This window comes from Brachybacterium phenoliresistens (genome assembly GCF_039530785.1).
Taxonomy (GTDB): Bacteria; Actinomycetota; Actinomycetes; order Actinomycetales; family Dermabacteraceae; genus Brachybacterium; species Brachybacterium phenoliresistens.
On record NZ_BAAAOW010000009.1, the window covers coordinates 1 to 57671 of the forward strand.

Below are 57671 nucleotides of genomic sequence, written 5' to 3' on the forward strand. Positions count from 1 at the left end.
GGAGCCCGTCCTAGCAGTACTGGCCTCATCAAACACCTCCATGTCGTGGGGTGTTGCGCTGACCGTTGGAACCCGCCCGCGTCAGATGGTACGCAGAGCTGCAATTCCTCGAACGGCCGGGACGAGCATCCCGTCCCTCGCGTCCGGACGGCAGGCTCGCGCGGCCGTCGACCTCACGCGACGGAGAGGACCCGGGCCTCCCGGGGGCGTCGACCCCAGACGACGGGGAGGACCAGGCCCTCCCCGGGCCATCGGCCTCAGGCGAGCGAGGCGAACAGCCCTCCCGGGCCATCGCTCTCAGGCGAGGGAGAGGACGACGCAGCCGTGGGGCTCGAGGGCGAGGTCGTACCAGCCGTTCTGCGGGGTGACCTCGGCGCCGGTCCACAGCTCGTGGCCGGCAGCGCCCACGGGCACGTCGAGGTCCTCGGCGTGGATGCGGCGCTGCTCGGCCCGCTCCCCCAGCCAGAAGATCGCCCGGACCTCGCGCTCACCCACCCGCACCCGCCACACGACGAGGTCACGGTCGCGGACGATCTCTCGGGCGCCCACGCCCGTGTCGCCGATCGCGAGGATCTCCTCGCGGGTGAGGATCTCGAGGGTCTCGGCGGGGGTGTCGGGCAGATGCCCGCCCATCATCAGGGGCGAGCGCCCCAGGTTCCACAGGGTGAGCATGGTGCGCTGCTCCGCGGCGGTGAGCCGGCTGATGCGGTCCTCGCCGACATGGGCGCGGATGCCGATGCGGCCCAGCGGCAGCATGTCCAGGTCCGCGAAGCCGCCCTCGTGGTCGACGGCGGCCCAGCGGGCGGCGCGCTGGAACTGCTCGCGCAGGTCGTCCCAGGTGTCCCAGAGGTCGTCGGAGACCCGCCAGGCATCGGCCGATGCGGCGAGGAAGGGCGCGTGGACGGCGGAGAGCTCCTTGCCCGGGGACAGGCTCAGCAGCATCGGCCGCCCGCTGCGGTCGATGGCGGTGCGCATCATGGCGATGTCGGCGCGCTGGATCGGCGGGTAGAGGACGTCGTCGACCTTCACGTAGTCCACGCCCCACTGCGCCAGCAGCGCGAAGACGCTGTCGTACCAGGCCTGGGCGGCAGGATGGTCCGCGTGGACGCCCTCGAAGTCGGGGTTCCAGGGGCAGCGGTTGTCGGGGTCGGCGAGGTCGCGGGCGGTCGCGTCGGTCCCCAGGATCGGGGTGTCGAGCTCGACGGCGCGGCGCGGGATGCCGCGCATCAGATGCACGCCGAAGCGCAGGCCCAGGGCGTGGATGCGCTCGGCCAGCGGCGCGAAGCCCGCGCCGTCGGCCGCGGAGGGGAAGCGCCCGGGCGCCGGGAGGGGACGGCCGACCTCGTCGACGAGCGCGGCGGAGACCTCGGCGTAGTCGGTGCTGCCCGGCTCCGGCTCATACCACTGGATGTCGACCACGATCGTGTCCCAGCCCTGCGGGAGCAGGTGCCGGGCCATGTGCTCGGCGTTGGCGATCACCTCGTCCTCGCGCACGCTGCCGCCGAAGCAGTCCCAGGAGTTCCAGCCTCGCGGCGGGGCGGTCACGGTCGGTCGCAGGGGCGACGGGGTCATCGAGATCCTCTCGTGGCGGTGCCCGGAACGGCCCATGCCGCCGGGTGGGGGGTGCGCGCCGCCGGGGCGGGCGGCGCGGGAAGGCTGCTGGGGCTGGGCAGTCCCACCTGCTCGAGGAAACCCTCGAGGGCGAGCACCGCCATGCCCAGGCTCACCGATTCTCCGGCAGTGTCGGTGAACTCCATGCTCACGCCCGCGCCGGGTCCGGGAAGGCACTCCTGCTGGATCCGCTCGCGCACCCGCTCGCGCAGCTCCGTGCCGGCGTAGCGGGTGATCCAGCCGAGCACCGAGACGTGCTCGGGGTTCAGGAGGTTGACGAGGTTGCCCAGGCCCGCGGCGAGATGGTCCCCGGTGCGCAGCACGGCCTCGCGGGCGGCCTCGTCCCCGGCGGCCTCGGCGCGCATGAGCTGCTCGATGAAGGCCCGATGGTGGCGCACCTCGACCAGCGGATGGTCGGGGGCGATCTCGCCGAGGGTGGTGCGCATCCCCTCGACGCCGACGTACGCCTCCACGCAGCCGCGGCGGCCGCAGCGGCAGCCGCGGCCCTGCCACACGAGGGTGGTGTGGCCCCATTCGCCGGCCGAGTTGCCGCGGCCGCGCACCAGCTGGCCGTCCAGGATGATCCCGGCGCCGACGCCGGTGCCCAGGTTCACCGCCACGAAGTCGCGGAAGCGGCGCCCGGCGCCGAACCACAGCTCGCCGGTGGCCATCGCCATCAGCGGGTTGTCGACCCGGACCGGGGCGTCGACGGCCTCGGTGAGGGCATCGGCCACGGGCACGTCCCGCCAGCCCCAGTTGGGGGCGAAGACGTCCACGCCGCGCACCGTGTCGACCTGACCGGGCAGGGAGACGCCGGCGTGGAGGATCGGCTCCCCGCCGAGCGCCTCGCGGCCGCGCAGGGACCGAAGGGCCCCGGCGATCACCGCGGCGATGCTCTCGATGGACTGCGCGCCCGGGTCGAGCTCGACCTGCTCGCGGTCGACCCGGGCGAGCGCCAGATCGTAGACGTCCAGGCGCACGTACGTCTCCGCCACGTCGATCGCCAGCAGGCGGCCGCGCTGCGGGTTGGCCTGGAAGGTCACGGTGGGGCGGCCGCCCTGGGAGGAGATCCGGCCGGCCTCGCGCAGCACCCCCTCCTCGACGAGCTCGCCGACGAGGGTCGCGACGGTGGCGGGGCTCAAGGCGGTCTCCGCGGCGACCTGGGCGCGCGTGACCGTCCCGCCGGCGTAGACCGAGCGCAGGACCATGAACCTGCTCTCGTTGCGGATGTCCTTGGACGTCTTCGTTGCCATCGCTCCCCTCCGGACGTGCGGCGGCCGGTCGCCGCTCAGCTGAGGGCGTCGGACCAGCTCGCGCCCCCGAAGATACCTCCTCCCGCATCCAGCGGCTCGACGAGGAGGTCCACGACGGGATCCGCGGACGGCAGGTACGAGGCGGGGATCCACGAGCGTCCGGCGTCCCCGCCGGCGACGGCCGGGGCGCCGAGCACGTGCCGGGAGACGGCCCGACCGCCGGCCACGACGGTGACCTGCACGTCGGTGCCCTCGAGGTCGAGCTGCACCCCGGCTCCGGGAGCACGGTCCGAGCGCAGGCGGACCTGCAGCGCCCCGCCGGCGGGGACGGTCAGCGGGAAGGCGGCCGATGTCCGCTCCCGCTCGGCGCCGATGAGGGCGGTGAGCTCCTCGCGCGGGAGCAGGCGCACGCCGCGCACCCCGGGCGCCAGGGCGGTGAGCAGCTCGGCGCGGCGGACGAAGCCGTCCGGGACGTGCGGGGCGCGGATCGCGACCTCGACGGCGCCGGCGGCCCCGCCCGAGGTCCCGGAGCCGCGGCCGATGCCGGCCGGCGTCCCGGCGTCCTCCGTCGTCCCGGCGTCCTCCGTCGTCCCGGCGTCCTCGGCGGCTCCGAGCTCGAGCACGGGGTCACCGGGGGCGAGACGTCGCTCCGGGCCGCCGTCGATGCTCACGTGCACGGGACGGCTCAGGCCGTGCAGGCGCAGCAGGGCGTGCCCCTGCGCCGGCAGCGGCAGCTCCCGCACGTAGACCGCGTCCTCGCCGAGCCGGGGGCTCGACCAGCCGCCCAGCGGCCGCAGCGGCTCCTGGGCCTGGTCGGCGCCGCCGGCACGACGATCCGGGAGGCGGCGCACGCGCCATGTGTCGGTGACGTCCTGGGCGTCGACCACGGCGTGCGCGGTGCCGATGCCGCGCCCCGCCCCGAGGGCGAGGGCCGGGCGGCGGGCGTCGTCGAAGTTCGCGCGCCCCCAGGTCTCGGCGATGATCGAGACCTCCCCCGAGACCTCGTCGGAGGCATCTGCGGCGCCAGAGGCATCGGCGGCATCGGGAGCACCGGAAGTATCGAGAGCACCGGAGGCCGGCAGGAGGGAGACCGGTGCTCCGTGCGGGACGTGCACCCCGCGGTCCTCGCCGCCTGCGATCAGGCGGATCACATCGGCGGCTCCCCGCAGCAGCAGCTCCCGGGTTCCGGCGGGAAGGCGAAGGTCGGCGCGCAGGCGGCCGTCGCGCAGGCCCAGCTCCTCGGTGCTCGGCACGGCACGGAAGGCCTCGCCGGCGACGGCGGTCCCGGCGGCGGCCGTCGGCTCGGGCAGCGCGGCGACCTCGAGCGCGGGCGTGCGGCGGGCAGGCTCCGGATCGGCGACGCCCTCCGGCACGGGCGCGAGGGCGACCCGCACCGTGCCGGACTCGGCCTCGCCGTGGCCGGCGAGATCCAGCGTCCCCTCGGGGGTCTCCAGCAGGACGCGGGCATCGGCCGGCCCCTCGAAGCGGAGGGCGAGCGCGCCGTCCGCGCCCCGGTGCACGGCCACGAGCTCGGCGGTGGCCATCCGGATCGTGCCCTGCGCGCCCCAGGGCGCCAGCGGCACGTCCAGGGCCCAGAACGGGCACGTTCCCGCGGGAACGCGTGCGGACAGCGCATGGGCCTCATGGCCGGTGCCGGCGGCGGGGAGGATCCGCACCTCGGCGTCGCGGCCGTGGACCTCGGCGGGGCCGATGACGTGGCCGCCGCCGGGCAGGGCCAGCGCACCGCCCGCGTCGATGCCCTGCACCCCGGCCTGCTCGAGCGGGACCGGCGCGGCGGCGGCCAGGCGCTCGCCCCAGGCCTCCAGGGTGCGGGTCAGCCGCACGGCCTCGTCGTACTCGGGGCGGCGACGGCCGTCGGGGCCGATGTAGCCGCCGAAGTCGTAGTCGTGGGTCATGAGGTTGCCGGGGTCGCCCCAGTTCCCGGCCGAGGGCAGCAGCAGGTGGTTGAACCCGGAGGTCTGCAGGTACGGCGCGACCAGCCGTGCGCCGGCGAGGATCTCCCGGCGCAGGGTGCGGTGCATCCGGTTGGTCTCGGTGACCAGCAGGGGGAGATCGCGCGAGGACAGCTCCTCCGCGTAGTGGCGGGCCTCCGCGTCGAAGCTCGTGGACTCGTCCGAGGGGTACAGGTTCACGGTGGGCACCACGCCCTCGACGTCTCCGCTCGCGCCGTGCAGGTCGCCCTGCCCGGCGCACGCGATGATCGGCACCTCGATGCCGGCTCCCCGGGTCCGCTCGGCGAGCCAGGCCTGGTAGGCGGCCGGGTCCGGGCAGTCGAAGAAGTCCAGCTCGTTCTCGATCTGCACCAGGGCGACGGGCCCGCCGCGGGTGGTCTGGGCGGCGGCGAGGACCGGCATCACCGCGTCGTACCAGCGGCCCACCGCCTCGAGGTAGTCGGGGTCCATGGTGCGCACCGCGATGCCGCGGCCGTGCAGCCACCAGGGCAGGCCGCCGCCGTCGGTCTCGGAGCAGATGTAGGGCCCCGGGCGGGCCATGACCAGCAGTCCCTCCGCGGCCGCGAGGTCCAGGAAGCGCCGCAGGTCCCGTTCCGGGGAGGTGAGGTCGATGCTGCCCTCCACCTCCTCGTGGAAGCCCCAGTGCACGTACAGGTCCACCATCCGGTAGCCGGACTCGCGCACCCGGCGCAGGCGGTGGGCCCATTGATCGGAGGGGATGCGGAAGGGGAAGACCGAGGAGCACAGGAGGATCGACGGCGTGCCGTCGAGGCCCAGGCGCCCCGCGGAGAGGCTCAGCGCGGTCATCACTTGACCCCCGCGCTGCCGGCCGACAGGTTCATCTCGTACATGTATCTCTGTCCGAAGTAGTAGATGATGATCATCGGCAGCGACAGGAAGATCGAGCCGACCATGATGAGGTTCCACGGCGGGGTCTGCAGCTCCTGGCTCGTCGAGGTCAGGTACTGCACGCCGAGCGCGAGCGGCATCTTGTCCTCGCTGTTGATGTAGATCAGCGGGCCCATGAAGTCGCCCCACGCCGCGGTGAGGGTGAAGATCGCGATGGCGATGAGGATCGGCGCCATGAGCGGCAGCACCAGGCGCGCATAGATGCCGAAGTAGCCCAGCCCGTCGATCGAGGCGGCCTCGTCCATCTCGTAGGGGATGCGGGTGACGAACTGGCGCACCAGGAAGATGTTGAAGGCGTTGGAGAAGAACTGCGGCACGATCAGCGGCAGGAACGTGTCCACCCAGCCCAGCTCGCTGAAGATCCAGAACTGCGGGATCATCGTGATCTGGGCGGGGATCATCATCGTCGCGATGACGATGAGGAACAGGGCCTTCTTCCCCGGGGCGCGCAGGCGCGCGAAGGCGTAGCCGACCAGCGAGCTCGAGAGCACCTGGCCGATGGCCGAGGTCACCGAGATGATCACCGAGTTCACGATGAAGCTGCCGACCGGGAGGCTGGTCTGGAAGATCCGCACGAAGTTGTCGAACCGCCAGTCGCGCGGGAGGATCGTCAGCTGTCCGGTGGAGACCGTGGAGTCCGAGGACAGGGCGATGGAGATGACGAACACCAGCGGCACCATGAAGATCGCCGAGAGGATCACCAGCAGGCCGTAGGTCCCCGGCCCGGACCGGAATGCGTGCATGACGGGTTTGCGGGAGCTCATGAGCGCACCTCCGACTCGTAGAACACCCAGCGGCCGGAGGTCGCGAAGGCGAGGGCGGTGAAGGCCATGATGACGACGAACAGGATCCAGGCGATCGCCGAGCCGTAGCCCATGTGGTAGAAGCGGAACGCCTCGTCGAACAGCATCGGCACGGCCATCTGGCTCGCATTGTCGGGGCCGCCGCCGGTGAGGATGAAGACCTGCGCGAACACCTGGAACGAGCCGATGATGCCCATGATGAGGTTGAAGAAGATCACCGGCGTCAGCTGCGGGAAGGTGACGGACCAGAACTGGCGCATCGAGGAGGCGCCGTCGATCTCCGCGGCCTCGTACAGCTCCTTGGGGATGCCGTTCATGCCGGCCAGCAGCAGGATCGTGCCGCCGCCGGCCTGCCACAGCGACATGAGGATGAGGGCGGGCTTGACCCAGGCGGAGTCCATGAGCCAGTTCGGGCCGGTGATCCCCACCAGCGAGAGCGCCTGGTTCAGCGGGCCCGCCCCGGGGGCGAACACCATCTGGAAGATGAGCGCGACGGCCACGATGGGGATGAGGTGGGGCAGGTAGACGAGGGTCCGGAAGAGCTTGCGGAACCGCACCTTCTTGTTGAGGAGGTTCGCGATGAACAGCGAGACCGCCATCCCCAGCGGCACGGAGATGATCGCGTAGTACGCGGTGTTCCCCATGACCTTCCAGAAGATCGGGTCGTCGGTGAGCAGGGTGATGTAGTTCTCCAGCCCCACCCAGCGCGGCGGCGTGAAGGAGTCCCATTCCGTGAAGGAGAGGTAGATCGAGAAGATCATCGGCCCCAGCAGGAAGGCCAGGAACCCGATCACCCAGGGAGAGATGAACAGGTAGAACAGCAGCGCCTCCTTGCGGCGATGCGGGGGCATCTTCGCGCGGGGCGGGCGGCCCGCCGGGCCGGGGACGGTTCCCCGGCCCGGCACGGCGGCGGCATCGACGACGGTCACGACGGCATCACTCGCTGGGCTTGATGACGCGCTCGAGGCGGCTCTGGAGGTCGTCCGCCGTGGTCTTCGCGTCGGACTCGCCCAGCCAGAAGGAGGCCATGGCGTCGTCGACGGACTTCTGCATCTCGTTCCACTCGGGGATGAACTTCGGCGTGAAGATCATGTCCGCGGACTCGGGGAACGCCTCGAGGTTCGCATCGGCCTCGAGCCACTCCGGGTCCAGGAAGGCGTCGCTGCCCTGCAGCTCGAGGTTCGCCGGGACGTCCTGGCCGAGGTCCGCGATCGGGGTCTGGCCCTCGGCGGAGGTGAGGAACTGGATGATCTCGAAGGATGCCTGGGGGTTCTTCGCCGCGGTCGGGATCACCAGGGCGGAGCCGAAGGCGCTGACGGCCTTCTCCTTCCCGTGGAAGAACGGGGCGATGTCCCAGTTCAGGCCCTCGATGCCGGCGTTGCCGCCCACCGCCCAGAAGCCGGTGGAGTTCATGGCCACCAGGCCCTGCTGGAAGGCTCCGTCGGCCCCCATCTCGGGGCCCATGTTGGAGTAGTCCACCGCCGTCGGGGCGACCTTGTGGGTGAAGTAGAGGTCCTGGGCCCACTGCAGCGCCTCGACGGCCTCCGGGGAGTTCACGCTGGGCGCGCCGGTCTCGGGATCCAGCACCGCGCCGCCGTTCTGGGCGACCAGCGAGAACCACTGCGGCCACCATCCCACGCCGCCGTAGCCGAACTGGCCCTTGGCCGGGTCGGTGAGCGCCTTCGCCGCGTCGAGGAAGGTGTCCCAGTCCCAGTCCGCAGTGGGGTACTCGATGCCGGCGGCGTCGAAGAGGTCCTTGTTGTAGTAGAGGACCATGGCGCCCGAGCGGTCCGGGATGCCGTAGGTCTTCCCGTCCCACCGGTAGTTCTCGCCGACGGGCCCGAAGGTCGCGGCCATGTCCAGACCGGCGGCGGAGATGTAGTCGTCCAGCGGCACCAGCTGCTGCTTCGAGGAGTAGACGTTGACGTTCTCGGCGACCTGCATGATGTCCGGGCCGGTCTTGGACGAGATCATCGTCTGGACCTTCTGCTCGTAGTTCTCCGAGGGGATCAGCTGCAGCGTGATCGTGTAGTCGGGGAACTTCTCCTTCGCCAGGTCCACGCGCGCCTGGTAGGCGATCTTGTCGGCCTCGCCTCCCCAGACGGTCATGACCAGGTCCTTGTGGTCCGGGTCGGACTCCGGGGTCCCGCCGTCGCCTCCGGAGCCGCCGCCGCAGGCGGCCAGTCCGAGGCCGGCGCCGGCCGCGCCGGCTCCGGCGAGCAGGCTGCGGCGCGAGACGGTCCGGGAGATCGGGGATGTGGAACGGGTACGGCTCATCATCGTGCCTTTCGTCGGGGCGCGATCTCCGTTCCCGGCTCGTCCCGGGGGCGCGGGCTCCTCTGCCCGCCGATCGCGACATCCCTTAACCTAACCCTTGCCATAAGAGGTGTCCAGCCAGTCCGGGTCACAAGAGGATCTCGCCCCGAGGACCGGGGAGCGAGGGCATGCCCGGACATGCGCGACGGGGCCGCCGCGGGGCGCCACCTGCCCCGAGGGCAGGCGACGCGCCGCGGCGACCCCGTCGTGCGGGTCGTCCGGGGGACGCCGTGCGGAGGGCGCGCCGTCGCCGGCGCGCCGCCGCGGATCAGGCCAGCTGCAGCTCCACGGTCGTGAAGGAGTGCGGCGGCAGGACGATCTCGAGGCCGCGCTCGTGCGGGCGCACGTCCTCGAGGGCCACGGGCGCGACGGCCTCGGGCTGCTCGGGCGTGTTGTGCGCGGCCGTGCCCTCGCCGGTCAGGACGCGGGCGCTGAACCCGGCGACCTCGCGGCCGCGCAGGTCCAGCACCACAGTGCGCGGCGCGGAGGCGTCGAGGTGGGACAGCGACACCAGGGCGGTGCCCTCCTTGGTCGAGGCCGAGGCGGAGATCGCCGGCAGGGCGCGGCCGTCGACCACGCGCGGCTCCTCCTCCAGCAGCACGTGCGCCGCGAGCGAGGCCGCATCCTGGTGCCCCTTGTTCATCGCGAAGACGTGGTAGGTCGGGGTGAGGACCAGGGCGCCGGAGTCGGGATCGGTGAGGATCATCGCCTGCAGCACGTTGACGGTCTGGGCGATGTTCGCCATGAGCAGGCGGTCCGCGTGGCGGTGGAAGCCGTCGAAGTGGAGGCTCGCCACCAGGGCGTCGCGGACGGTGTTCTGCTGGTACAGGAAGCCGGGGTTGGTGCCGGGCTCCACGTTCCACCAGGTGCCCCACTCGTCGAAGACCAGCCCGACCTTCTTCTCGGGGTCGTGCTTGTCCATGATCGTGGCGTGGCGGGCCACGAGCTCCTCGGCGCGGGCCGCGCGCGCGAGGGCGAGGTACCACTCCTCCTCGCTGAACTCGGTGGCGGAGCCCTTGTCCTCCCACGGCCCGGTGTGGGTGTAGTAGTGCAGGGAGATGGCCTGGTAGGAGAACCCGGGCGAGCCGGCGCCCTGCATGAGCGCCTCGGTCCAGTCGTAGTCGTCGATGTTGGCGCCGGCGGCGATGCGGGTGACCGTGTTGCCGGCATGGTCGCGCACGAAGGTCGAGTACTGACGGGCCAGGGCCGCGTACTCGTCCGCCCGCATATTCCCGCCGCAGCCCCACGTCTCGTTGCCGATCCCGAAGAACGGCACCTTCCACGGCTCGTCCCGCCCGTTGGCACGGCGCAGCGCCGCCATCGGGGAGTCGTCATCGCGGGTGAGGTACTCGATCCACTCCGACATCTCCTGCACCGTCCCGGAGCCGACGTTGCCGTTGACATACGCCTCGGTGCCCAGCAGCTCCACCAGGTCCATGAACTCGTGCGTGCCGAAGGAGTTGTCCTCGACCACATCGCCCCAGTGGGAGTTCACCATCCGCGGCCGCTGCTCGCGCGGGCCGATGCCGTCCTTCCAGTGGTACTCATCGGCGAAGCAGCCCCCGGGCCAGCGCAGGTTGGGGATGTCCAGCGCCCGCAGCGCCGCGACGACATCGTCCCGGATCCCCCGGGTGTTGGGGATGTCGGAGTCCTCGCCCACGAAGAACCCGCCGTAGATGCACCGGCCCAGGTGCTCGGCGAAGTGCCCGTAGACGTGGCGGTTGATAATGGGGCCGGGAAGGTCGAGGTCGACGACGACGCGGGCGGGTGCGGGGGACGACATGGAGAGGCCTCTCTGGACGACGGTGTGGGGAGGTCGGTGCGGCGGCTCGCGCGCGGGCCGCCGGCGCGGCCGCACGGGCGGTGCGCCGACACGATGTGCAACGTTGTAGAAGCCTAGGCGTCCGGCGGGCGCACGGCAAGGCCGTGCCGCACCTCACCGTAGTGCGGGATCAGGCGCGCCCAACTCTGCACAGTCCCTGGACACATGCTGTGACCTGCTGGAACGGTGATCCGCGGAGGAACCGGCCGCCGCTCGGACGGGCCGGCCCGCCTCCGGCCCGCCCGCCGACGGGCCCTCCCCGTCGAGGTGCCGTCATGACCGAAGGACCGACGTGCCCGCTGCGCTCCTCCGCCGCCTCCTGCTCTGCCTGGCGGTCGCCTCCCCCGCGCTCGTCCTGCGCATCACGGGGCTCGCCCCGCATCCCGTGCTCGACCTGGTGGTCTTCGGAGCGGCCGTGGTCGCCGCCTCCTTCGTCCTGGCCTGGGCGGCGGAGGCCGCGCAGAAGGACATCTCCGGCGCCCTCGCGATCGCCATCCTGGCCCTGATCGCCGTGCTGCCGGAGTACGCGGTGGACCTCTACTACGCCTTCCGCTCCGGCTCCGACCCGGCATACGAGCAGTTCGCCGCCGCCAACATGACCGGCTCGAACCGTCTGCTGCTGGGGCTGGGCTGGCCGCTGGTGGCGCTGGTCGCGCTCGGGGCGGCCCGCCGCGCCGCCGGAGCCTCCCGCGGCGGCGGGAACTCCCGTGGCGGCGGGGCCTCCCGCGGCGGCGCCGGCATCGGGCGCGGACCAGCGTTCCTGCAGCTTCCCGCGGCCAGCCGCCTGGACCTCGGCTTCCTCGCGATCCTCGCCGTGGTCGCCTTCGCGATCCCGCTGATGGGCCGGATCCCCGTGTGGTTCGGCATCGCGCTGATCGCGGTCTTCATCGCCTACCTGTGGCGTGCGGGCCAGGCGCCCGACGACGGCGAGGAGGAGTTCGTCGGGGCCGCCGCGCTCATCGTGGAGCTGCCGCATCGCTCCCGCCGCGCCACCGTGATCGGGCTGTTCGTCGCCTCGGCCGCGGTGATCCTCGCCAGCGCGGAGCCCTTCGCGGACGCCCTGGTCGCCTCGGGCACGAGCCTCGGCATCGACAGCTACGTGCTCGTGCAGTGGCTCGCACCGCTGGCCTCGGAGGCGCCGGAGTTCATCATCGCGATCCTCTTCGCCCTGCGCGGGCTGGGAGCCGCGGCGATCACGACGCTCATCGCCTCCAAGATCAACCAGTGGAGCCTGCTGGTGGGCTCGCTGCCGCTGGCGCATCTCGCGGGCGGCGGCGGCACGGACCTGGGCCTGGATGCCCGCCAGGTCGAGGAGTTCGTCCTCACCGCGACACAGACGGTGATGGGCGTGGCGATCCTGCTGGCCCTGCGGTTCCACCGGGCCAGCGCGATCGCCCTGCTGACGCTGTTCGCCCTGCAGTTCGCCGTGACCGGCACGGAGGGCCGCTACATCCTCAGCGCCGTGCAGGTGGTCGTCGCCGCCTGGTTCCTCGGCGCCCACCGCCACGAGATCCTGCCGACGCTGGGCGCCCCGTTCCGCCGCCCCGCGGCCGATGCCGACTCGGCGCCGCAGGACCGGGTCCCCGCGCCGATCGCCTGAGGCGGCCGGTCAGCCCTCGCGCCCGAACACGAACCAGGTGCCGCCGTCCGCCCCGTACTGGGCGCTGCCGAACCAGGTGCCCGGGACGCTCTCGTCCTCGGCGTCCGCGGGCTCCGCCGTGCAGCGGGCGAAGCGGTGGTCCTCGCTGAGCGCGCAGTCGGTCTCCACCGAGAACTCCGGGTCCCCGTCCCGGTGCTGGCTCATCTGCAGGCCCCAGACCAGGGCGTGCTCGGCGTCCTCGCCGGTGAGCTCGTCCATCTCCGGATGCTCGGCGGCCACGGGGCCCCAGACGACCGGCGCGCCCGCGGGGAAGCTCGTGCGCTCGGGCAGCGCGTCGATCCTCCCGCCGATCTGCGTGAGCTGCAGCGGATGCTCGAACAGGCCGGTCACGACCGAGACCCGCACGGGGATCTGCTGCCCGTTGCCGGCGGTCCCCACGCATGTCGCGGGCTCCCCGCCCAGCTCCGTGCCCGTCTCGCACACGAGGTCGTAGACGAGGCCGAAGTACTCCAGCTCCCCCGCATCGCCGAGGGCGGCGGCCCCCTCGGCGTCCAGGGCGGTGCTGCCGTCGTACAGCACGCGGGCGATCACCATCTCGGTCGCCTCGCCCTCCGCGGGCGGAAGACCCGGGGTGCCGAGGAGCGTCCCCTCCCAGCCCGCCGGCACGGCGACCGGCTGCGCCGGATCCTCGCCCCCGGTCGGCCCGCCCGGGTCGGCCGGATCGGCCGGATCGGCCGGATCGGCCGGGTCGGCCGGCCCGCCCGGGTCCTCGCCCGGATCCTGCGTCGGCCCGCAGCCGACCAGCCCTGCGCCGCACAGCGCGACGGCCGCCCCCACGGCCGCCGCGCGTCGCCCCCACCCGTTTCCTGACCTGCTCGTACCCATGATTCCCCCTTGTGGACGTGACCCGCACCACCCCGATGCGATGGCGCGACTTTACGAATCCTTGACCATTACAGGGAAGCGTCTTTGCATTTCCTCCTACGGGTCTTCACAGGTCCTTCACACGAGGGAGTCGGGCTCCGGGCGCCTGGCTCCGGACCCCGGACGGTGGGACCGGGCTCCGGACGGAGGGGGCGGACGCCGGAGAGGGGGACGCGGCGTCAGCCGCGGGCGTGCTCGTCGGGGGCGATGCGCATGGCCTCGGCCGCCACCAGGGAGAGGTCCAGCTCCCGATGCTCCGCCTCCACGTCCCAGGAGACGGCCAGCACACCGGCGGCCTCGGAGCGGGCGTCCACGTGGAGGTGCGTGCCCAGGCCGATGCCGCGGGCGTCGAGATAGCGCAGCAGACCCGGGTCCCGGTCGGAGATCCGGGCGATGCGGCCGCACCGGCCCTCGCCGAGGTCGCTGAGGCGACCGGCATCGGGGCGGGCGACGCTGCCGTCCGGCGCGGGGATCGGGTCGCCGTGCGGGTCGGTGCGCGGATGGCCGAGATCGGCATCCATGCGTGCCAGCAGGCGGTCGGAGATGGAGTGCTCGAGCTGGTCGGCCTCCTCGTGCACCTCGTCCCAGCCGTAGCCGAGCCGCGCGACGAGGTAGGTCTCCAGCAGGCGGTGCCGACGCACCATGCGCACGGCCTCGGCACGACCCTGCGCGCTGAGCTCGATCGCGCCGTAGGGCTCGTACTCGATGAGCCCGTCGCGGGCCAGCCGCTTGAGGTTGCCGGAGACCGAGGACGGGGTCACCGAGAGCATCTCGGCGATCTCGCTGGTGGTGATGGAACCGCCGTCCCACTCCTGGGCTCCCCAGATGACCTTGAGGTAGTCCTGGACCATCGTGCTCGGTCGATCGGCAGGCATGCCTCGATGGTACCCAGGCGGCCCGCCCCCGGCGACAGCCGTTCGCCGCGCACCCGCGCGAGGACCGCCCGCCCGGCCCCGGTGCGCGGTACTCTGCCCCGTGGCCCTGCCCCGCACCTCCTGACCGCGCCGTGGGCCCCGGCGCAGAGGACCGCATCCGATGTCGCACGCTCCCTCCCCCGCACGCCCGTCGGCCCTGCTGGCCATGAGCCGGGGCCTGCCCGCGCAGCTGATGACCCCGGCGCAGCGCGCGCGGCTCGAGGAGCTGGTGGACCTGCTGCGGCCCGATGCGGTCGCGGACCTCGCCGACGTCCCGCCGGCGGAGCTCGCACGCGTCGAGATCCTCGTGACCGGCTGGGGCGCCCCGCGCGTGGACGCCGCGGCGCTCGCGCGGATGCCGCGCCTGCGCGCCGTCGTCCACACCGCCGGGTCCACGCAGCATGTGCTCGGCCCGGAGGCCTGGGATCGGGAGGGCTTCGTGGCGACCACCGCGGCGCAGGCCAACGCCGTGCCGGTGGCCGAGTACTCCCTCGCCCAGATCCTGCTGGCCGGCAAGCACCGCCTGGCCCGCGCCGCCGAGCACCGCCGCGGCCGCGGCACGACCGCCGCCTGGCGCACCGACACCGGCGGCGGGAACTACGGCGCCGTCGTCGGCCTGATCGGCGCCTCGCGGATCGGCCGGCTGGTCGCCGAGCTGCTGCGCCCCTTCGACCTGCAGGTGCTCATCGCCGACCCGTACGTCACCGCGGAGGACGCCGCGGCGCTCGGCGCCGAGCACGTCACGCTGCCCGAGCTGTTCTCCCGCAGCGACGTGGTCAGCCTGCACGCCCCGGACGTCCCCTCCACCCGCGGCATGATCACGCGCGAGCTGCTGGCCCGCATGCCCGACGGCGCGACCTTCATCAACACCGCGCGGCCGGCCCTCGTGGACGAGGACGCCCTGCGCGAGGAGCTGGTCTCCGGCCGCATCAGCGCCGTGCTCGACGTGCACGACGCGCTCGGCCCCGAGGACCCGCTGTGGGACGTGCCGACGGTGGAGATCACCCCGCACATCGCGGGATCGCTCGGCAACGAGCTGCACCGCATGGCGCAGATGGCCCTGGAGGACCTCGCCCGCATCGTGGACGGCCGGCCCCCGCGGCATCCGGTGGACCCGGAGCTCCGAGCGATCACCGCCTGACCAGGCCCGACGCGCCGTCCCCTCGGCTACCTCCCGGCAGAGCGACCCCCGCGGCAGGGTCCTGACGGGGGCATCGGCCGGTGAGCCCCGGCACAGCGGCAGGACAGCGAGGGCAGGGAAGGCTACCCTTCCTCCGATGTCCCTCGCCCCCCTCGAGAAGTGAGAACGATGACCGGCGTGCCGACCGTGAAGGTCTCCTCCGCCCTGGCCGCCGTGGCCCTCGCCGCCCTGATGCTCACGGGATGCGGCGCCTCGGAGGTGATCGAGGAGCCGACCGCGGCCGCCCAGGCCGAAGGGACCACCCAGTACCCGCTCACGATCGAGAACTGCGGGCGCGAGGTCACCGTCGAGAGCGCCCCGGCCCGCGTGGTCTCCCTCGACCAGAACTCCACGGAGATCCTGCTGTCCCTGGGCCTGCAGGACCACGTCGTCGGCACCGCCTCCTGGACCGACCCGATCCTCGAGGACCTCGCCGACGAGAACGCGGACGTCCCGCGCCTGGCCGACAACGCCCCCACCTACGAGGTGCTGCTGGGCGCCGATCCGGACTTCGTGACCGCCTCCTTCGGGCGCCACTACAACCAGGAGGGCGGCGTCGTCACCCGCGACCGGCTCGCGGAGACGGGCATCGGCTCCTACCTCTCCCCCACCGACTGTGAGGGCGCGATGAGCATCAACGGCGGCGGCACCCGCACCGTGCCGCTGACCGTCGACCCGCTCTACCAGGAGATCCGCGACATGGCCGCGATCTTCGACGTCCCCGAGCGCGGGGAGCAGCTCATCGCGCAGCTCGAGGAGCGCCGCACCGCCGCCCTCGAGGGCGTGGACCTCGGCGGCGCCCGGGTCATGTTCTGGTTCGCCGACACCCGCACCCCCTACATCGCCGGCGGCTTCGGAGCCCCCTCGTATCTGGCCGACCAGACCGGCATGGTGAACGTCTACGCGGACGTCCCCGACGACTGGCCCGCCGTGGGCTGGGAGTCCGTGGTCGAGCAGGGCCCGCAGATCCTCGTGCTCGGCGACCTGCAGCGCGACCGCTTCCCCGGCGACAAGCTCGAGGACAAGATCGCCTTCCTCGAGGACGACCCGCTGACCAGCACCCTGCCCGCCGTCCGCAACGGCTGCTACATCGCCCTGCACGGCGCGGAGATGAACCCCAGCATCCGCTACGTCGACGGCCTCGAGAAGATCCAGGCCTGGGCCCGCGAGTCCGGCGATTGCGCCTCCGGTGCCCGCTGACCTCGCCGCCCGCCGCCCCGTCCGCGCGGCGACCCCGTCCCTCGAGCACCCCTCCGGCCGCGGGCGGCGCATCGCGCTGATGGCAGGACTGCTGGTCGCGGGCGTGCTCGTGTTCCTCGCCTCGGTGGGCACCGCCATCACGCTGGGGCCGGCCGATGTCTCCCTGGTCAACGTCCGCGACGTCGTCACCAACCACCTGGGGCTGACGCAGATCCCGGTGCGCGTCTCCGAGGACGCGATCGTCTGGCAGGAGCGCCTGCCGCGCGCCCTGGTCGCCGCCTCCTGCGGTGCGGGGCTGGGACTGTGCGGGGCGATCCTGCAGTCCCTGCTGCGCAATCCGCTGGCGGACCCGTTCATCCTCGGCGTCTCCTCCGGGGCCTCGACCGGCGCCGTGCTCGTCGGGGTGCTGGGACTCGGCGGCGCGGCCGTGGGCCTCTCCGGCGGGGCGTTCGTGGGGGCGCTGCTCGCCTTCGGCTTCGTGCTGCTGCTGGCGCGCTACTCCGGCGCCGGCACCGGCAGCATCGTGCTGGCGGGCGTGGCCGGCACCCAGCTGTTCTCGGCGCTGACCTCCCTGGTGATCTTCGCCTTCGCGGACTCCGACGAGACCCGCGGGGTGATGTTCTGGCTGCTGGGCTCCCTGGAGGGCATGCGCTGGGACGATGTGCGGCTCACGGCGGCGGTCGCCGCCCTGGGCACCGGGATCGCCCTGTGCTTCCTGCGGGCCCTGGACGCCTTCGCCTTCGGCGAGGACGTCGCCGCCTCCCTGGGCATCCACGTCACCCGCACCCGGGTCATCCTGCTGGTGCTGACCGCCCTGCTCACGGCGGCGCTGGTGAGCGTCGCCGGGGCGATCGGCTTCGTGGGCCTCGTCCTGCCGCATGCCGCACGCCTCATGTTCGGCCAGCGCCACTCCCGGATCATCCCGGCCACGGCCGTGCTCGGCGCGATCTTCATGGTCTGGGTGGACGCCGCCTCGCGGGTGGCCTTCGCCCCCACCCCGCTGCCCGTGGGCGTGGGCACGGCGCTGGTCGGCGTGCCGGTGTTCGTGCTGCTGCTGGTGCGCCGCGGGAGGCGCGCATGAGCCTGCACGCGGACCGGGTCTCGTGGCGTCGCGGCGGGGCGCTCGTGGTCGACGGGGTCACCCTCGCCCCGCAGCCCGGCCAGACCGTCGGCCTGCTGGGCCCCAACGGCTCGGGCAAGTCCTCGCTGCTGCGCCTGCTGCAGGGCGTCTCCCGGCCGGATGCGGGCACGGTCCTCCTGGACGACGAGCCCATCCAGGCGCAGGGCCGGCGCTCCGTGGCCCGCCGGGTCGCCGCGGTCACCCAGCACGCCGAGACCGACACCGACATCACCGTGCACGACGTGGTGCGCCTGGGCCGCACCCCGCACCGCAGCCTCTTCGGCGGCGGCTCCGCGGCCGATGAGACCGCGATCCGTGCCGCCCTGGACCGCGTGGGCCTCACGGACAAGGCCGATCGCCTGTGGCGCACCCTCTCCGGCGGCGAGCGCCAGCGCGCCCACATCGCCCGCGCCCTCGCCCAGGAGCCGCGCGAGCTGCTGCTGGACGAGCCCACCAACCACCTCGACATCCGCCACCAGCTGGACCTGCTGCACCTGGTCTCGACCCTCGAGGTGACGGGCATCGTCGCGATCCACGACCTGAACCTCGCGGCGATGTTCTGCGACGCGGTGCTGGTCCTGGACCGGGGCCGCGCCGTCGCGGCCGGCACCCCGGCGCAGGTGCTCACCCCGCAGCTGATCCACGAGGTCTACGAGGTCGAGGCCGAGGTCACCCACGACCCGGCGACCGGCCGGGTGGCGGTGTCCTACCTGGTCCCGGCCCGTGAGGCCCCTGCAGTGCGCTGACCTCCCGGCGCCGGGCGGGGCACCGGGTCAGGGCAGGCAGCCGGGTCCGGACAGGCAGCCGGGTCAGGGCAGGTAGAAGTACTGCGGCAGGATCTCCTTCTCCCCCGCCGCACCGTCCGGGCCGGGGGCGAAGTACTCGGCCATGGCGGCCTCCCAGCGCGGGGCCACGTCCGCGCGGCCGATGGCCTCCTGCGCGGCGTCGACCTCATCGGCCTCGAAATAGCCGACGACCAGGCCGTCCTCGGCGCGCAGGAACAGCGAGTAGTTGCGCCAGCCGGCGGCGGTGAGCGCCTCGCGCATCTCCTCCCACACGTGCTGGTGGGCCTCGACGTACTCGGGCAGCTTCTCGGGGCGCACGTGGAGCAGGAAGCAGCAGCGGCCGGCGCTGCGGGCCTCGGTGGTCTCCAGCAGGCGGGCGAGGTCGGGGGCGGTCATCAGGACTCCTTCGTCGAGGTCAGGGCGGGCACGGCGGTCGCCTCGGGCTCGGCGGCCGCATCGGGCTCGGCGGTCTCGGCGGTCGCATCGGGCACGGCGCTCTCGGGGAGATCATCGCCGATCAGCGCGAGGTTCGCGATCGCGGCCAGGCCGTACTGGGCGGCATCGTTCGTGGAGACGAAGGCGGCCTCGTCCACCGGCTCGAGGACGCCGGGGCCGTCGATCCGCCGCAGCCGCCAGTCCTCCTGGGCGACCAGGGCGTTCCCGTTGAGCTGGTCGTCGAGCCCGCCGTGGAAGGCGTCCCAGGCGCGGCGCGCCAGCGCCGTGTCCCCCTCGGCCGCGGCGACCACGGCCAGGAGACGGCTGTAGGCGGGCACCAGGGAGATCCCCTGCAGCGGCGCGCCGAAGCGCTCCGTCTGCTGCTCCGGGGTGGCGAGGTAGAAGCGGCAGTACTCGTGCCAGGCGGCGGTGAAGCCCTCGTCCTCGAGGAGGTCGGTGAGCTCGGCGATGATCTCCACCATCCCGAACACGGCGGCGAGGTGCGAGACCTGCACCCGGTCGCGGTCCACGGCGAAGCGCCGCGCGTCCAGGTCCCACAGCGCCTCGCCGGTGAAGAACCCCTGGGGCAGGCGGCCGATGCCGGACATCGCCGCCCGCAGCTTCTCGTGCGCGGCCGCGTCCCCGTGCCGCTCCCAGGCCGTCAGCCAGGCGCCCAGCAGGGCGCCGAGGTCCGTGCCCAGCCCGATCGCGAGGGCACGGCGGTCCGGGGCGTACACGTCGGAGCGGACCTTGCGGGTCGCATCCACACGCAGCAGCGCCTCCTCGGAGGAGGCGACCTCGTCCAGCAGCTCGCCGGTGCGCTCATCGGCCGTCAGATAGTAGAAGTGGCGGCGGTACACGGCGCTGGAGACCCGCAGCTGCTTGGCGCTGCACCCGAAGTGCTGCACGTTGTGCCGGGTGCCCAGGCCCGCGAAACGGCCCACGTGGTACTGGTCGACCTCCCCGGTGTGGCGGGTCATCGCCTCGGCCAGGCGGTACGCGCCGGCGTCGCCGCTGCGCAGGAAGTCCGTCCACAGCCACAGGTCCGGGGACAGCTCGGAGTTGTCCCAGGCGTAGCCGCCCACGTCGTAGCGCCACTGGTGGCGGTCCGGATCATAGGTGTGCATGACGTCGCCGTAGTCCCAGAACCCGTACCAGCGGCGCTGCTCCACCTGGCCCAGGTAGAACTCGCGCAGGAAGTCCAGGCGGTCCTCGATGCGGGCGCGCTGCGGCGTGGAGCGGTCCACCACGTCCCAGGTCCCCAGCACCCGCGCGGCGCGCAGCCGCGACGGGGGCGCGCACAACTGCGGGGGCAGGGACGTGGCCGCCGCCAGCTCGGCCAGGTGATCGGTCGAGGGGGTCGCGGCGAAGGCGTCGATGCTCAGCTCATGGGTGCGGGCGATGCCGCGGGCGTCGCCGAAGCCGGGCTCGTAGTCCTCGTAGGTGATCTCGAGGGCGTCCAGCTGGTCGGCGAACGTCTCCTGCCCCAGCCCGTCGTGGTAGAACCGCAGGTCCATCGGCTCCGCGCTCGGGGCGTACATCCACGCGGTGACCTCGGCGAGGTCGCCGCGGGCGCCGGCGACGTCCAGCTGCGTAGGCACGAGCCTCCAGAAGTCCCGCAGCCCCAGGCCGATGCCGCCCTGCACGTCGCCGAGGTACGCGTAGCCGCGGCTGCGGGTGCCGCCGCCCGCGGGGATCCAGGGCCGGTCGGCGGCGGTGCGCTTGGCGACGCCGTACCCGTCGGCGGTGATCTGGCGCAGCGTCCACGCGTCCCAGGCCGGGACGCGGTGCAGGCGCCGGGAGACCTCCGGGGCCCAGCTGCCCTGCGGCGGGGTGGGCCGCCCGGCGATCTGCGCGGCGCGGACCTCCGCCCCCGGATCGCGGCGCAGGCCGGTCACGCCTTGCACGGCCTCGCTGAGGAAGCCGCCCTCGCTGCCGGCCAGGCGCACATGGCGGTCGGGCAGGGCGGCCCGCATCGGCACCTGCAGGCGAAGGCCCAGCGCGGTGAGGAACAGCCGCTCGGGGTCGGCGTCCCAGATGATCGTGTGGACCGCCCGCAGCCGGGTCGAGCCGGCGGTCGCGTACAGGCGCAGCACGAACGGCAGCACCTGCTCGCCGTCGACCTCGTGGTGCCCCTCCAGCCGCAGCACGGCCTGCACGGCCCCGGACCGCTCGACGCGGATGCCGGTGGTGCGGACCGTGTGCTCGCGGCGCGGCGCCTGCGGCTGCGCGCTCGCGGCCGAGCTCGCGACGATCCGCCCGGCGACGCCGACCTCGCGGCCGTCGACCACCAGGCGGCGGATCGGGGCGTCCTCGCCGGGGGCGACCTCGAGCCGCAGGACCCCCGTGTCGACGACGATCGCGCCGTCCTCCTCGAGCACGCGCACGCTCCCCGGGCGCTCCGCCCCGGGCTCGTCCCCGCCGCCGTCGGCGGCGAGGACGAGCTCGCGCTGCTCCGCTCCCTCGGCCAGCGCCGCATGCCCGGTCCACTTCACCGAGCCGTCGGGCCAGCGGGCCGTCACCCACGTGTCCACGGCGGTGCCGCTGCCCTCGCCGGGGCCGCGCAGCTGCATCGGCGCGGCCTCGGCGAGGACTCCGCGCGGCCACGGCACACCCCACTGGATCGGGACGGGCACGTCACCGGGAGCGGAGTCGATCCAGGTCAGCGGGGTGGCGGGAAGGGCGGACGGCATCGAGAACCTCTTCGGGACGAGAACCAGGCGGTGGGGACGGGGGCTGCGGGCGGGGAGGCGACGGGCGGTCGCCCGCGGGGAGGACGGTCAGCGCACCGGCTGCGCCCCCTGCGCGGGAGTGGTGTACCGCAGCGACGGCGCCGCCGGGGTCTCCATGCCCTCGCCCAGGAAGTAGCTGGTGTGCGGGGGCTGGTTGTAGGAGGTGTGCTGCCAGGCGATCGCGAGGCGGTACTGCGAGTCCGACAGCAGGGTGCGCAGGCGGTGCTCGGTGACGTCGGTGGTGGTGTAGATCCGCAGCGCCGAGGAGTCCTCGGTGCGGTAGATCAGCTCCTCGCGCCAGTCGCCGAGCAGGTCGGCCTGCAGGGCCGGGTTGCCCTTGGTGTCGTTGTTGGTCACGGTGCCCTCGGCGCGGAGGATCTCCACGGCCTGGCCGGACTCCGGGTCCCACTTCGCGATGGTCGGCACGCCGGTGCGCGGGCCGGAGTCGAACTCGTGGTCGACGATCTCGCTGAGCAGGTCGCCGTCCCACAGGGCGACGAAGTTCGCGGCCGGGATCTCAGTGCCGAGCTCCTCGCCGGAGGCCGCCCGCAGCGACCCGACCGGCGAGTTCCACTCGGCGCTGTAGCCGACGTTCCAGCCCTCGGCGCCCGGGGAGGACGGGTCGATGTCGGCCATCGCCCCGCGCCCGGTGTCCTTGTTCGCCGGGACGCTCCACAGCACCTCGCCGGTGGCGGCGTCGCGGAAGGTGGAGCCGAGGTTGCCGCTCGCGCTCATCGACTCGTGCACGGAGAACACCTCGAGCCCGGGGCGGGAGGGGTCGAAGTCGCCCACGTGCTGGGCGTCGCCGTGGCCCAGCCCGGTGGTGTACAGGCCGGTGCCGTCGTCGTCGATGGTCGCCGAGCCGTAGACGATCTCGTCCTTCTGGTCGCCGTCGACGTCGGCGGTGATCATGCCGTGGTTGCCCTGGCCCGCGTAGCCGCCGTTGCCCGGGTCGTCGGAGTCGAACAGCCAGCGCTCGGAGAGGTGCTGCCCGTCGAAGTCGACGGCCCAGAGGGTGGCGCGGGTGTAGTAGCCGCGGCCGAACACGGCGGTGGGGTGCTCGCCGTCGAGGTAGGCGGTGGCGGAGGTGAAGCGGTCCACCCGGTTGCCGTAGCCGTCGCCCCAGTCCGAGACGTTCCCGCGGGGGACGCCGTAGTCGATGGTGTCGATCGCGGCGCCGGTGCGCCCGTCGAAGACGGTGAGGAACTCCGGCCCGTCCAGCACCCGGCCCTCGCTGTTGCGCCAGTCCGCGTCCGGGTCGCCGATCACGGTGCCCTCGCCGTCGACCGTGCCGTCGGCCGTCTTGACGATCATCTCGGCCCGGCCGTCGGAGTCGAAGTCGTACAGCTGCGGCTGGGAGTAGTGGGCACCGGCGCGGATGTTCACGCCCATGTCGATGCGCCACAGCTTCGTGCCGTCCAGCTCGTAGGCGTCGAAGTACACGTTCCCGGTCACGCCGGAGCGGGAGTTGTCCTGCGAGTTCGTCGGGTCCCACTTCACGACCAGCTCGAGCTCGCCGTCGGCGTCGACGTCCGCGGTCATGGTGTCGTTGGCGCGGTAGGACTGCTGCGTCCCGTCCGCGGCGGTGAAGTCCGCCGGCCGGTCCAGGGGCACGTCCAGGTACTGCTGGGCCCACGGGGAGAACTCCTCGCTCGCCCAGACGAGGCTGCGGCTGCTGGCCCCGTTCTGGATGGCCACGCGGTAGACGGAGTCCGCCGTGCCCTCGGCGTCCAGCAGGTTCGTGGAACCGGTGATGGGCGTGTCGGTGATCCGCTCGCCGTCGCGGAAGATCACGAAGCCCGTGGTCATCGGCTCGTGCCCGAGCAGGCGCCAGGACAGGAACACGCCGTCCTCGGTGACGGCGGCGACGGCTCCGCGGTCCAGCCGCTCGGCGTCGCGCGCGAGGGTCGCGGTGCCGGCGGTCTCGGCGGGGGCGGTCTCGGCCGATGCCGGCGCCGCGGACTCCACGAGGCCGATGCCGGCCGTGCCGAGCGCGAGCGGGAGGGCCAGCAGCAGGGCCGCGGGGCGGCGCAGCATGCGGGACCAGGGAGAGCAGTCGGGGACGGCGGGCGAGGAGGGGGTGGTGCTCGGGTGCATCGTTGCTCCGATCATCGAGGGGTGGGGTGTCGGGAGGGGTGGACGAGGGGACACGGACGGGGTCGGGGGCGGCGTCCGCAGCCGCAGGGACGGGCGCTGGGACCGGGCGGGCCGCGCCGCCGGGCGGGCCGGTCCGGTCACGCCGGCGTGATGGTCAGGCCGTTGAGGTGGCCGGTCCGTCCGCCGATGCCGAGGACCAGCTGCCCGCCGACGACCTGCGCGGGCAGGACGACCTCGCGGGAGCCCGAGTCGACCGCGACGGTGACCGTCTCGCCGCCGGCAGGCGTCAGCTCGGTGCGGGCCGAGCCGAGGGCGTCGCCGACGGTCGCGACCAGGGTGTAGGCGCCGTCGGCGAGGTCGACGACGAGCTCGTAGGGGGCGTCGAAGCGGGCCACGAAGTCCCGGGCGACGGCGCCGCCGGCCTCCTCGCCGCGGTCGCGGGAGATCGCGCCCTCGGCGCCGCGCAGGCCGTGGCCCAGCGCCGCGTCGTACCGCGTCGTCTCGCTCACCCGGGTCCAGCCCTCGGCGAGCGGGGCATCGGCCGGGCCCAGGTCGAACCGGGCGATGGCCTCGGCGGTCGCGGTCCGCAGCGCCGGGCCGAGCTCGCCCTCGCCGTGCTCGTTGGCCGCGCTGACGCGGATCTCGTGCTCGGTCGCCTCGGCGAGGCCCCGGGCCTGGAAGCTCGTGCCGGCGGTCGCGCCGACGAACACGGGCTCCTCCCCGACCGGGGCGAGGTGCACCCGGTAGACGTCGGCATCGGCCGCAGCCGGCCAGCTCAGCTCCAGGGTCGAGGCCGAGGCGCCGGTCGCCTCGACGCCGCCGACCGGGGCGGGCACGCCGGCCGAGGCGTGCAGCGCCATCCGGTCGGAGATCGGCAGGTCGAGCGCGGCGACGTCGCGGGCCACGAGGCGGGCCATCTGGATCGCCCCGTACTCCTGGAAGTGGGTGTTGTCGGTGACGCCCGCCGGCCGGTTCGGGTAGATGCCCGGGGCGGCATGCAGGAACACGTCCGTCGCCGCGTCCGGGCCGATGCCGTCGAGGAAGGCCCGGCTGCTCGCGGACAGGTCCACCAGCGGCGCCTCCATCTCCTGCGCGATCGAGATCGCCGCCTCGACATACTCGGGGAAGCTCACCCGGAACAGCCCGGTCTCCGCGTCGTAGTCGCGCCGGCTCACCAGGGTCACCACGATCGCCTCGCCGCCGCGCTGACGGGTGCCCTCGATGTACAGCCGCAGGTACTCGCGGTAGTCCGCCGGCGGGGTGTAGCGCTCGGGCCGGTTCCACGAGGCGTCGTTGTGCCCGAACTGCACCAGCACGACGTCCCCGGGGCGGATCAGGCGCAGCACCTCGTCCAGCCGGCCCTGCTCGAGGAAGCTGCGCGAGGAGCGGCCGCCGATGGACCGGTTGTCCACCGCCAGGCCCGCCGTGGTGAAGCGGTCGAAGAACTGGCCCCAGCCCGCCTGCGGCATCCAGTACGGGTCGTACGTCTGCATCGTCGAATCGCCCAGGAGGAACGCGGTGGGCCGACCGCCCCGCTGACGCGGGGCCAGCGGGGTGATCACCAGGGAGCTCAGGTGCGCGGCCGTGCCGCCGATCTCGAGGGCGAGCTGCTCGCTGACATGCGCCAGCTCGAAGGACAGCTCGAGGATCTCGCCCTGCGCGGCGGCGGTCGGGGCGATCTTCGCGATCTGCGCGGCCGTCACGGCGATGTCCGCGGTCCCGTCCGGGTCGCCGGCGGTGAGCTCGAGGCGGTAGTCGCCCGGGGCGAGGTCGACCAGCAGGGTCGCGCCGTGCGCGGTCACGAAGTCGCCGCGCAGCGGGTCCTTCCCGCCGCGGTCGGCCTCGGCGAGACCGGCGACGTCCGCGAAGCCGAAGCCGCGCTCGGCGCTGTACGCGGTCTGCGCGGTGACCTGCTGGAAGCCCGGGGCGACCGCGCCGGGGCCGAAGTCCAGGCGCAGGGCGGTGCCGCCGCCGCGGGTCGGGCCGTCCGCCGCCGCCGGGGCGGCGACCATCGCCCCGAGCGAGGCGACGCCCATGCCGAGCAGCACGGACCGCCGGCCGGGGCGGGGGTGGGACGAGGAGGTAGAGGAGGAGGGGGTCAGGGACGTCATCGTCGATGCTCCTGGGGTGGGTGGGGTGGGGGTCCGCCGCGGCCCGGGGTGATGCTGACGGTGTCCGGGCCGCGGCGGGGATGTCCAGGCCCTGCTCCGCCCCCATCACGAAACGGGGCAGGACCTGGAGTTCTGGGGGCCAGGGCTCTCGTCGATCAGCCTGCTGGACCGGCTGATCTCCTCGGCACCGGCCTGCGCCGCCGCTCGTTCCTCGCGGCGGCTCCGGCCGGAGCCTTCGTCGATCAGCCCTTGACCGAGCCGATCATGACGCCCTTGGCGAAGTGCTTCTGGAGGAAGGGGTAGATGCACATGATCGGCAGCGTCGCGATGACGATCACCGCGAACTTCAGGCCCTCGGCCGGGGGGATGTAGTTCGGGTCGAGGTTGCCGATGGTGGTCGACGGATCCGTCGAGATCGTCACCTGGCGCACGAACATCTGCAGCGTCCACTTCGAGGAGTCCGAGATGTACAGCAGCGGGGACATGAAGTCGTTCCAGATCGCGACCGCGTAGAACAGCGAGAACGTCGCGATCACCGGCTTCGACAGCGGCAGCATGATCCGCCAGAAGGTGGTGAACTCGTGCGCGCCGTCGATCTCCGCGGCCTCCCGCAGCTCCCCGGGGAGCTGCTGGAAGAAGGTGCGGATGACGATGAGGTTGAAGGGGTTGATCGCCAGCGGCAGGATCAGCGCCCAGTACGAGTCCAGCAGCCCCAGGCCCTTGACCACGAGGAACATCGGGATCATGCCGCCCGAGAAGAGCATCGCGAACAGGATCAGCCGCATGATCAGCCCGCGGCCCACGAGGTTCGGGTCCGCCAGCGGGTAGGCCATGAGCAGCGTCATGGTGATCTGGACGGCCGTGCCCACCACGGTCACGCCGATCGTGACCAGCAGGGAGCGGATGAACGTGTCCGTGGAGAAGATGTAGCGGTAGGTTTCCAGCGTCGGGTCGTTCGGCCACAGGAAGAAGGGCCGGGAGGCGATCTCCACCTCCGTGGCGAAGGAGGCCGCCAGCACGTACAGGAACGGCAGGATCGTGAGCGTCGCGAAGCCGAGCAGCACGAGGATGTTGACGAGGTCGAAGACCTTGTCCTGCCGGGAGACGAATCGAGAGGACATCGGGGGCTCCTAGAACAGCGACGACTGGGTGAACCGCTTGGCCAGCCAGTTCGCCCCGAGGATGAGGATCAGGCCGACCACGGATTTGAACAGGCCGATCGCCGTGGAATAGCTGTAGGCCCCGTTGGTGATGCCCATGAAGTAGACGTACGTGTCGAACACGTCCGCGACCTCGCGGTTCAGCGAGTTGGTGAGCATGTAGATCTGCTCGAACCCCGTGTCGAGGAAGTTCCCGATGTTGAGGATCAGCATGATGATGACCGTCGGCGTGATCGCCGGGATCGTCACGTGGCGCATCTGCTGGAAGCGCCCCGCGCCGTCGAGCTCCGCCGCCTCGTAGAGGTTCTTGTCGACCCCGGCGAGCGCCGCGAGGTAGATGATCGTGCCCCAGCCGGTGCCCTTCCACAGCGTCTGCGCCATAATCAGCGGCCGGAACCAGTCCGGGTCCGCCAGGAAGTTCACCCGGGTGCCGAACACGTCGTTGAACAGCACCGTGATGGGCCCGATGTCCAGGGCGAACAGCAGATAGGTCAGGCCCGAGACGATCGCCCAGGACAGGAAGTGCGGGATGTAGATCGCGGTCTGGATGAACTTCTTGAGCATCTGCTTGCGCAGCTCGTTGAGCATGAGCGCGACGATGATCGGCGCCGGGAACGCGATGACGATGTTCAGGAACGCGAGGATCAGCGTGTTGGACAGGAGCCGGCCGAAGTCGGGCCCGGAGAACAGGCGCACGAAGTGGTCGAATCCCACCCACGGGCTGCCGCCCATGCCCAGGAACGGCAGATAGTTCTGGAAGGCGATGGTGATGCCGTACATGGGGGCGTACTTGAAGATCGCGAAGTACGCCAGGCCCGGCAGCAGCATCAGGTACAGGACGGGGGCCCGGCGCAGCCTCTTGAGGAGGCTCCGGCGCCGGGCCGGCTTCGGCGGGACGACGGGGGCCTCGTCCAGGCCCACCGGCACGTCCGGGGCGGGGGTGGTGGTCATGGTCATCGGCCGCGGACCTCAGGCCCCGGCCTGGTACAGCTCGTTCATCTCGTCGATGACCTGCTGGCCGCCGCTGTCGGTCCAGCGCTGCAGCTCCGACGTCAGGCCGGCCTCGTCGAGCTGGCCGGCGAGGAACTTCAGCCGCGCGTCGACGACGATCTGGTCGAGGATCGCGCCGTTCTGCGTGTAGGCGTCCGAGACGTACGCCGCGCCGGGGTTGAACACCGCGCTGTCCAGATCCGAGTCCGCGGTCGCCTGGCGCTTCTCCTCCATGGCGGCCTCGGCCTCCCCCGCAGGCTTCGAGCTCAGGCCCAGGTAGCCGTTGGACTGGGTGCCGATCTGCGCGAAGGCGGAGACGTCGCTGGAGACCAGGGAGCCCTCCTCCGACTCGATGGGGACGCTCATGCCGTCCTCCACCTCGTAGTTCACGCCCTCGATGCCGTTGTTCAGCAGGCGCTGGCCCTCCTCGGAGGAGAGCTTGTCCATCACCCCGAGCACCGTGGCCAGCTGCTCCTCGGTCTGCACCGAGCTCTTGGGGATCGCGAGGTAGCCGGCGTAGCCCGGGGTGGGCAGCGCCCAGAGCGTCCCGTCGGGGCTCTTGAGGTTGCCGACCATGGTGACCTTGTCCCCGTAGCCCTCGGGATCGGCCTCCTTGAACAGGCTCAGCAGCTGCTTCCCGCGGGAGCTGACATCGGCGATGATCCCGCCCTGGCCCTTGACGAAGGGGTCGTTCCAGGTGGCGGCGTCCATCGTCGCGTAGTCGGCGTTGGTGTGCCCGGCGTCGATGATCGCCTTCATGGAGATGTTGGCCTCGATGAACTCGGGGGCGAGGAATGCCGGCGAGAGCGTCCCGCCCTCCTCCTTCCACACGTTGGCGGTGCCGTGCCAGGTCTCCCACAGGTCGTAGGGGCCGTTGTTCCCGTACCCGCCCCAGGACGGGAGGATCAGGCCGTAGGTGGTCGAGCCGTCGCCGGCCGGGTCCTCCTCGGTGAAGGCGCGGGCGATCTCCTCGAGGTCCGTCGTGGTCACCGGCTCGTCGAGGCCCACCTTCGCGAGCCAGTCCTTGCGCAGGATCACCGAGGCGCGCATGGCGTCGCGCAGGCGGAACACGCCGTAGGTCTTCCCGTTGATGCTCGCGCCGTGGGCGACGTCCGGGTTCTCGGGGGTGAGGTTCGGGTACTCCGCGAGGATGTCGGTGAGGTCCCAGTACCCTCCGGCGGTCGCCGTCTGCACGAACTCGGCGGTCTTGCCGGTCTGGACCATGATGTGGGGGATGTTGTCCGAGGCCATGGTGACGGTGACGCGGTCGCCGTAGCTGGAGTTGGGGACCCAGGTGATCTCCAGCGGCATCCCCACGAACTCCTCGATGGCCTTGTGGAGCTGCCCCTCGGGATCGGGCGCCGTCTCCGACAGCAGCGGGGCCATGATCTTCAGGGTGGTCAGCGGCTCGCCGGAGCCGGAGCCGGAGCCCCCGCCGCAGGCGGACAGTCCGAGGGCGCCGGCGCCGAGGGCGGTTCCAGCCAGGAGGGTGCGTCGAGAGAACATCGTCGTTCCTTTCGTGGGGCGGCCCGTCGCGGAGGCGCGGGGGCCGGGAGGAGGTGCGGGGTCGAGTTCGGGCGGTGTCGGACAGGGCAGGGTCAGGGGGTCAGGTCGGTCGACGGCGGCGAGGCGCCGGGGCCCGGGGTGCGGGCGTGCCCGTCACGGGCTGCGGCGGGCCAGCAGGTCCTCGTTGCGGTCCAGCGACCGGTCCACGAGATGCTGGGCGATGAGGAGGGGGACGGCCGCCCCGAGGAAGGGGACGAGCCCGGGCAGGGCCCCGCAGATCGCGGCCCACAGGGCGAGGGCCGCCGCGAGGATCAGGGTGGTCGGCAGCTGCGCCAGGGCCAGCACGGCGGCGCGCCCCAGCACCTGCGTGACGGGGACGTCGTAGCGCTCCTCGATCCCGGGCACGTGCAGCAGCGACAGCACCAGGACCGCACCGGCCGCGGCGGCGGGGGCCGTGGCCAGCAGCGGCGCGTCCCGGGCGATGAGCGTGGCCAGGGCCAGCAGCACGAGCAGCCCGGGAAGGGTCATCGTCACCTGGCTGCGCCAGAAGGCGCGCCGCCAGGCGAGGGCCGCGCGGCGGGGGCTGAAGACCTCGCCGCGGGCGGCGCGGGCGGCGGTGTCGACGGCGGCCGCGGTCGCCGGGCCCCAGCCCAGCACGATCCCGCCGGCGAGGGTGCCCAGCACCCAGACCGCCTGGATCGCCAGCGCCCGCAGCACGAGGTCGGTCGCGCCGGAGAGGTAGCCGGCGGCGCTCGTCGGCCCGGGAGCGCGGCGCCGGGTCGGGGCGCCCGCGGGGGCCGCCGGGGCGGGCCGGTGCGCTGCGGCGGTCATGCCAGCGCCTCGATCCGCAGGTCCGAGTACTCCGCGATGAGCGGGGCCATCTGCCGCAGCCCGATGCTGCCGCCGCGCCGCGCCGGCCCGCCGACGGTGCCGTCGTCGTGCCAGCTCAGGCACGCGATCCCGTCGACGGAGAAGGTCACCGTGCCGCCGCGCCAGGTCAGCTCGAGGCGGTACGGCGCGTCGACGTCCAGGACGGCGGGCAGCGGGTCCGCGCCCTGGGCGACGAGGTGGAAGCCATGGCTCTTGCGGACGTTGCAGGTGTGCAGGCGCCGCTCGGTGGGCCACATGCGGCGGTAGTAGGACAGGTGGTAGGCGTCGATCGCGCCGGAGTGGTACTGCTCGTACTCCCCGGTGCGGGCGGGCAGCGCGGGATCGTGGATGCTGCCGCCGTCGCGGCCGCGCGCGGCCCAGAAGATCATCGCCAGGCCGGGCTCGCGCAGCGGGCGGAAGTCGTAGGAGATCCGCACATCGCCCTCGTGCTCGACCGGCAGCCAGGCGACGAAGTTCGCGGCCTGGCCCTCGGCGGGGTCGGCCGCGCTCTCCAGGCGCAGGCGGCCGGCGGGGAAGGATGCGACGGCCGGTCCCTCGAGGGTCCAGTCGGCGAGGTCCTGCGGTCCCGACAGGGCGCTGCGGTACAGCTCGGTGCTCATGGGGCGGGGCTCCTCTCCGATCCGATCGCAGCCGCCGTCCGTCCGGCGCCGCGATGCGCCCCGCCATCTTGAATCGTTCCACCGAGCCCGTCAACCGCTTTCCCGAAAGTCGCCGCGGATTGCTCCGGGAGTGCTCCGGGGCCGGTGTCGAGTGACCGTTCACTCGATGCGGGCCGCGGCGCCCGGCTCGGGAAGGAATCCCCCGCGCCGCTGCCCTGTGGCCTGCTATCTTGGCGTGAGAGGCCCGATGCAGGCGCCTGCTGGACCCGCCGGAGGGCTGTCACTCGGTGACGGCTGTCCGCCGGATGATGAACGGTCACTCCGTGATCGGATCGTGATACCGCCCCCTGCGTGGCCCCTCACCGCGACGCCGCGGCGCGGCCTCCCCCGCCCCCTCCGAGAGCCCCAGGAGATCCCCCGTGACGACGGTCCGCAGACCCACCATCCGCGATGTCGCGCGGCTCGCCGGCGTCTCCCATCAGACGGTCTCGCGACGCCTGCGCGGGGACCCGACCGTCTCCTCCATGCTCGCCTTCCACATCGACCAGGCCGTCGCGCAGCTCGACTACCGGCCCAGCCTGGTGGCCCGCGCGATGCGCAACCGCAGCACCGGGCGCCTGGCGCTGGTGCTGCCGGCCGGCAACGCCACCAGCTCCCTGCCCCTGCTCAGCGGCGCCAACGAGGCCGCACGCGAGGCCGGGTACGCCGTCGAGGTCGTCTCCCTGCCCGCCGCCGAGCTGCGCGGGAACCGCGTGGTGGAGCTCGCCGACTCCGGCCTCTACGAGGCGGTGCTGTCCCTGACGGACCTGCCGGACCCGCCCCGCCGCCGCACCGATACGGCGCCGATCATCTCGGCCCCCGTCTACGACGAGCAGATGCGCGACATCGGGCCGATCTCGGAGGCGACCCGGATGGCGGAGCTGGTCACGCATCTGGCCGAGCACGGGCACCGCGACTTCCTGCACGTCACCGCCGATCGCGAGCATCCCGCGTGCACGCGGCGGCGCGAGGCGTTCGAACGGCAGATCCGCGAGCTGGGGCTGCGCTCGGCCGGCACCATCGACTGCCGGGGCGATGCGGACCGGGCGCGCCGCGCCGTGCTGGACCTCCCGGCCGGGACGCCGGTCACCGCCGTCCTCGCCTCGGACGACACCCTCGCCGCGGGTGCGGTGCGCGGCGCCGTCGAGCGGGGCTGGCGGGTGCCGGAGGACCTCAGCGTCACCGGCTGGGACACCCATCCGCTGAGCGCCGCGATGATCCCCTCCCTCACCTCGGTGGCCGTGGACCATCGTCGCCAGGGCGCGGAGCTGCTCGTCGAGCTGCTGGGCATCCTCAGCGGCGGAGACCCGGTGATGGACCGGCCGGCGATCACCGCGATCCTCTGGCGCGAGTCCACGGGCCCGGCCCCGCAGCGGGCGCGGGAGGCCTGAGCGGGGCGCGGTCCGCCCCGCGCCCCGCCCGACGGCACGCGCGGGGCGTGCCGTAGGGTGCTGGCGACCCGACCCGAGCTCACCGAGGAGTCCGAGTGCCCCCGCATCCCATCGACCGGCGCGCGCTGGTCACCCGCCATGACGTCGAGCTCACCGAGATCGACCCGCGCTCCCCGCTGGGCGTGGGCACCGGGAGCCTCGCGATCACGGTCGATGCCACCGGGCTGCAGACCTTCCCCGAGGCCTACCCCGTCTCCCCGCGCGAGGACGACCGCCCCGACGGCACCCTGCTGGGCACCCTGTCCACCTGGGGCTGGCACAGCCACCCCGAGGCGGCCCACCACGACTGGCGCGACGCCCTGGTCGAGTACGACTCCCCGCGGGGCCCGGTGCCGTACGTGGACATGTCCGAGAACGCGCCGGCCGGCGCCGCGGGATCGGCGTCCGAGGGGGCCGGCGCGGAGCGCGACCGGGTGCTGCGCGGGAACCCGCACCGCCTGGACCTGGGGCGGATCGGCCTGCAGCGCGAGGGCCGCTGGGTGCCTGCGGCCGAGGTCCGCCCCGTCTCCCAGCGGCTGTCGCTGTGGGAGGGCGTGATCCGCAGCGACTGCGAGATCGACGGCCGCGCGGTGCGCACGTGGACGGTCGCCGATCCGGAGCGGGACGTGCTGGCGTTCCGGGTGCGTTCGGCGGCTCTCGTCGAGGGGCTCACCATCGCCCTGGCCTTCCCCTACGGGGGCGCCGACTGGCACAGCGCGCAGGACTGGGACAGCCCCGAGCGGCATCGGACCCGGTGCACCGCGCAGGGCGAGGACCGCTGGCGCATCGACCGCGTCCTGGACGCCACCCGGTACACCGTCCTCCTGGCGACCGCCGGCGAGGTCACCGTCACCGGCGACCACGAGATCCGCGTCGCCGCCCGCGGGGAGGAGCTGGACCTCGTGGTCGAGTTCCTGCCCGGCGCCCCCGAGGACCGCGCCGAGAGGCCGGTCGCCCTGCCCTCGGTCGAGGAGGTGCTGGCCCGCTCCGCCGCGCACTGGCAGGAGCTCTGGGAGACCGGCGCGGCCCTGGACCTCTCGGCCGCCGACGATCCGCGCGCGGCCGAGCTCGAGCGCCGCGTGGTGCTCTCCCAGTTCCTCACCGCGATCCACTGCGTCGGCGACATGCCCCCGCAGGAGACGGGCCTGGTCTGCCCGTCCTGGCGCGGGAAGGCGCACCTGGAGATGCACTGGTGGCACGCCGCGCACTTCCCCCTGTGGGGACGGCCGGGCCTGCTGCGCCGCAGCCTGGACTGGTACCGGTCGATCCTGCCGAACGCCCGCGAGATGGCGGCCCGCCAGGGGTTCGCCGGCGCCCGCTGGCCCAAGCAGGTGGGCCCCGAGGGCGAGGAGTCCCCGAGCCCCATCGCCACCTTCCTCATCTGGCAGCAGCCGCATCTCATCCATCTCGCGGAGCTGCTGCGCCGCGCCGAGGGCGAGGCGGTGATGCCCGAGCTCGACGACCTGGTCACCGAGACCGCCGAGTTCATGGCCTCCTTCGCGCTGCCGACGGAGCGCGGCGCCGAGCTGGGGCCGCCGCTGATCCCCGCCCAGGAGAGCTACGGCGCCCTGCGCCGCGAGGTGTGGAACCCGACCTTCGAGCTGGTCCAGTGGCACTGGGCGCTCGCGATCGCCTGCGCGTGGAAGGAGCGCCAGGGCGCGGAGGTCCCGGCGCACTGGGCGCAGGTGCGCGATGCCCTGCGCGCACCGCTCCCCCGCGAGGGCGTCTACCCGGCGATCGCGGTCGCGCCGTACACGATCCGGGAGGACCACCCCTCGATGCTCGGCGCGCTGGGCGTGCTGCCGTCGACCGACCGGATCGACCCGGCGGTGATGCGGGCGACCCTCGAGGACGTGCTGGCGGACTGGGACTGGGACTCGACCTGGGGCTGGGACTACCCCATGATGGCGATGACCGCCGCCCGGCTGGGCGAGGCGGATCTCGCCGTGGACCTGCTGCTGACGCCGGAGGGCAAGAACGAGGTCCTGCCCAGCGGCCACACCCGGCAGACCGGATCGCTGCCGGTGTACCTGCCGGGCAACGGCGGCCTGCTGGCCGCGGTCGCCCTCATGGCCGGCGGCTGGGACGATGCGGCCGAGGGGCCGTGCCCGGGGCTCCCGGCGGCGTGGCGGGCGCGCGCGGAGGGGTTCGTGCGTTCGCCCTGAGGCCCGTGCCCTGAGACTCGTGCCCTGAGGCCCTCGCCCCGTGCTCGCACGGCCGATGCCGCGCGCCCGGGCGGGGGGCGGCCCGCCGGGGCCGCCTCAGCGCGCCACCCGCTGCCCGTAGCGCTCCAGCTCGATCTGCTCGAGCGACTTCCCGCGCGTGTCCGGGGCGCCGAGCACGCCGACCACCAGGGCGACCACCAGGAACGCGATCATCAGCAGGCCGACGACGGGCACGCCGCGCGCCTCGAGCAGGGTTGGGAAGAAGAAGCTCAGCACGCCCACCAGGATCCGGGCGATGAAGAACAGCACCCCCTGGGCGGTCGCGCGGTACGGGGTCGCGAACATCTCCGCGGTCCACAGGGCGTAGAAGGCCTGCGCGCCGATGCCGGCGGAGACGCCCCACAGCACCGCGAACAGCACCAGCAGCGGCATCGTCACGTGCGCGAACACCAGCAGCACCCAGGCGGCGATGCCCAGCACGGCGCCGATCCCGTACAGCAGTCGGCGGTCCATGCGGTCGCCCAGGAGCATGAAGCCGAGGTAGGTCGCGATGACGGTGAGCGTCCACACGAGCACCTGGAGGAGGTTCTGGCTGGCCGCCGATTCCACGCCCGCGCTCTGGTAGACGCGCGGCATGAAGATGCCCATCTGCCCGGCGACGAGGTTCCACAGCGAGTAGACGCCGATGAGGAACAGCAGGGCGCTCACGTTGCGCGGGTGGGAGAGCAGCTCCCGGAGCCCGCGATGGCGCACGGCCGCGCCCTGGGCGGCGGCGGCCTCGCGCTCGGCCTTCTGCGCGGTCCAGATGTCGGATTCGGCCAGGCCCCGCCGCACCCACCAGGTGATCAGGGCGACCACGAAGAGGTGGGCGAAGATGAGCCGCGAGCCCAGCAGCCCCAGCGGCACCAGCGCGGTGGCGATCGCGAAGACGATGGCCGGGCCCAGCGACCAGGCCAGCTGGGCGGTGCCGACATGGCGGGCGCGGCGGTCGTGCGGCGCCTGCTCGGCGATGTAGGTCCAGGCGACGGGGACGCCGGCGCCCACCGCGATGCCGGTGAGCACGACGCCGAGCACGAGCATCCATGCCTGGGCCGCGAAGACGACCAGCAGGGTGCCCGCCATGTAGAGCACGAGGTCGTAGGTGTAGATGAACTTCCGCCCGTACCGGTCCCCCAGCGGGCCGCCGATCATGGCGCCGATGGCCGCGCCGAAGGCGTTGGCGGAGATCGCGGCCACGAACCCGACCATCCAGGTGGAGAAGCCGAAGAACTCCTGCCAGAAGGTCAGCGAGGTGGCGAGGGCGATGATCGATCCGGCCTCGATGTAGTTGGACATCGCGACGGCGATGGTCGCCTTCCAGCCGCGGATCCGCCCGCCGGGGGCGGCGTCCTGGACCGTTCCGGCGGCCTGCTGCGGGGTCATGGCGTGTCTCCTTCGGCGCGGGGCGGGATGCGGGGGCCGATGCTAGCGACCGTGGTGAGTCGTTTCAACACGTCGTCGCCGGAGCCCCGGCGCCCGCCGAAACCTTCTCGCCGGATGCTCGCGCGTGCTAGTGTGCGTTGAGTCGTTTCAAAGACGTCGGATCCCGAAGGAGCACCCCATGCCCACCCCCTCCGTCCTTCCCGATCAGGTCGCCCGGGACCTGCGGGAGTTCTCCATCGAGGTCCCCAGCTGGGCCTACGGCAACTCCGGCACCCGGTTCAAGGTGTTCGGCACCCCGGGCACCCCCCGCGACCCGTTCGAGAAGATCGCCGACGCCGCCCAGACGCACCGGTACACGGGCCTGGCCCCGCGCGTGTCCCTGCACTACCCCTGGGACCGGGTCGAGGACGTCGCGGCGCTGCGCTCCCACGCCGAGGACCTCGGCGTGAGCATCGGGATGATCAACTCCAACACCTTCCAGGACGACGAGTACAAGTGGGGCTCGCTCACCGCGGGGGACAAGACCGTGCGCCGCCGCGCGATCGACCACCACCTCGAGTGCCTCGAGGTCATGCGCGCCGCCGGGTCGAAGGAGCTGAAGATCTGGCTGGCCGACGGCACCAACTACGCCGGCCAGGATTCGATCCGCGCCCGCCAGGACCGTCTGGCGGAGTCCCTCGCGGAGGTCTACCAGGGCCTGGGCGAGGACGAGCGGATCGTCCTCGAGTACAAGTTCTTCGAGCCGGCGTTCTACCACACCGACGTCCCGGACTGGGGCACGAGCCTGCTGCACTGCCTGGCCCTCGGCGAGAAGGCGCTGGTTGTGCTGGACACCGGGCACCATGCCCCGGGCACGAACATCGAGTTCATCGTCGCCCAGCTGCTGCGCCAGAACCGCCTGGGGGCCTTCGACTTCAACTCGCGCAACTACGCCGACGACGACCTCATCGTGGGCCTGGCCGATCCGTTCCAGCTGTTCCGGATCCTCTTCGAGATCGTCCAGCAGGATGCGCACCGCCCGGCCTCCGGCGTGAACTTCATGCTCGACCAGTGCCACAACGTGGAGTCGAAGATCCAGGGCCAGATCCGCTCGGTGCTCAACGTCCAGGAGACCCTCGCCAAGGCGCTGCTGGTGGACCGGGAGGCGCTGGCCGACGCCCAGGAGCGCAACGACGTGCTCGAGGCGAACGGCATCCTCATGGATGCCTTCTGGACCGACGTGCGCCCCGCCCTGGCGGCCTTCCGCGAGGAGCAGGGCCTCCCGGCGGATCCGTTCGAGGCCTTCCGCGCCTCGGGCTACGAGGAGAAGGTCGCCGCCGAGCGGGTCGGCGGGAACCAGATGGGATGGGGGGCCTGACGCCCGCGCCCCGCATCGCGCGCCCCCACGGAGCCCCCGCCTGCGCGGACGAGCAGGCGGGGGCTCCTGCGCGCGCGCAGGCCGCATCCCGCCGCGACCCCGCCGCGCCTACCCCTCTTTTCACACGCTCTCACATCATCTAACATGTTCTGACAGACCTCGGCGGGTCGTCCGCGCCCGCCCCCGACACAGGAGTCATTGCATGTCCCCGACAACGACGTCGCCGACGACCGGCCGGAGCTTCCTCGGGCTCTCCCCCGCCCTGCTGTGGGGCTACGTCGCGATCGCCTTCTTCATGACCGGCGACGGCCTCGAGCAGGCCTTCCTCTCCGACTACCTCGTCACCCACGCCGGCTTCACCACCGCCCAGACCGGCAGCATCTTCACCGTCTACGGGCTGATCGTCGCCCTCGGCGCCTTCGCCTCCGGCGTGCTCGCGGAGTACTTCGGGCCCCGCCGCGTCATGATCCTCGCGACGATCATGTGGATCGTCTTCCACGTCGGCTTCCTGTACTTCGGCGTCATGCAGGGCGACTTCGCCATGACCCTGGTCATGTACGCGATCCGCGCCGCCGCCTACCCGATGTTCGTGTACAGCTTCGTCGTCTGGATCTCCTACGCCGCGCCGGGGGACCGCCTGTCCTCGGCGATGGGCTGGTTCTGGTGCTTCTACTCCATCGGCGTCGGCGTCTTCGGCTCCTACCTGCCCAGCCTGACCATCCCGTGGATCGGCGAGATCGCGACCCTGTGGGCCTCGATCGCCTTCATCGCCGTCGGCGGCCTGCTCGCCGGCCTCCTCGTCCGCGGCCGGGGGCCCGAGCAGCACGGCCCGCGCACCCTCGCCGGACTGCTGGGCGTGCTCACCGAGACGCTCGTGATGCCCGTGCGCAACGTGCAGCTCGCCTACGGCATGATCCAGCGGATCATCAACCAGATCTCCCTGTACGGCTTCATCGTCATGCTGCCGATCGTCTTCGTGCGCGACCTCGGCTTCGCGCAGGGCACCTGGCTGAAGCTGTGGAGCCTCGTCTACCTGGTCACCGTGTTCACCAACCTCCTGTGGGGCGTGCTCGGCGACCGGATCGGCTGGGTGCGCACCGTACGCTGGTTCGGCGCGATCGGCATGTGCGCGGCGACGCTGCTGCTGTACTTCGTGCCCGTGATCTTCGGCCCGAACCCGTGGCTGACCGCGGCGGCGGTCGTCGTCTTCGGCTTCGCCCTGGCCGCCTACGTGCCGCTGTCCGCCCTCATGCCGGCCCTCGAGCCGCATCGCCGCGGCAGCGCCGTGGCCCTGCTGAACCTCGCCGCCGGGCTCTCCCAGTTCATCGGATCGCTCATGGTCACGCTGCTGTGGGACCGCATCGGCACCACCGGCACGGTGATCGCCCTCGCCGCGACCTACCTCGTCTCCTTCGGCCTGAGCTTCCTGCAGAAGGTCGACCAGCGCGCCCTCGCCCAGGACGCCGGGGCGCCGGCCGCCTCCCCCGCCGCCGCGACGGCCGGCGAGGCCGCGGGCCGATGAGACCCCGGCACCGCGCGGGGTGCGGCTCAGAGTACGCGGGGCACGCGCCCGCGGTACTCCTGGAGCTCGGGCGCGGCGGCGGGCAGCTCGGTCGCGAGCACGCCCACGCGCTCGAGCGGCACCGCCGCCGCCGTCGCCACGGCGCCCAGCTTGTCGGAGTGCGCGCCGAGCACCACCTGGCCCGCGGCGCGGGCGAAGGCCTTCTTCACCTCGGCCTCCTCGAAGGTGTCCTCGAAGCAGAACTGCGGATCTATCGCCGCGGCGGAGGCGAAGAACGCGGTGAAGCGCATCGCGTCGAGCGTCGCGGTGGCGACCGGGCCGATCAGCGAGTCGCTCCGGGCGTCCTGCCTGCCGCCGGTGAGGATCGCGACGATGCCGGGCCGGCCGCGCAGCGCCTCGAAGGTGAGCAGGCCGTTGGTGACCACCGTGAGGTCCCCGCCGCCCTCGATCGCCCCGGCCAGATGGTGCATGGTGGTCGAGGAGTCCAGGGCGATCACGCCCTCCTCCGGGACCAGCGGCAGCAGCTTGCGGGCGATCTCCCGCTTCTCCTCGCTGTGGGAGCGCGAGCGCCCGCCGAAGCTCACCGGCCCCGCATACACCGCGCCCCCGCGCACGCGGCGCGCCAGCCCCCGTTCCTCGAGCCGATCGAGGTCGCGCCGCACGGTCATCTCGCTCACGCCCAGCTGCATCGCGGCATCGGACAGGGCCACGGACTGGGTCGCACGCAGCTCGGCGAGCAGCCGGTCCTGACGCTCCTGGGCCGCGAGAGATACCACCTGACCAGCATAGAGCAGCCCGCGCCCCGCCCCGGGGCATGAAAGGACACCGCATGTCGACGCCCCCTCCGATCCTCGCCGCCGGCGACCGCTTCATCCTCCCGGAGCTGTTCGCCGAGGCCGCCGCCCGGCGCCTCGGCGAGCGCGCGGACATCTCCACCCTGCAGCTCGAATGGCCCGACGTCCCCTTCCACAGCGTCGGCGGCATCCACGAGGCCTCCGGCACGGAGGAGGAGCTCCTCGAGGCCCTGCAGGGCCGCGCGGCGGTCCTCACCCAGCTCGCCCCGCTGTCCGAGCGGGTGCTGCGCGAGAGCCCCGACCTGCGCTTCATCGGCGTCTCCCGCGGTGGCCCCACCAATGTGGACCTGCGCACCGCGCAGGAGCTCGGGATCCTCGTGGTCAACGTGCCCGGCCGCAACGGCATCGCCACCGCGGAGATGACCCTGGGCCTGCTGCTGGCGGCGTTCCGCCGCATCCCCACCGCGCACGACTCCCTGCTGGAGCGGCGGTGGCGCGGCGACCTGTACCGATACGACCAGGTGGGCCGGGAGGTCCACGGCGCGACCATCGGCCTGATCGGCGCCGGGGCCGTGGGGGCGCACGTGGCCCGCGTGCTCGCCGCCCTGGGCGCCGAGGTGCTCGTCTTCGACCCCTACCTCGCCCCCGGGGCGCTGGACGGGATCGCCGAGCAGGTCGCCGAGGTCGAGGAGCTGTTCCGCCGCAGCGACGCCGTCTCCGTGCACGCCCGGCTGAGCGAGGACACCGCCGGGATCGTCAGCGCCGAGCGCCTGGCCGCCATGCGGCCCGGCGGGATCCTCGTCAACGCCGCCCGCGGCGGCCTGGTCGACTACGCGGCCGTGGCGGACGCGATCCGCTCCGGACAGCTGGGCGCGGCCGCCTTCGACGTCTACCCCGACGAGCCCGTGGACATGGACGAGGGCGTGCTGGCGCTCGCCCGGGAGGGATACGACGTGGTGCTCACCCCGCACATCGCCGGGGCCAGCCGCGAGACCGCCGCCCGCGCCGCCGAGGGCGTCGCCGAGGAGCTGCGGCGCTTCCTGGACGGCGAGGCGCCGCTGCACCCCCTCACCGAGGTGCCCCGATGACCGCCGCGACCGGACTGCTGCTGGGCATCGACGTCGGCACCAGCGGGGTGAAGGTGGTCCTCTCCGATCGCGACGGCGCCCTGGTGCGCGACGGCGCCCGCCGCTACCCCACCTCGGTGGACGCCCGCGGCGGCGCCGAGCAGGACCCCGGGGCATGGTGGACGGCGCTCACGGAGCTCACCCGCTCCCTCATCGGCCCCGAGCCGATCGCCGGGGTCGCCGTGACCAGCCAGGCCCCGACGCTGGTCCCGCTGGACGCCGAGGGCGAGCCCGCCGGTCCCGCGCTGACCTGGCTCGACCGCCGGGCCGAGGCCGAGGCCCAGGAGATCGCGGCCGTCGCCCCCGGGCACCGGCACGGGGCCGATCCCTTCTTCGGCACCGCGAAGCTGCTGTGGCTGCGCCGGGAGCGGCCCGAGGTCCTCGCCCGCACCCGCACGGTGGTCTCCGCCAACGGCTTCGTCGTCCGCCGCCTCACCGGCCGCGCCGCCCTGGACGACAGCACCGCCGCGCTGCTGCAGGCCTTCGACGAGACCACCGGCGCCCTCGATGCGCGCCTCGCCGAGGCCGGGGTGCCCGCGGAGCTGCTCGGCGAGATCGTGCCGACCACGGCCGTGGTCGGCGCCGTCACCGCGGCGGCGGAGGCCGCCACCGGCATCCCCGCGGGCACCCCGGTGCTGGCCGGGGCCATCGACTCCGTCGGCTCCGCGCTCGAGGCCGGGGCCCTCGCGGTGGGCGATCCGCTGGTGGAGATGAACGGCTTCTCGAGCGTGACGATCCTGCCCGTCCCCGCCGGCGTGCACGTGCCGGGGTTCATCCATACCCGCCACTGCCTGCCGGGGGTCGATCTGCTGATCACCGCCCAGGTCACCGCCGGGGCGACCGTCGACTGGGTCAACGGCCTCGCCGGAGGCCCGCAGGACCTGCGCGAGGCCGGGCCGCTGCTGGCGCGGCGGCGCCCCTCCCCGCTCATGGTGGTCCCCGCGCTTGCCGGGGAGCGCACGCCCAGCTGGAACCCCCGCACCCGCGGGATGATCGACGGGATCGGGCTGGACACCGACGGCGTGGACCTCATGCTCGCCGCCATGGAGGGCAACGCCCTCGCCCTCGCCGCCGACCTCGAGCAGCTGGCCGCGCACGGCTTCCCCGTCCCGGAGATGCGCGCCACCGGCGGCGGCTCCGCCTCGGACGTGTGGATGCAGATCAAGGCCGACGTCCTGGGGATCCCCGTCTCCCGTCCCCGCACCGGCCACGGCGCCGCGCACGGCGCGGCCTTCCTCGCCGGCATCGGCCTGGGGCTGCTCGAGCCCGCGCAGCTGCGCGAGCGCACCGCGGAGATCACCCGCACCTTCACCCCGGACGCCGCGCTCACGCAGGACTACGCCCGGCGCCGCCGGCGCTTCGCCCGCCTGCTGGAGCTGGCCCGGGACCGCGAGGACGCCTCGGCTTAGGATCGCGGCATGCCGATCACCGGAACCCTCAGCGCCGAGCAGCGCCGCAGCGAGCTGACCGCCCGGGTGGATGCGCACGGCGACGTCCGCATCGAGGAGGCCGCCCGGGAGCTGGGCGTCTCGGAGATGACGATCCGCCGCGACCTCGCGGCGCTCGAGGCGGCGGGCGAGATGCGCCGGGTGCGCGGGGGCGCCGTCCGCGCCAGCGGCCCGCGGCCCTTCGACGAGCGCCGCGAGAGCGGCCGCGCGGCGAAGACCCGCATCGCCCAGAAGACGCGGGACCTGGTCCCGGCCGCGGGCACCATCGCCTTCGACGCCTCGACCACGGTCGCCACGCTCGCGGGGATGCTGGGACCGCGGGAGGACCTCACCGTCCTCACCAATGCGATCCAGACCCTGTCCGCCCTGGTCGCCGTTCCCGGGGTGACCCCGCTGCTGCTGGGCGGGCAGCCGGACCCCCGCACCGGCAGCCTGGTGGGCCCCCTCGCCTGCCGCAGCGCCGGCGAGATGTTCACCGAGCTGTTCGTGACCTCGAGCGGCGGCGTGGATCCCCGGGCCGGGGCGAGCGAGGCCTCCCTCGAGGAGGCCGAGGTCAAGCGCGTCCTCGCCGCCCGGGCCCGCCGCACCGTGCTGTGCGTGGACTCGGGCAAGCTGGGCGTCGCGGCCCTGGCCCGCTCCCTCGACCTCGAGGAGGTGGAGGTCCTGGTCACCGACCTGGATCCGGCCGATGCGGCCCTGGACCCCTACCGGGACCTGGTCGAGATCCTCTGACGCGGGCCCGCGTCTCGACCGGGCCGATCGGATCCTCCCGACCCCTTCCCTCCCGATGTTCTAAGTTGTAAACTCTCACACGATCGAACAATCGACCGTGCGCGTCCCCGACCGCAGTCAAGGAGTCCCCATGAGCGACGCCGCTCGCACCATCGCCGACCTCCTCCAGCGCTCCAACGCCCTGGGCTCGGACCCGGCGAACACCAACTACGCCGGCGGCAACACCTCCGCCAAGGGCACCGACCGCGACCCCGTCACCGGCGAGGACGTCGAGCTGCTGTGGGTCAAGGGCTCCGGCGGCGACCTCGGGACGCTGCAGGAGAAGGGCCTCGCGGTGCTGCGCCTGGACCGCGTGCGCGCCCTGCGGGAGGTGTACCCCGGCCTCGAGCGCGAGGACGAGATGGTCGCCGCCTTCGACCACTGCCTGTTCGGCAAGGGCGGCGCCGCCCCCTCGATCGACACCGCCATGCACGCCCTGGTCGACGCCGCGCACGTGGACCACCTCCACCCCGATGCCGGCATCGCCCTGGCCACCGCGGCCGACGGCGAGCGCCTGACCCGCGAGGTCTTCGGCGACGCCGTCGTGTGGGTGCCGTGGCGCCGCCCCGGCTTCCAGCTGGGCCTGGACATCGCCGCGATCAAGGAGCAGAACCCCCAGGCCATCGGCTGCATCCTGGGCGGGCACGGGATCACCGCCTGGGGCGAGACCTCGCAGCAGGCGCAGGAGAACTCGCTGCGGATCATCCGCGAGGCGCAGGCCTACCTGGACGCGCACGGCGCCGCCGAGCCCTTCGGCGCCCACGACGCGGCCCGCGCCGCCCTGCCCGAGGCCGAGCGCCGGGCGAAGGCCTCCGCCCTGTTCCCCGTGATCCGCGGCCTCGCCTCGACCGATGCACCGATGGTGGGCCACTGGACCGACTCCGCGGACGTCCACGAGTTCCTCGCCTCCGAGAAGCTCGCCGCGCTCGCGGACCTGGGCACCTCCTGCCCCGACCACTTCCTGCGCACCAAGGTCAAGCCGCTGGTCCTGGACCTGCCCGCCGATGCCTCGATCGAGGACTCCGTGGCCCGCCTGAAGGAGCTGCACGAGGCCTACCGCGCGGACTACACCGCCTACTACGAGCGCCACGCCGAGGCCGACTCCCCCGCGATCCGCGGCGCGGACCCGGCGATCGTCCTGGTCCCGGGCGTGGGCATGTTCTCCTTCGGCAAGGACAAGCAGACCGCGCGCGTGGCCGGCGAGTTCTACGTCAACGCCATCCACGTGATGCGCGGGGCGGAGTCCGTGTCCACCTACGCCCCCATCGACGAGGCGGAGAAGTTCCGCATCGAGTACTGGGCGCTGGAGGAGGCGAAGCTCCAGCGCATGCCCGCGGAGAAGCCGCTGGCCCGCCGCGTCGCCTTCGTCACCGGCGGCGGCTCCGGGATCGGGAAGGCGACCGCGGAGCGCCTGGTCGCCGAGGGCGCCCACGTCGTCATCGCCGACCTCAACCTCGAGAACGCGCAGAAGGTCGCCGAGGAGCTCGGTGGCCCGGACAGGGCCGCCGCGATCCGCGCCGACGTCTCCGACGAGCAGGCCGTGATCGACGCCGTCCACGAGGCGGTGCTGTTCTTCGGCGGGCTGGACCTCATCGTCAACAACGCCGGCCTGTCGCTGTCCAAGCCGCTGCTGGAGACCACCGCGAAGGACTGGGACCTCCAGCACGACGTCATGGCCCGCGGCTCCTTCCTCGTCTCCCGCGAGACGGCCCGCGTCATGCTCGACCAGGACATGGGCGGGGACATCATCTACATCTCCTCGAAGAACTCCGTGTTCGCCGGCCCCAACAACATCGCCTACTCGGCGACCAAGGCCGACCAGGCCCACCAGGTGCGCCTGCTCGCCGCCGAGCTCGGCGGGCACCAGATCCGCGTCAACGGCATCAACCCCGACGGGGTGGTGCGCGGCTCCGGGATCTTCGCCGGCGGCTGGGGCGCCTCCCGCGCCAAGGTGTACGGCGTCGAGGAGGAGAACCTCGGCGAGTTCTACGCGCAGCGCACCCTGCTCAAGCGCGAGGTGCTGCCGGAGAACGTCGCCAACGCCGTCTTCGCGCTGACGGCCGGGGACCTCTCGCACACGACCGGCCTGCACATCCCCGTGGACGCGGGCGTCGCGGCCGCCTTCCTGCGATGAGCGGCGCGGACGCCGCCGGGCCGGCAGCCGCATCCGCTGCGGCACCCGCATCGGCCGAGGCAGCGGCATCGTCCGAGGCGGCCCCATCGGCTGCGGCCGATGGGGCGGCAGCCGACCCCTCCCTCGCCGTCGCGGCCGTGGACCTCGGGGCGACCTCGGGCAGGGTCATGCTCGGCCTCGTCCGCCCGGGCGAGACCGCCCGCCTCGAGCTGCACGAGGCGCGGCGCTTCCCCAACGTCCTCGCCGAGCGCGACGGGCACCTGAGCTGGGACATCGACGCGCTGTGGGAGCAGATCCGGGAGGGTCTCCGCGCCGCCGGCGCCCTCGCCCGCGAGAGGGGGCTGGAGGGGATCTCCTCGATCGGCATCGACTCCTGGGCCGTGGACTACGCCCTCGTCGGGCCGGACGGCGCGCGCCGCGGCGAGGTGATCGCCTACCGCGACTCCCGCACCGACGGGGTCGCCGACCAGGTGGCGCAGATCGTCTCCCGCGAGCGGCAGTTCGCGCTGACCGGCATCGCCCAGCAGCCCTTCAACACGCTCTACCAGCTCGCGGCCGATGACCGCCTGGGCCGGCTGCCGGAGGGCTCGCAGCTGCTGATGGTCCCCGATCTCGTCGCCTTCCTGCTCACCGGGCAGCGGCGCACGGAGGTCACCAACGCCTCGAGCACCGGCATGCTGGAGGCCTCCTCCCCCGCCTGGGCCACCGAGCTGCTCGCCGCCGCGGCCGGCGGCCGGGACGCAGCGGATGCGGCCGGAGCGGGCGGTACAGCCGGGGCGGACGGTCCGGCCGGAGCGGCCGGCTCGGCCGGGCTCGACGCCGGCCTGCTGGCCCCGCTCGTCGAGCCCGGCGAGCGGGTCGGCACCGTCCTGCCGGAGCTCGCGACGGAGCTGGGCATCGGCGAGGTGCCGGTGATCGCCGCGGCCTCGCACGACACCGCCTCGGCGGTGCTCGCGGTGCCGGCCGCGGCGGACGGCCCCGTCGCCTACATCTCCTCGGGGACGTGGTCGCTGATCGGCCTCGAGCTGTCCGCGCCGATCACGACCGAGGCCGCCCGCGAGGCCGGCTTCACCAACGAGCGCGGCGTGGACGGGACCTTCCGGTTCCTCAAGAACGTCGCCGGGATGTGGCTGGTCAGCGAGTCGATCCGGCAGTGGGAGGAGGACGGCGCCTCCGTCGAGCTGGACGGGCTGCTGGCCGCCGCGGCCGCGGTCCCCGGCGGGCGGTTCCGCATCGACCCGACCGATCCGCAGTTCCTCGCCCCCGGGCGCATGGCCGACCGCGTCACCGCGGCCGCCGAGGTGATCGGCGGCGAGGACGAGTTCCCGCGCTCTCCCGCGCAGCTGGTGCGCTGCATCCTCGAGTCCCTGGCCGAGACGTACCGCACCGAGCTGCACACCGCCTGCCGTCTGGCCCGTCAGCCGCTGCCGGAGCGCCTGCACGTCGTCGGCGGCGGCAGCCGCAACGCCCTGCTGAACCAGCTCACGGCCGATGCCCTCGGCATCGAGGTGGTGGCCGGCCCGATGGAGGCGACCGCGCTGGGCAACGTCGCGGTCCAGGCCCGCGCCCTCGGGGCCATCGGCTCTGCGCCGGGTGCGATGCGCGAGGCCGTGCGCGCGAGCGTCGACCTGGAGGTCTTCACGCCGAGCGCCTGATCGCGGCGCGGCCGCCGATCACCGCACGGCCGCGAACACGAACGGCCGCCCCAGAGCCTCGAGCCAGGCGATTGCCTGGCTCGAGGACCTCAGAGCGCCTTCCGTGTCCGCCCGCCCCGGCAACGCCCGCCGTGGACGGGACGGGGTCACCGCGCCGCCAGGTGCGGTCCCTGCGGCGGGCCGGACGGGATCACCGCCGGGAGCCGGGCGGGATCATTGCGGCGGGCCGGGCACGGAGGCCGTGTGCCGGCCGGGGCCGAGCACGGGGGCGCCGGCCCCCTCGCCGACCCGGCAGGTCATGCCCTCCGGGACCGTCACGGCGAGCTGCGTGAGACCCTCCGCGTCGGTGCGGGCGAGGACCTCCAGGCAGCCCGGCGGCAGCATCATGCGGGCGCGGATCTCCCCCATCGCGGCGGGCAGCTGCGGGACGAGGGCGACCTCGGAGCAGCCGGGGACCAGGGCCGTCAGGCCGAGGAAGGACTCGGCCACGAGGAACAGCGGGGAGGCCGCCCAGGGGTGGGCGCAGCTGACGTTGGGCTTGAGCCGCTCGCTCCAGGCCTCCATGGTCGCGCCGGCGCCCGCCTCGAGCATCGCCGTCCAGGATCGCTCTCCCGTCCCGACGAGGAGGGCGTGCGCCGCATCGGCCCGGCCGCCCAGGATCAGGGCGTCCAGCAGGTAGGGCGCCGCGTACACGCTCACCCGCATGCCGCGCCGGGCCAGGAAGTCGGCCGTGCGGCGGGTGCGCTCGGCGTCGGCCGCGCCCATGGACACGGCGAAGGCCCCGGCGTGGGAGCCGGCATGGGGAAGGGGCGCGCCGTCGGCGTCGAGGCCGTCGTGGTAGGTGCCCTGCGCCTCGTCCCACAGGTGCGCGCCGATGGCGGCGCGGAGGGCATCGGCGGTCTCGGCGTGGCGCCGGGCCCCGGGGTGCTCCAGCGCGGCGTCGATCCGCGCCATCGCGTCGATCGCCCCGAGGGCGACGGCGTTGACCACGGTGTTCACCGGACCGAAGAGGTAGCCGTCCCGCTCGGACGGGGGCCAGTCGACGATGTCGTGGTCGATCCGGCTGCTCGAGCCGTCGCTGCCGTGCCGCTTCCGCACCAGCCCGGTCGCGGGGTCGATCCATGCCAGGGGCAGCAGCTGCGCCAGCTGGTCGCGGCGGCGCGCGAGCGCCTCGCGGTCCCCGAAGCGCAGGTAGTGGTGCCAGGCCAGGAGCACCAGGTAGAACGGCCATTCGGTGGGCCAGGTGCGGCGGCGCAGCAGGTAGTCCAGCGCGTAGCCGGCGAAGGGCTCGTCCGTGCTCAGGGCGGCGTTCGCGCGGGCCTGGAGGTAGGCGTCGGCCTCGTAGGGCTCGCGCTCGCGGCTCCACGAGTCCACCAGCAGGTTCCCGTTGTTCTGCACCATGGTCCGGGTGCACAGGTCGAGGATCCGCTGCAGCGCCGGGTCGCTCGCGGTGTAGGTGCTCAGCTCCCCCAGGGGCAGCTCGTGGCCGAGGGCGCGGATCCCGGAGGCGTCGAAGCCCTCGGGCAGCCCGCTGATCTCGGCATAGCGGAACACCCTCCATCCCCAGGTGGCGACGGGGCCCTGCCGCCCGGTGAGCTCCCAGCGGTCCTCGTAGTGGTTGCCGGTGGACAGGCGCGAGCGCACCCGGCCGTCGGCGTCGAGCATCTCCCCGAAGCGCAGGGTGAGGTCGCAGGCCTCCGGCACGCCCTCGAGGGCGAGGCCGCCGACGACCGTCCCGCCCAGGTCCAGGGCGAGCGTGCCGTCGGCGAGCCGCCGCGAGGAGATGGGCCGATGCATCACGGCGCGCACGGGACGGGCCGGGTTCACCGCCAGCGGGGCCAGGGAGGGCCGCAGGACGGGGGCGTCCCAGGCGGAGTCGTCGAAGCCGGGCAGGTCGAAGCCGTGCGGGTACGCGGGCGCCCGCAGATGCTCGCGCGGGGCCGAGAAGTAGCCGGTGCCGATGCTGCCGGCCGGCGGGTAGGCGGCGTCCCCGGCGAGGGCGCGCCAGCTGCCGTCGGTGAGGATCCGGTGCACCGCGCCGCCCGAGAGGACGACCTCCAGCTCGAGCTGGACGCGCTGGTCGGCGCTGGTGCAGGCGATGATGCCGAGGGCGTTGGCCCCCGGGCGCACGGCCGCGGCGGCATCGAGCACCTCGACCCGATGCTCCTGCGCGATGGCGCGCACGGGACCGAGGCCCAGCTCCTGGCCGTTCAGGCGCACCCGCGCCACGAACTGCCGGGCCGGCTCGGCCGATGCGGCGGCCAGGCGCACCGTCGCCGAGCGGACCGCCTGATCGGCGGGGAGGTCGAACCCGCGGCGCAGGAAGGCCCACTGGGCCTGCGGCGGCAGCAGGCCGCGGGAGCGCTCGGCGAGGTGGAGCACCCCGTCCTCGTCGCGCTCCCCGCTGGCAGGGCGGTCCCAGGGGGTGCCGTCCCCGGCCAGCAGGGCGCCCTCGCCGTCGCGGGCGCAGAACCGCAGGATCTGGGCGCGGGCGCGGCCCGGGCAGCCGATGCCCACGGCCCCGTGCGCGAGCGTCCCGTCGCGCGCCTCGAGGATCACCGTCCCGCCGACCTCGAGGGTGAGGCGGTCGCCGCGGGCGGCGAGGCGGACGGTCTCCTCGGCGCGGTCCTCGAGCGGCCACTCCCCCGTGGCCAGCGGCGTCTCGACGCCGGCCTGCAGCAGGACGAGGCTCGCCCGGCCGGCCTCGGGGTCGACGGTCGCGACGTACGCGGTGCCGGCATCGGCCGCGCGCACCAGCAGCTGGAACCGGCGGGCGCCGTCGGTGTCCATGCCGGCTCCGACCACGGGCCGCGCGCCGTCCTGGCGGATCGCGTCGCGGCGCACGGTCGCCTCGAGCACCACGTCCCTCCAGGGGACCGGAGCCGCGGGGGCCCAGATCGCGGCGGCCTCGGCGAGATGCCCGAGGGAGGGATCGGCGGACGGGCCGGCGTCGGCGGCGACGGGCATGGGGGACCTCCTGGTCCGGTGGGGTTCGGGCTGGTCCGGTGGGGTGCGGGCCGCGGCTCGGCCGTCGGGCGGCCGGCGCGGCGTGCGGTGGGGTCAGCGCCCGTCGGTCTCCATCGGGTCCTTCGCCTCCGGGTCGGTGGAGCGGCGCACCACGAGCTCGGGGCGGAAGGTCACGTGGCGGTGCACGTGCTCGTCGCCGTAGGCGACCTCCTCCTCGAGCAGGGCGTAGGCGGTGCGGCCCATCATCTCGGCGGCCTGGGCGACGGAGCTGAGCGGGACGATGGTGCTGCGCGAGAAGGCGATGTCGTCGTAGCCGATCAGCGCGACATCCTCGGGCATGCGGATGCGGTCCTCGAAGGCGAAGGCCTGCATCACGCCGGCGGCGACGAGGTCGTTGACGCAGAACACGCCGTCGGGCCGCTTCCGCGCTGGGCGGGCGGCGATCGCGGAGCCGGCCGCCCGGCCGGCGAGGACGGTGAGGTCATCGGCCTCGATGATCTCCAGGCTCGCGCCCTCGACGGCGTCCACCGCGGCCCGGGCCCCGGCGATGCGGGCCTCGACCTGGCGCAGCTCGAGCTTCGCGGCGACCACGGCGATGCGCCGCCGGCCCGTCTGCAGCAGGTGCGCGACGGCCATGCGGCCCCCTGCGCGGTCGTCGGTGGAGACGGAGCAGAAGGAGTCCTCGTGCTCGTCGGTCTCCATGAGGATGATCGGGGTGCCGCGATCATGGATGGCGCGCACCAGGTCCTCGGTCCCGCCGCGGGAGGCCAGCAGGATGCCCCGCACGCGCTGCTCCTCGAACAGCGACAGCTGCAGGCGCTCCCGCTCGACGCGATGGCCCGAGTTCCCGGTGAGCACGCCGATACCGGAGGACTCCGCCGCCATCTCCGCGCCGGCGGCGAGCTGGGCGTAGAACGGGTTGGAGATGTCCAGGACGATGCACCCGACGGTCTGGGAGCGGCCCGCCTTCAGCTGCCGGGCCGCGTCGTTGCGCACGTAGCCGAGCTCCGCGATCGCCGCCTCCACGGCCGAGCGCCGGGCCGGGGAGACGATGTCGGGCCGGTTCAGGACGTTGGAGACCGTGCCGATGGACACGCCGGCGGCGCGGGCCACGTCCTTGATGCTTGCCATGTCGGGCATGCTCCTTCGCTGGTCAGGGTTGCCTGGAGCCTATCGGCCCGGGCGGCGCTCCGCGGCGGCTCCGCTCAGCCCAGGGCCGCCTCGGCCTCGGCGACCGCGGCCGCGCTCGCGGTCGCCGGGTCCGCGCGGCCGAAGACGACGTCCTCCATCGCGCGCTGCACCGCATCGCCGACGGCGCTGCCGCCCGGCGGGGTGATGTGCGGCGGGTCGCCCAGCTCCTCGGCGATGGCCGCGATGAAGTCCGCCGCCTTCGCATCGGAGGCCCCGAGCTCCCCCGCGATCGCCTCCCGCACGTCGAGGTTGGCGGGCACGCCGCGCTCGGCCAGCAGGATCCTCCCGGCATCGGGAGAGTTGACCAGCCAGTCCACGAGGGCCACGGCGGCATCCTGGTTCGAGGAGCTCGCCGAGACGGAGAAGTACATCGAGGCCTTGTACCAGAGCTGGGCATCGGCCGCCGAGCCGGTCATCGACGGCATCCGCAGGGGGACGACGGTCCCGTCCAGCGGCCCGTCGAGGGTGACGATCTGGTTCGACCACTGCGACTGCAGGGCGCACCGGCCCACCGCGAAGAGCGACTGGTCGACCGTCTGCCCGGACTCCTCGACGGCGACGTCCGCCGGCGGGGCGGCGCCGGTGTCCTGCAGGCGCAGGGCGAGCTCCATCCACTGCTGGAGGTGCTCGGCGGTGAAGCCGATCCCCTCGTCGGAGAACCTCTCGGCGCCGAGCTGGCGCAGGTAGACGCTCAGCGGCGGATCGCCCTGGATGCCGATCTGCTGCACGCCGTAGGTGCCGTCCTCGGTGCCCTCCGTGATGCGGGAGGCGAGGTCGACGAGGTCGTCCCAGGTCCAGGTGGAGTCGTCGGGCATCTCCACGCCGGCCACCTCGAACACGGCCGGGTTCGCCAGCAGCACGGGGGTGTTGATCCCCGCGTTGATCGCGAACAGTCCGCCGTCGACCGTGCCGGCATCCAGCGCCGCCGGGTCGAAGGCCGATGTCTCCAGGTCCGTTCTCGAGAGGTCCAGCAGCACGTCGCGGCTGGCGTACTCGGCCAGATACCCCTCGTCCATCTGGATGATGTCGGGGATGTCGCCGCCGGCGATCTGGGTGGCGAGCCGGTCCCAGTAGCCGCCCCAGTCGGTGGGCTCGGCCGAGACGCTCACGCCGTCGTGCTGCTCGAGGTACAGCTCGAGGGCCTGGTTCGTGAGCGCATCGCGCTTCTCGTTGCCCCACCACGCGAAGCGGAGGGAGCCGTCGCCGCCCTCGCCGTCGCCGCCTCCGGACCGGTTCGGCCCGCAGGCGGAGAGGGCGAGCAGGGCGGGCGGAACCGCGAGGGCAGCGCGGCGCGGGAGTCGGGAGGCGGTCAGGGGGCGGGGATGGGCCGGCATCTGTTCTCCTTCGAACGGCGGGTGCGGCGCTTCGAGCCTAGTCACAGCGTTTTGAAACGTGCAAGAGGACCGTCCGCCCGGGCACCCGCCGCCTCGATCAACCCTTGACCGCGCCCGAGGTCATGCCGGCGACGATCTGGCGGTTGAAGAACAGGAAGACCAGCAGCGGCGGGATGGTGATGAGCAGGATGTCCATGAACAGCAGGTTCCACTGCGTGGAGTACTGGCTCAGGAAGTTGTACAGCGTCAGCTGCACGGTCGCGTTCTCGTCGCCGGGCAGGAAGTACAGCGGGTGGACGAAGTCGTTGAACACGGCCACCGACTGCACCACGATCACGGTCACCACGGTCGGCTTCAGCAGCGGCAGGATCACCTGGAAGAACAGGCGCAGCGGCCCGCAGCCGTCGATGATCGCGGCCTCGTCCAGCTCCCGCGGGACGGTGCTGACGAACGCGCGGAACAGCAGGACGCAGAACGCGAGCCCGTAGGTGATCTCGATGAGGATCAGGCCGGGGAGGGTCTTGAACAGCCCCAGGCTCTGCAGCACCCAGATCGTCGGCACCACGGCCGGCGGCACGATCAGCCCCATCAGCACCATGGCGTTGACCAGCCCGTTCACCCGGCTGCTGCGGCGCTGGAGGACGAACCCGACCATCGCGGCGACCACGACCATCGCCGCCACCGAGGTCACGGTGAGGATCGTCGAGTTGATCATCGCGGTGACGAGCATGTAGTCCCGGGCCGCGAACACCTCCTGCAGGTTCTCCAGCAGATGGAAGGAGGTGGGCATCGACAGGTCGAGCTTCGCCGATTCCTGCCGGTCCTTCACCGCATTGTTGATCACCAGCGCGAACGGCACGACGAAGACCACGAAGAAGACGAGGAAGGTCAGCGCGCTGACGACGTTGACACGGACCCGATGCCTCATTGCTCGACCTCCGCCTTGCGCATGAAGTAGTTCAGCGGCAGCACGATCGCCATGACCACGATGAACATGACCACGTTCCCGGCGGTGGAGAGCCCGTAGAACCCGGCCTGGTACTGCTTGTAGACGACGGACGCGAGGACGTCGGAGGCGAATCCCGGGCCGCCCTTGGTCATCGCCCAGATGAGGTCGAAGGACCGCAGGCCGCCGATCAGCGACAGCGTGATCACCGTGAACGTCGCCGGCCGCGCCAGCGGCAGGGTGATGTGCCAGAATGAGCTGGCGGCGCTGGAGCCGTCGACCTTCGCGGCCTCGTAGTACTCGACCGGGATCGCGGTGATGCCGGCCATGTAGATGACCGTGGCCAGGCCCACGCCCTTCCAGATGTCCACCAGCGCCACCGAGATCAGCGCGAGCTGGGGGTTCGCGAGCCACTTCGGGCCCTCGATCCCCACGATCGACAGGGCGCTGTTGATGAGCCCCTCGGTCGGATGCATCATCGTCGTGAACATGATGCCGACGCCGATGGTCGAGACCAGCACGGGGAAGAACACCATCGAGCGCAGCAGGCCGCGGGCCCGGATCTGCGAGGTCAGCAGCAGGCCCAGCGCCATGCCGAGCACGACCTTCGCCCCGCTGGTGAGGAAGGCGTACACGACCGTGTTGCGCAGGGAGCCGATCATCTGCGGCTCGCTGAGGAACTGCGCGTAGTTCTTCAGGCCGATGAACTCCCAGTCGAACAGCGACCAGCGCGTCAGGCTGAAGAAGAACGACGCGAAGGTCGGCACCACGAAGAACACGAGGAAGAGCACCGCGGCGGGCAGGTAGTACCACAGCGGGTAGCTGCGGTGCAGGTAGCTGCGAGCCCGGTGCCGCGGCGGCGATGCGGCCGTGAGCGCGGCCGGGGCGGCTGTCGTCGCCATCGGATCACCAGCCCTCCAGGCCCAGCTGCTGGGCCTGCTTCTCGACGTCCTTGTCGTAGTTCTGGGCGGCGGTCTTCGCATCGATGGAGCCGGTGCCCAGCTCGATGAGGATGTTCTCGAGGTTCGGCCCCTTGATCGGGGAGAGGAACTCGAGCGCGGGGGTGGTGGCGCCCTCGGTGTCGAAGTAGACCTGCAGGTCCTTGGTCGCGGTGGGGACCTCGGCGGGCAGGTCGACGTCGGTGACCATGTAGGGGCCGGTCGGCGGGGCCTCCGCGGCGAGGATGTCCAGGCCCTCCTGGGAGGTCACGAACTCGATGAAGGCCAGGGCGGCGTCGGGGTTCTCCGCGAAGGCGGGGACGTACATCCCGCTGGGCAGCCAGATGGTCAGGCCGTTCTTCGCGGCGTCCTCGCCCGGGATGGCGAAGAACCCGAGGTCCTCGACGAGGTCGGGGGTGCTCGCGGCGATCTCCGCGACGGCGCTGGAGAGGATCGGGTAGTGGGCGCCCTCGCCGGCGGCGACGTACCCGATGGCCTGCTGGTACGTGGCCGAGACGTAGTCCTCGTTGATGAAGTCGGAGCTGCACACCTCGGCGGTGTGCTCGAAGCCGCGCAGGGCGTTGGGGTCGGTCGCGAAGCCGATCTGGTGGGCCGTGTACTGCTCGGCGAAGTCGGGGTTGTTGGCCGCGACGTTGTGGAAGTCGCCGAGCACCAGCAGCTGCGAGGTCCAGGTGTCGCCGAAGCTCTGGATGATGCCGGTGACGCCCTCGGCGTGGGCGGCCTGGCAGTTGGCGATGAAGTCGTCCCAGGTCCGCGGGATCTCCAGGCCCAGCTTCTCGTAGGTGGGGCGGTGGTACATGATGCCGCCGGCGGAGGCGCCGCCGTAGGGCGCGCCGTACACCGCGTCCTCCGCGGAGACGGCCGGCACGAAGCTCTCCTGCAGACGGGTGACCCACGGCTGGTCGGAGAGGTCCGTGAGGTTCTGGGTGGGGCGGATGGCCTGGAACAGGGAGCCCGAGTTGTAGACGAAGACGTCCGGCATGTCCTGCGTGGACAGGCGGGTCTTGACGAGGTTGTCGCCCTCGGTGCCGCCGGGTCGCGTGTCGACGGAGAAGGTGTACTCCTCCTGCGAGGAGTTGAACGCCTCGGTGAGCGCCTCCGCCCCGGCCACGGCGCTGGGATCGTTGTCGATCAGGAAGGTGACCCCTCCGCCGCCGCCACCGCCGCGGCTGCAGCCGGTGATCGCGATGACGGAGGTTGCCGCGGCGCTCGCGCCGAGGAAAGAGCGTCGGTTCATGAACATGGTCGGTCGTCCCCACTTCGTTGTCGGGTCGCGTCCCGTCCGGGTCGGAGGGACTGAGGGAGGAACGTCGTTGAAACGCTCCAAGCATGACGAGAGTAGGCCCGGGTGCGGCGGCTGTCAACGACGTGACACCGCTTCGTGACCTCCCGAAATCCCGGGACTGCCTGGGGAAACGCTTACCGGCAGGCCAGGCGGGCGCGCCGCGGGCGCGGCCCGGGATCGCCGGCCCCGGGCCGCGCACCTGCCAGGGCCCGGGCGAGGCCCCGAGGGCTTCACCGGCACGCTTGTCGCCCTCCGCAACGGCGTGCTAGCTTCCGGTTGATTCGTTTCACGCCCTGACACCCGGCGGCTCGATCCGCCGCCGCACCCGGGACCGCCCCGCCGGCGCATCCGTGCCCGGCTCCCGCCGACGCCTCCCGCCGCGACGCCGCCGTCGCGGCTCCCGCACCATCCCTCGACCATCACCGAACCAGAGGTGCTCTCCATGACCACGACCCCCGCCCCCGCTCTCTCCGTCCTGGACTCCGCGACCGCCATCTGCGCGCCGGAATCCCTCCCCCGCGCCGTCACCGACGTGCATGCCTTCCTGCGCACCGTCGAGCTGGACTCCCCGGCCGACCAGGTCGAGAGCGCCGAGCTGCTCGCGACCGCGCACGGCGTCTACGAGGCGAGCATCGACGGGACGCCCGTGAGCGAGGCAGTCCTGAGCCCGGGGTGGACCGTCTACGAGACGCGGCTGCAGGTCCAGCGCTTCGACGTGACCGCGCTGGTGCGCGCCGCGGGCGACCGGCTGGAGGTGGGGGTCGTCCTCGCCGGAGGCTGGTGGCGCGGCGACTTCGGCTTCGCCGGCGCCCAGGCCAACTACGGGGACTCCACCGCCTTCCTCGGCGCCCTGGTCATCACCTATCGCGACGGCAGCACGCAGACCGTGACGACCGACGAGACCTGGGGAGCGACCACCACCGCGATCGAGTCCGCGAGCATCTACGGCGGCCAGCGCGAGGACCGCCGCCGCGAGGCCCCGGCGCCGGTGCCCGCCGCCGTCGGCGACATCGACCGGGGCACGCTCATCGAGCAGTCCTCCCCGCTGATCCTGCGCCACGAGGCCCGCGCCCCCGAGAAGATCTGGACCTCCCCCTCGGGCAGGACCCTGGTCGACTTCGGCCAGAACCTGGTGGGGTGGCTGCGGCTGACGGTCACCGGGCCCGCCGGCACCGAGATCACGCTGCGCCACGCCGAGGTGCTCGAGCACGAGGAGCTGGGCACGCGCCCGCTGCGCGGAGCCGCCGCCACCGACACGATCGTGCTGGCCGGCGACGCCGACGGGGAGACCTTCGAGCCGACCTTCACCTTCCACGGCTTCCGCTACGCCGAGATCACCGGCTGGCCCGGGGAGCTGGACCCCGGCGCGATCGAGGCCGTGGTCGTGCACTCCGACATCCCCCGCACCGGATGGTTCGAGTCCTCCCACGCCGGCGTGAACCAGCTGGTCTCCAACTCCGTGTGGTCCCAGCGCGGCAACTTCCTCGCGGTGCCCACCGACTGCCCGCAGCGCGACGAGCGCCTGGGCTGGACCGGGGACATCGCCGCCTACGCCGCGACCTCCGCCTTCCAGTTCGACGTGAAGTCGTTCCTGCACACCTGGCTGATCGACCTGGCGGCCGAGACCCGCCTGAACCCCGAGGGCTACGTCCCCTTCGTCATCCCCGACATCCTCAAGTACGCCGCCTTCGATCCCGGCTCGGATGTCGAGGCGGCGGAGGCCTGGAAGGGAGCGACCGCCGTCTGGGGCGATGCCGCCGTCTGGGTGGCCGAGGCGCTGTGGACCGCGTACGGCGACCTCGACCAGCTGCGCGAGCAGTACCCCGGCATGGTGCTGCACCTGGAGTCGGTCGAGAAGGCCCTCTCCCCCACGGGACTGTGGGACACCGGGTTCCAGTTCGGCGACTGGCTGGACCCCGATGCGTCCCCGCATGCGCCGGCCGATGCGAAGGCCGACAAGGGCGTGGTCGCCACCGCCTGCCTGATCCGCTCCGCCCGCTTCGCGGCCCGCACCGCGGAGCTCATCGGTGAGCCGGCCGATGCTCAGCGCTGGCAGCAGCTGGCCGACCGCACCCGCGAGGCGTTCCTGTCCGCGTACGTCTCCGAGGACGGCACGGTTCTCTCCGACTGCGCGACGGTGTACTCCCTGGCCATCGCCTTCGACATCCTCCCCGAGGAGCTGCGCGAGAAGTCC

41 protein-coding genes (1 of these 41 running past the window's edge) are annotated in these 57671 nt (G+C 73.0%); 15 read left to right on the plus strand and 26 right to left on the minus strand.

The genetic code is table 11. The features are described from left to right. Positions 1-297: 297 nt before the first annotated feature. From ABD234_RS15705 to ABD234_RS15735, 7 genes are all read right to left on the minus strand, one after another. Positions 298-1572: a glycoside hydrolase family 27 protein gene (locus tag ABD234_RS15705; protein ID WP_344358211.1), complete on the minus strand. Its 1275-nt coding sequence runs from the start codon at positions 1570-1572 to the stop codon at positions 298-300. Then, entirely contained in the window at positions 1569-2864 is a 1296-nt protein-coding gene (locus ABD234_RS15710) for an ROK family transcriptional regulator (RefSeq protein ID WP_084148706.1), read from the minus strand. Before ABD234_RS15710 ends, ABD234_RS15705 begins: the two co-directional genes overlap by 4 nt. 35 nt (positions 2865-2899) lie before the next feature. Next, on the minus strand, positions 2900-5644 hold the full coding sequence (locus ABD234_RS15715) for a beta-galactosidase (RefSeq protein WP_051487221.1): 2745 nt from the start codon (positions 5642-5644) through the stop codon (positions 2900-2902). Beyond that, positions 5644-6510 carry a carbohydrate ABC transporter permease gene (locus ABD234_RS15720; RefSeq protein WP_038374760.1) on the minus strand — a complete coding sequence of 289 codons (867 nt, stop codon included), beginning with the start codon at positions 6508-6510 and terminating at the stop codon, positions 5644-5646. Before ABD234_RS15720 ends, ABD234_RS15715 begins: the two co-directional genes overlap by 1 nt. After that, the gene (locus ABD234_RS15725; protein WP_344358216.1) at positions 6507-7478 is read right to left on the minus strand and encodes a carbohydrate ABC transporter permease; all 972 of its coding nucleotides are present in this window, start codon (positions 7476-7478) and stop codon (positions 6507-6509) included. The genes ABD234_RS15720 and ABD234_RS15725 overlap by 4 nt, the downstream gene beginning before the upstream one ends. 7 nt (positions 7479-7485) lie before the next feature. Next, positions 7486-8826: an ABC transporter substrate-binding protein gene (locus ABD234_RS15730; protein WP_051487224.1), complete on the minus strand. Its 1341-nt coding sequence runs from the start codon at positions 8824-8826 to the stop codon at positions 7486-7488. Between the two features lie 307 nt (positions 8827-9133). Then, positions 9134-10648 carry an alpha-N-arabinofuranosidase gene (locus ABD234_RS15735; protein WP_344358219.1) on the minus strand — a complete coding sequence of 505 codons (1515 nt, stop codon included), beginning with the start codon at positions 10646-10648 and terminating at the stop codon, positions 9134-9136. A gap of 331 nt (positions 10649-10979) precedes the next feature. On the opposite strand from ABD234_RS15735, the gene ABD234_RS15740 reads away from it, so the two are divergent. Further along, positions 10980-12287: a sodium:proton exchanger gene (locus ABD234_RS15740; protein ID WP_344358222.1), complete on the plus strand. Its 1308-nt coding sequence runs from the start codon at positions 10980-10982 to the stop codon at positions 12285-12287. Positions 12288-12296: 9 nt separating this feature from the next. Here ABD234_RS15740 and ABD234_RS15745 read toward each other — a convergent pair whose 3' ends face one another. Together ABD234_RS15745 and ABD234_RS15750 are read right to left on the minus strand one after the other, a co-directional pair. After that, positions 12297-13172, minus strand: a complete 876-nt coding sequence (locus ABD234_RS15745) for a hypothetical protein (RefSeq protein WP_344358225.1) — start codon at positions 13170-13172, stop codon at positions 12297-12299. Between the two features lie 218 nt (positions 13173-13390). Beyond that, on the minus strand, positions 13391-14086 hold the full coding sequence (locus tag ABD234_RS15750) for a metal-dependent transcriptional regulator (protein ID WP_344358228.1): 696 nt from the start codon (positions 14084-14086) through the stop codon (positions 13391-13393). A 160-nt stretch (positions 14087-14246) separates the two neighbouring features. Between ABD234_RS15750 and ABD234_RS15755 the strand changes: the two genes are divergently transcribed. From ABD234_RS15755 to ABD234_RS15770, 4 genes are all read left to right on the plus strand, one after another. Then, complete coding sequence (locus ABD234_RS15755) at positions 14247-15266, plus strand: hydroxyacid dehydrogenase (protein WP_038374474.1); 1020 nt, start codon at positions 14247-14249, stop codon at positions 15264-15266. Positions 15267-15434: 168 nt separating this feature from the next. Further along, on the plus strand, positions 15435-16505 hold the full coding sequence (locus ABD234_RS15760; RefSeq protein WP_344358232.1) for an ABC transporter substrate-binding protein: 1071 nt from the start codon (positions 15435-15437) through the stop codon (positions 16503-16505). Positions 16506-16584: 79 nt separating this feature from the next. Beyond that, positions 16585-17586 (plus strand): FecCD family ABC transporter permease, encoded by a 1002-nt coding sequence (locus ABD234_RS15765; RefSeq protein WP_051487167.1) that lies wholly within the window; start codon positions 16585-16587, stop codon positions 17584-17586. Then, a complete protein-coding gene (locus ABD234_RS15770; protein ID WP_344358235.1) occupies positions 17583-18371 on the plus strand; it encodes an ABC transporter ATP-binding protein in 789 nt (262 codons plus the stop codon). Before ABD234_RS15765 ends, ABD234_RS15770 begins: the two co-directional genes overlap by 4 nt. 63 nt (positions 18372-18434) lie before the next feature. On the opposite strand, the gene ABD234_RS15775 is transcribed toward ABD234_RS15770, so the two are convergent. The 9 genes from ABD234_RS15775 to ABD234_RS15815 all read right to left on the minus strand — a co-directional run bounded on the left by ABD234_RS15775 (position 18435) and on the right by ABD234_RS15815 (position 30931). Beyond that, on the minus strand, positions 18435-18806 hold the full coding sequence (locus tag ABD234_RS15775; protein ID WP_344358237.1) for an L-rhamnose mutarotase: 372 nt from the start codon (positions 18804-18806) through the stop codon (positions 18435-18437). Beyond that, positions 18806-21538 (minus strand): exo-rhamnogalacturonan lyase family protein, encoded by a 2733-nt coding sequence (locus ABD234_RS15780; RefSeq protein WP_344358240.1) that lies wholly within the window; start codon positions 21536-21538, stop codon positions 18806-18808. The genes ABD234_RS15775 and ABD234_RS15780 overlap by 1 nt, the downstream gene beginning before the upstream one ends. 87 nt (positions 21539-21625) lie before the next feature. Beyond that, complete coding sequence (locus ABD234_RS15785) at positions 21626-23674, minus strand: rhamnogalacturonan lyase (RefSeq protein WP_156954199.1); 2049 nt, start codon at positions 23672-23674, stop codon at positions 21626-21628. 137 nt (positions 23675-23811) lie between these two features. Further along, positions 23812-25785 carry a GDSL-type esterase/lipase family protein gene (locus ABD234_RS15790; protein ID WP_344358246.1) on the minus strand — a complete coding sequence of 658 codons (1974 nt, stop codon included), beginning with the start codon at positions 25783-25785 and terminating at the stop codon, positions 23812-23814. Between the two features lie 242 nt (positions 25786-26027). Then, entirely contained in the window at positions 26028-26906 is an 879-nt protein-coding gene (locus ABD234_RS15795; RefSeq protein ID WP_344358248.1) for a carbohydrate ABC transporter permease, read from the minus strand. Positions 26907-26915: 9 nt separating this feature from the next. Further along, positions 26916-27902 (minus strand): ABC transporter permease, encoded by a 987-nt coding sequence (locus ABD234_RS15800; protein ID WP_344358251.1) that lies wholly within the window; start codon positions 27900-27902, stop codon positions 26916-26918. A gap of 12 nt (positions 27903-27914) precedes the next feature. Continuing rightward, a complete protein-coding gene (locus ABD234_RS15805) occupies positions 27915-29441 on the minus strand; it encodes a type 2 periplasmic-binding domain-containing protein (protein WP_038374483.1) in 1527 nt (508 codons plus the stop codon). Between the two features lie 153 nt (positions 29442-29594). Beyond that, the gene (locus ABD234_RS15810; RefSeq protein ID WP_344358255.1) at positions 29595-30272 is read right to left on the minus strand and encodes a DUF624 domain-containing protein; all 678 of its coding nucleotides are present in this window, start codon (positions 30270-30272) and stop codon (positions 29595-29597) included. After that, positions 30269-30931, minus strand: a complete 663-nt coding sequence (locus tag ABD234_RS15815) for a DUF1961 family protein (protein ID WP_344358257.1) — start codon at positions 30929-30931, stop codon at positions 30269-30271. The genes ABD234_RS15810 and ABD234_RS15815 overlap by 4 nt, the downstream gene beginning before the upstream one ends. Before the next feature lie 419 nt (positions 30932-31350). Between ABD234_RS15815 and ABD234_RS15820 the strand changes: the two genes are divergently transcribed. Both ABD234_RS15820 and ABD234_RS15825 read left to right on the plus strand, forming a co-directional pair. After that, a complete protein-coding gene (locus ABD234_RS15820) occupies positions 31351-32361 on the plus strand; it encodes a LacI family DNA-binding transcriptional regulator (RefSeq protein ID WP_038374486.1) in 1011 nt (336 codons plus the stop codon). Positions 32362-32456: 95 nt separating this feature from the next. Then, a complete protein-coding gene (locus tag ABD234_RS15825) occupies positions 32457-34565 on the plus strand; it encodes a hypothetical protein (RefSeq protein WP_344358260.1) in 2109 nt (702 codons plus the stop codon). A 96-nt stretch (positions 34566-34661) separates the two neighbouring features. Here the strand turns inward: ABD234_RS15825 and ABD234_RS15830 are convergent, their stop codons facing one another. After that, positions 34662-35987 (minus strand): MFS transporter, encoded by a 1326-nt coding sequence (locus ABD234_RS15830; protein WP_344358262.1) that lies wholly within the window; start codon positions 35985-35987, stop codon positions 34662-34664. Positions 35988-36165: 178 nt separating this feature from the next. Here ABD234_RS15830 and rhaI point away from each other — a divergent pair, with 178 nt between their 5' ends. Both rhaI and ABD234_RS15840 read left to right on the plus strand, forming a co-directional pair. Continuing rightward, a complete protein-coding gene (gene rhaI, locus ABD234_RS15835; RefSeq protein WP_344358264.1) occupies positions 36166-37344 on the plus strand; it encodes an L-rhamnose isomerase in 1179 nt (392 codons plus the stop codon). A gap of 202 nt (positions 37345-37546) precedes the next feature. After that, entirely contained in the window at positions 37547-38866 is a 1320-nt protein-coding gene (locus tag ABD234_RS15840) for an MFS transporter (protein ID WP_084148225.1), read from the plus strand. A gap of 26 nt (positions 38867-38892) precedes the next feature. Here ABD234_RS15840 and ABD234_RS15845 read toward each other — a convergent pair whose 3' ends face one another. Further along, complete coding sequence (locus tag ABD234_RS15845; protein ID WP_038370654.1) at positions 38893-39642, minus strand: DeoR/GlpR family DNA-binding transcription regulator; 750 nt, start codon at positions 39640-39642, stop codon at positions 38893-38895. A 53-nt stretch (positions 39643-39695) separates the two neighbouring features. Here ABD234_RS15845 and ABD234_RS15850 point away from each other — a divergent pair, with 53 nt between their 5' ends. The 5 genes from ABD234_RS15850 to ABD234_RS15870 all read left to right on the plus strand — a co-directional run bounded on the left by ABD234_RS15850 (position 39696) and on the right by ABD234_RS15870 (position 46795). Next, entirely contained in the window at positions 39696-40748 is a 1053-nt protein-coding gene (locus ABD234_RS15850) for an NAD(P)-dependent oxidoreductase (protein ID WP_344358268.1), read from the plus strand. Then, on the plus strand, positions 40745-42196 hold the full coding sequence (locus tag ABD234_RS15855; protein WP_344358271.1) for a xylulokinase: 1452 nt from the start codon (positions 40745-40747) through the stop codon (positions 42194-42196). Before ABD234_RS15850 ends, ABD234_RS15855 begins: the two co-directional genes overlap by 4 nt. A 9-nt stretch (positions 42197-42205) precedes the next feature. Then, the gene (locus ABD234_RS15860; RefSeq protein ID WP_344358273.1) at positions 42206-42967 is read left to right on the plus strand and encodes a DeoR/GlpR family DNA-binding transcription regulator; all 762 of its coding nucleotides are present in this window, start codon (positions 42206-42208) and stop codon (positions 42965-42967) included. 130 nt (positions 42968-43097) lie between these two features. Next, positions 43098-45140, plus strand: coding sequence for a bifunctional aldolase/short-chain dehydrogenase (locus tag ABD234_RS15865; RefSeq protein WP_344358276.1), 2043 nt, complete (start codon positions 43098-43100; stop codon positions 45138-45140). Next, positions 45137-46795: a rhamnulokinase gene (locus ABD234_RS15870; protein WP_344358279.1), complete on the plus strand. Its 1659-nt coding sequence runs from the start codon at positions 45137-45139 to the stop codon at positions 46793-46795. Before ABD234_RS15865 ends, ABD234_RS15870 begins: the two co-directional genes overlap by 4 nt. Positions 46796-47008: 213 nt before the next feature. On the opposite strand, the gene ABD234_RS15875 is transcribed toward ABD234_RS15870, so the two are convergent. The 6 genes from ABD234_RS15875 to ABD234_RS15900 form a co-directional block, all read right to left on the minus strand. Then, entirely contained in the window at positions 47009-49762 is a 2754-nt protein-coding gene (locus tag ABD234_RS15875) for a family 78 glycoside hydrolase catalytic domain (protein ID WP_038370649.1), read from the minus strand. A 93-nt stretch (positions 49763-49855) separates the two neighbouring features. Then, positions 49856-50893: a LacI family DNA-binding transcriptional regulator gene (locus ABD234_RS15880; RefSeq protein WP_198025333.1), complete on the minus strand. Its 1038-nt coding sequence runs from the start codon at positions 50891-50893 to the stop codon at positions 49856-49858. Between the two features lie 74 nt (positions 50894-50967). Further along, the gene (locus tag ABD234_RS15885) at positions 50968-52287 is read right to left on the minus strand and encodes an ABC transporter substrate-binding protein (protein ID WP_344358284.1); all 1320 of its coding nucleotides are present in this window, start codon (positions 52285-52287) and stop codon (positions 50968-50970) included. Between the two features lie 97 nt (positions 52288-52384). Beyond that, entirely contained in the window at positions 52385-53215 is an 831-nt protein-coding gene (locus ABD234_RS15890; RefSeq protein ID WP_344358286.1) for a carbohydrate ABC transporter permease, read from the minus strand. Then, entirely contained in the window at positions 53212-54135 is a 924-nt protein-coding gene (locus ABD234_RS15895; RefSeq protein WP_344358288.1) for a carbohydrate ABC transporter permease, read from the minus strand. The genes ABD234_RS15890 and ABD234_RS15895 overlap by 4 nt, the downstream gene beginning before the upstream one ends. 4 nt (positions 54136-54139) lie before the next feature. After that, entirely contained in the window at positions 54140-55429 is a 1290-nt protein-coding gene (locus tag ABD234_RS15900; protein ID WP_344358291.1) for an ABC transporter substrate-binding protein, read from the minus strand. 490 nt (positions 55430-55919) lie between these two features. Here ABD234_RS15900 and ABD234_RS15905 point away from each other — a divergent pair, with 490 nt between their 5' ends. Then, positions 55920-57671: the 5' portion of a family 78 glycoside hydrolase catalytic domain gene (locus ABD234_RS15905; RefSeq protein WP_344358294.1), read on the plus strand. 534 nt of this gene lie beyond the right edge of the window; 1752 of the gene's 2286 nt are visible here — the first part of the coding sequence; it begins with the start codon at positions 55920-55922; its stop codon lies beyond the right edge, outside the window.

Bases quoted from the DNA above. Each gene is read 5' to 3' on its own strand.
- ABD234_RS15755 (WP_038374474.1), top strand. From the start codon at position 14,247: ATGTCGCACGCTCCCTCCCCCGCACGCCCGTCGGCCCTGCTGGCCATG.
- ABD234_RS15720 (WP_038374760.1), bottom strand. From the start codon at position 6,510: ATGAGCTCCCGCAAACCCGTCATGCACGCATTCCGGTCCGGGCCGGGG.
- ABD234_RS15775 (WP_344358237.1), bottom strand. From the start codon at position 18,806: ATGACCGCCCCCGACCTCGCCCGCCTGCTGGAGACCACCGAGGCCCGC.
- ABD234_RS15815 (WP_344358257.1), bottom strand. From the start codon at position 30,931: ATGAGCACCGAGCTGTACCGCAGCGCCCTGTCGGGACCGCAGGACCTC.
- ABD234_RS15710 (WP_084148706.1), bottom strand. From the start codon at position 2,864: ATGGCAACGAAGACGTCCAAGGACATCCGCAACGAGAGCAGGTTCATG.
- ABD234_RS15870 (WP_344358279.1), top strand. From the start codon at position 45,137: ATGAGCGGCGCGGACGCCGCCGGGCCGGCAGCCGCATCCGCTGCGGCA.
- ABD234_RS15760 (WP_344358232.1), top strand. From the start codon at position 15,435: ATGACCGGCGTGCCGACCGTGAAGGTCTCCTCCGCCCTGGCCGCCGTG.
- ABD234_RS15810 (WP_344358255.1), bottom strand. From the start codon at position 30,272: ATGACCGCCGCAGCGCACCGGCCCGCCCCGGCGGCCCCCGCGGGCGCC.
- ABD234_RS15785 (WP_156954199.1), bottom strand. From the start codon at position 23,674: ATGCACCCGAGCACCACCCCCTCCTCGCCCGCCGTCCCCGACTGCTCT.
- ABD234_RS15880 (WP_198025333.1), bottom strand. From the start codon at position 50,893: ATGGCAAGCATCAAGGACGTGGCCCGCGCCGCCGGCGTGTCCATCGGC.
- ABD234_RS15765 (WP_051487167.1), top strand. From the start codon at position 16,585: ATGGCAGGACTGCTGGTCGCGGGCGTGCTCGTGTTCCTCGCCTCGGTG.
- ABD234_RS15885 (WP_344358284.1), bottom strand. From the start codon at position 52,287: ATGCCGGCCCATCCCCGCCCCCTGACCGCCTCCCGACTCCCGCGCCGC.
- ABD234_RS15750 (WP_344358228.1), bottom strand. From the start codon at position 14,086: ATGCCTGCCGATCGACCGAGCACGATGGTCCAGGACTACCTCAAGGTC.
- ABD234_RS15705 (WP_344358211.1), bottom strand. From the start codon at position 1,572: ATGACCCCGTCGCCCCTGCGACCGACCGTGACCGCCCCGCCGCGAGGC.
- ABD234_RS15895 (WP_344358288.1), bottom strand. From the start codon at position 54,135: ATGGCGACGACAGCCGCCCCGGCCGCGCTCACGGCCGCATCGCCGCCG.
- ABD234_RS15790 (WP_344358246.1), bottom strand. From the start codon at position 25,785: ATGACGTCCCTGACCCCCTCCTCCTCTACCTCCTCGTCCCACCCCCGC.
- ABD234_RS15730 (WP_051487224.1), bottom strand. From the start codon at position 8,826: ATGAGCCGTACCCGTTCCACATCCCCGATCTCCCGGACCGTCTCGCGC.
- ABD234_RS15735 (WP_344358219.1), bottom strand. From the start codon at position 10,648: ATGTCGTCCCCCGCACCCGCCCGCGTCGTCGTCGACCTCGACCTTCCC.
- ABD234_RS15865 (WP_344358276.1), top strand. From the start codon at position 43,098: ATGAGCGACGCCGCTCGCACCATCGCCGACCTCCTCCAGCGCTCCAAC.
- ABD234_RS15800 (WP_344358251.1), bottom strand. From the start codon at position 27,902: ATGACCATGACCACCACCCCCGCCCCGGACGTGCCGGTGGGCCTGGAC.
- ABD234_RS15855 (WP_344358271.1), top strand. From the start codon at position 40,745: ATGACCGCCGCGACCGGACTGCTGCTGGGCATCGACGTCGGCACCAGC.
- ABD234_RS15715 (WP_051487221.1), bottom strand. From the start codon at position 5,644: ATGACCGCGCTGAGCCTCTCCGCGGGGCGCCTGGGCCTCGACGGCACG.
- ABD234_RS15745 (WP_344358225.1), bottom strand. From the start codon at position 13,172: ATGGGTACGAGCAGGTCAGGAAACGGGTGGGGGCGACGCGCGGCGGCC.
- ABD234_RS15900 (WP_344358291.1), bottom strand. From the start codon at position 55,429: ATGAACCGACGCTCTTTCCTCGGCGCGAGCGCCGCGGCAACCTCCGTC.
- ABD234_RS15805 (WP_038374483.1), bottom strand. From the start codon at position 29,441: ATGTTCTCTCGACGCACCCTCCTGGCTGGAACCGCCCTCGGCGCCGGC.
- ABD234_RS15875 (WP_038370649.1), bottom strand. From the start codon at position 49,762: ATGCCCGTCGCCGCCGACGCCGGCCCGTCCGCCGATCCCTCCCTCGGG.
- ABD234_RS15850 (WP_344358268.1), top strand. From the start codon at position 39,696: ATGTCGACGCCCCCTCCGATCCTCGCCGCCGGCGACCGCTTCATCCTC.
- ABD234_RS15770 (WP_344358235.1), top strand. From the start codon at position 17,583: ATGAGCCTGCACGCGGACCGGGTCTCGTGGCGTCGCGGCGGGGCGCTC.
- rhaI (WP_344358264.1), top strand. From the start codon at position 36,166: ATGCCCACCCCCTCCGTCCTTCCCGATCAGGTCGCCCGGGACCTGCGG.
- ABD234_RS15860 (WP_344358273.1), top strand. From the start codon at position 42,206: ATGCCGATCACCGGAACCCTCAGCGCCGAGCAGCGCCGCAGCGAGCTG.
- ABD234_RS15890 (WP_344358286.1), bottom strand. From the start codon at position 53,215: ATGAGGCATCGGGTCCGTGTCAACGTCGTCAGCGCGCTGACCTTCCTC.
- ABD234_RS15795 (WP_344358248.1), bottom strand. From the start codon at position 26,906: ATGTCCTCTCGATTCGTCTCCCGGCAGGACAAGGTCTTCGACCTCGTC.
- ABD234_RS15840 (WP_084148225.1), top strand. From the start codon at position 37,547: ATGTCCCCGACAACGACGTCGCCGACGACCGGCCGGAGCTTCCTCGGG.
- ABD234_RS15780 (WP_344358240.1), bottom strand. From the start codon at position 21,538: ATGCCGTCCGCCCTTCCCGCCACCCCGCTGACCTGGATCGACTCCGCT.
- ABD234_RS15830 (WP_344358262.1), bottom strand. From the start codon at position 35,987: ATGACCCCGCAGCAGGCCGCCGGAACGGTCCAGGACGCCGCCCCCGGC.